A 43,843-nucleotide genomic window follows, 5' to 3' on the forward strand; every position below is an offset into this window, starting at 1 on the left:
TCTTCAAGATTAGCTATTTAATCTGAGCCCTCTTGAGTTTTTGAGTAACAGCTTGCCTTCTATCCAAAGGCAACTACTTTTAGATGCGATCGTTTTTTAGTCTAAACTCCAGTTAAACAATTTAGCGGATCTTTTTTGGGTAGGGAAATGGCATTGCCGTGTCCTCTTTTGCCTTGTTGTCGATCGTTGGAGTCGATCGCACTCGCGAGGGCAATTTCACCATCCAATCCGGTTGATTTTACCCGTTATATCCATTCCGGTTGATTAAACCACAGAGGACACAGAGGATACAGAGAAAGGGAAGAGAGAGATGAATAATTCCGATGCCAAGGGATTTGATATTACCCAAAATCAGGACAGTGCGCCGTGCCGTTTCCCTACAATTAATCGGAAGGTGGTTAAGTTTGTATTCATTAATCCTTCTCCTGTTCAAGTGGAAACGCCCCTTTACTTTTTGATAGTAAGTTGTCATAGCTTTGATTTTAGTCAACAGCTTTTTTAACAATTAAGCGCAACAGCTTATGATAAAAATTTATAGTTTAATGGTAGGAGTGAAGCGGGCAATGCCCATCCTACAAATAGAGTCCTCGATCGCCCAAATCTAAAATCTATGAGTACCGACTTCTGTGCCCAAAATCCTTTATCAGTCAGTTTCGCCGATGTGGAGGAGGCGGCAAATCGCTTGCAGGGCATAGCTTTCAAGACGCCGGTGCTGACTTCGGAAACTTTCAACAAACGCACAAATTCTCAGGTATTTTTCAAGTGCGAGAACTTTCAGCGCACGGGTTCGTTTAAATTTCGGGGTGCTTGCAATGCTTTGATCCAGCTATCTGAAGCCGAAAAGCAGCGGGGAGTGCTGACTTTTTCTTCGGGAAATCACGCGCAGGCGATCGCCCTTGCGGCACGGTTGCTAGAAATTCCTGCTACTGTTGTCATGCCGGCAGATGCGCCCAAAGTCAAGCAAGAAGCGACTCGCGGCTACGGTGCAGAGATTATTTTGTACGATCGCACTCAAGTTTCCCGCGAAGAGTTAGCGGCTAAAATTGCCGCAGAACGGCACTTGACAATTATTCCTCCTTATGATCATGCGTGGGTGATTGCGGGACAAGGTACGGCGGGGTTGGAATTAATCGCAGAAGTTGGGGAGTTGGATTTGCTGCTGGTTTGCTGCGGTGGCGGGGGTTTGCTGTCGGGATGCGCGATCGCCACAAAAACTTTGTCTCCGCAGTGTAAAGTAATAGGAGTAGAACCTGAGCAAGCAGACGATGCGGCGCGATCGTTCCGCACGAAAACGCTACAAACTGTTACTAACCCGGATACGATTGCTGACGGTGCGCGCACGCCATCTTTGGGGAAATTAACCTTTCCTTTGGTGCTGCATTATGTTGATGAGATGGCAACTGTTTCCGAAGACGCAATTCGCAGCACAATGTTTTTTATGTGGGAACGCATGAAGGTAGTTGTGGAACCGACGGGAGTGTTAGCGGCGGCGGCTTTGTTGTCAGGTGTTGTGCAGTCTGAAAATGCGAGAATTGGTGTGATTGTTAGTGGGGGAAATGTGGATTTGAGCGAAGTCAATCGTTTTTTTTACTGTAATTAATTCTGCCACTTTATTAGTTCATCAGTCCGAAAGCCCGCCCGGGGTTTAAACCCCTTTTTAATAGCAAAAGTCCTCTAAAAACGACTGGAAAGCATTTTTTATTTTTATCTTAAGTCCACTCAAGTGGACTTGCTCTGTGAGACGGCCGTTAAAATCCCCGGCGGACTTTCGGGCAAACGCCAAATATTCATGCAAACGTCAAATATTAATATTGACAAATTTGACCAAAGTAAAAAGCGATCTGATAAAATGCTTCCACAACAAACTTCGATGTAATAGCACAATGTCTTCAGAAACAAACTCAGCGGCTCAATCTACAACTGGTGCAGATGCGATCGATGTTGCGATCGCCTCTGGGATCGACTTTGACGGTACTCCGATTCCGCAAGCAAAATTAGACCTCTACAAGCAAGTGATGGGATTAGAAGCCGGCAGACAGCGCAGTGGCGTGTCAAATACAATGCGATCGCGCATTGTCCGAATCGGTGTCAAACATCTGCCTCAAAACGAGCTCGATAAAATGCTCGTTGCTGCTGACTTCGCACCGCTGAAAGATAAAGAAGTTGCATTTTATTACGGTGGGAAGTAAAAATTATCTACCCTTTTAGACAGATGAACAGTCATCCCCAAATCGGTCAAAATTGGGACAAATCCTAGCAGAGGGTCAGTGTATGAATACTAACGGTAGTACAGTCATCAGCAACCTCGAGTATGATTTGTTAACAATTTTGCAAAACAAGTCTGAAGCTTTGAAAGCCTACGATACTTACATGAAAGATGCTCAGGAAATGGGTTCTGAGCCTTGTGCTGAACTGTTTCAAAAATTGCAGCAAGCTGACATGGAGCACGCGCAGGAAATTCGGCAGCACCTTCAACAGGTAATGCAGCAAGGCAAGATGTAAAGCTGGTTCAACTAGCTCTGCAAGTTATGAGTTATGAGTTAAGTAGCAGCTATGAGTTAAAGAGTTTTGGATTCACAACTCATCTTCAATTCCTTAAACTCTTTCTCTACCGAGCGCTCAAAACATCAATCTGACCGCTCAACCAATGTCGATTACAACTCTTAATTCATAACTAGCAACTGGTGACACCACTTCTTGAAACTTCAGCGACGGGTAGGGACTTAGGCTTTGCTTAAGTCCTTACCTATCTAGCAGTAGAGGTTATAAAATCTCCGGTTTCAAAGCTCGTTCCATCAGCGATAAAACAGCTTGTTCAGGAGTAATTTCACTATTTAATAAGCGATAAACTTGACGAGAAACAGGAACTTCAATGCCGCGTTGATTAGCTAAATCAATCAACACATTAGTAGTATTAACACCCTCAGCAGTACTCTGCAATTCGTGTAAAATTTGCTCTAAAGATTTGCCTTCAGCTAATCCGAAACCAACCCGATAATTACGCGATAAAGGACTGTTGCAAGTAGCGAGCAAATCTCCCAAACCAGACAAACCGTAAAAAGTTTCTGCGCGAGCTCCCAAACGAACCCCCACCCGAATCATTTCCGGCAAAGCGCGAGTCAGCAAAGCAGATTTAGCATTAGTTCCTAATTGTAAACCGTCGCAAACACCAGCGGCGATCGCAAATACATTTTTCAAAGTTCCACCTAACTCAGTCCCCAGCGGGTCTTCATTCACATAAACCCGAAAAATATCAGAACTGTAAATATTTTGCACTTGCTTGGCCGCCGCTAAATCCAAACTCGCCGCTACCGTTGCAGCAGGCAATCCTTGCTGAATTTCCTCGGAAAGATTAGGGCCCGAAAGTACCACAATTGAATTGTTAGGAAAAGCATTTTGCCAAATTTGAGACGGAGTGCGCGTGCTCGCGGGGTCTAAACCTTTGGTGACAGTAACTATAATTGTATCGGGACTTAACTCTAACGCCAAAAGTCGATCGACCGTTGCTCCAACTCCTTTCATCGAAACAGCCGAAACAACAACATCCGCACCTGTGATAACTGATTCTAGATTAAAAGAACTGCTGCGCGACCACAAATTAACTCGAGATCCTTTTTTGTCTCCCAGATTTGCCAGTGCCGAACCCCAAGCACCTCCGCCTAATATTGTCAAGCTTGGCATAGAATTTAGTTTGATGAATTTAACCGCAGATTAACACAGATAAATCACAGATAAATCATAGCAATCAATCTGCGTTAATCCGCGTGCATCTGCGGTTAACAAATTCTCACCCTACAAACGCGGCCGCAATCCATAATGACGGTAACGCCAATAATCTCGTAAAATGCGATCGTGATCGAAACACAACTCACGAGGAATCTGCCAAGATTCAAAAAATTGTAAATTTTTAGCATCGTCCGCGGCTTGAGGTTCGCCCGTTGCAGAAGCCAAGAATACAATACTGATTGTGTGTTGGCGCGCGTCCCGATTTGGGTCAGAATAAACGTAAAATTGCTCAATTAATTCTACATTCAAGCTTGTTTCTTCTAAAGCTTCGCGTTTGGCCGCCGTTTCTACCGCTTCCCCGTAATCGACAAAACCGCCGGGAAGTGCCCAGCCGTAGGGAATATTGCGGCGTTCGATGAGTATGATCGGCCGATGGGGGCGATCGGCTAATTCGATGATAATATCAACTGTAGGAGCGGGATTTTTGTATGTCATTTGCAAAGGAAGAAGGAAGGCACGACAAGAATTTTGACACGGATAAACGGCTTAATTTCAACTGGTTCGGAGTTCCTTCTTCCTGCTGAATCATGCTAAACCGCGAATTAGTACGCGCTGCTTTTGCAAAACCTCAGAGTACAGCTTTTCCAACTCAGTAATATTCTGACTCAGAGTGTACCGATCGAGCGCTCGTTGGCGTGCTTTTTGACCAAGCAGCATTCCCAACTCAGGATGATCGCAAAACAGCGGCAGCAAGGTTTGCAACTGACTCCGTACCCGCTGAGTGTTCAAAACTATCCCCGCGCCTTCCTCCAAAGCCTCGCCGTCAGCACCGGCATCGGTTGCCAAACAAGCTAAACCGCAGGCCATCGCTTCCAGCAGCGACAGCGATAGTCCCTCCACCAAAGAAGGCAAAATAAATACGTCTGCACCCCGCAGAATTTCGATACGGCGTTCCTCCTCGGCAACAAATCCGAGCCACACAATGCCATCATCTTCGCCGTAAAACAGTTGCAGCGAGGCGGCTAGGGGCCCGTCACCTACGATCGCCAATACGTTCCTAGGGCCAAAATTGCACTGTTTCCAGGCCTTGAGCAGGGCTTCGACATTTTTCTCCTGGGCAATGCGGCCTTGGTAAACAAAAATTCGATCGGCTTTTAATTCTGACTTCAACCCCGAAGGCCCGGGCGAATATTTAACAGCATCCACGCCGTTGGGAATCACAGCCACCCGTTCCTGTGGCACTCCCAACTTCACCAATATATCCCGCTGAATTTGAGAAAAAACGATCGTCGAGTCGTAGTTCGCCAAAAACGGAGCGTAGAGTTGATACATCAGGTGTTGGGTTCCCGATGTCAAATTCCGCAATTTGCGATCGAACGGCGGGTGAAAAGTCGCCACCAGAGGCAAATTCAATTCTTGACAAATTTCCGGCAGCAGAAAGTCTAGAGGCGAAAGCGTCAGGGAAGCGTGAACCACATCGGGTTTGAGCCGCCGCAGAGATTTCATCAGCACTGTGCGGGACTTGAGAGTGGGAATCGTATAAATTTGCGACTTGTAGTGACAGGGTAAAGAGACTTCGTTGCAACTTGCGGGCGAGAGCGAATTGGTATATGAGGTTTGAGCAATTCCCTTGCCCCACGAACCATTGGCCATACTCCACGCCGTATTGTTCCTGTCCAGCGGGCCCGCTTCTTGGGCAAAGTGCAGGAAACTGACCTGGTATCCCCGGTCTAACAGTGCGTTGGTGACTTCCCTGGAGTAAGTGACGTTACCGCAAAAAGGTGATTTTTTTCCTAGCCAAGCGATGTGCATTCCAGTAAATCAGAGTTTGTTATTTTTTAGATTCGATCGACTTTGCTATTAGTGCTACGGGAAATATACCAGGTTAAGACACCCCCAGCGATCGCTAATCCTGCTAAAGCCAAAAATACTGTCGGCAAACCCAGAAATGTTTCCGCTACGCCGGCCAAAGCCAACGGTAAACTCAAAGCGATATTAGTGGCATTGTTTTGCAGCCCGAAGACTTTTCCCCGCATTTCTTCTGGGGTTTCTGCTTGAATTGTAGTCTGCATCGGCACTCCCACCAATGAGGCAAATAAACCCAACAGGGTAATGAACAGCACCGATAGCCACAAATGGTGTGTAAATGCAGAAAGGCCCATCAGAGCAAGTGCCATGCCGATCGATCCGATTAAACTCAGTTGCGAGTGAGAAAATTTGTGGCCGAGATAGCCAACTGTCGCCGCCCCACCAGCCATTCCGACGCCCACCGCAGCCAGCAAAAAGCCAAATTGTGATGCTTTCATACCGGGGAGGATTTCTGCCAGCCGAACTGCTAGAACTGCCAAGGCTGCAAAAATGGAAAATAGAATAATTAGTTGAATTAAAGCATTGCGGACTTTCGGTTGATCGTTGATGTAACGCAGGCCGTCTTGCAAATCTGCTAGAGGGTGCGGCGGTTCGTGTTCGGCATCGTTTTTTTCGCCTGTTTTCATCGACAGCAACAGCACTCCGGCGAAGGCGTAACTTCCGCCTACTACTAATTCTTTGCCGATGCCGAGTCCGCCGCCGAGGTTGGAAAATAGGGTGTCGGCTAAAGCTAGTAAGGGTTCTCCGACTGCGAAGCCAATAATCACCGAACCCATCATGGTTGTGGTGTAGAGGGAGTTTGCTGATAGCAGGTGGCGGCGTTCCACAATTAGGGGAATCACTGACTGTTCTGCTGGGGCGAAAAATTGAGTTAGAGTCGAAACGAGGAATGTCACTAGCAGCAGCAAGCAGAATCCGAGCGGCAGTTGACCGAGTTCCCACCCGTCAGAGAGCCACAGCAGCACGGGCAATGTTAAAACAAAGCCTCCCCGCAGGAGGTTTGTGGCTACGAGCACTGCTTTTTTCGACCACCGATCGACATACACGCCCGCGGCGGCCCCGAACAGCACTGCGGGAATGGTAAAGGCGATCATGATTGCCGATACCCACCTGCTGATGGTTTGATCTGGCGCTTGAAAGCGGCTGGCCACCAGGGCGATCGTCAGTACGAGATAAACTTTATCTGCTAGTTGGGAAAAAACTTGCCCACTCCACAATGCTAGAAAATTTGGGTTTTTGAGCACTGGCAGAAATCCCGTTTCTTGTTCGGAAATTTCGGCTACTGCTTCGGAGAGTTCTGCTGCTGGCTCTGGTGTGGGAACTGGGAGGGTTGTTTCGGGCTGTGGGCTATTGCCGTTGTTCCAGTCTGGTGCTGGAGTTGTGGGGTATTTATCCATTTCTGGGTGTTGGACGTTGCTCCATTGTCGATCGGCCAAGACGGGCTCCGAGCGAAAATCGGGAAAATTTTCTCGTTCTTCCATCTTGTGGTGGGTCACAGCTAACACAGATATTCTCAAATCAGAATCGGACAGTCGCATCATAGGATTTGGGGGGGTTCGCCTGGGATGGTGGAGGTTGGGGGGATGGGAATTTGAAATTGAGGTGTTAACCCCTAAGTTTATTAATAATCTCGTAACTTTATCTCTATCTATTATCTGATGTCGCAACAACGTTGAGAATTTACCTGAAAAGGCCGGCAGGTTCGGGTATCCGGCAGGCTGGGGGTGCGATGTACGATCGCCCGTTCACCTATTTAAATCAACACTCAAAATTTAAAACTCAAAACTCTCTAGGTAGGTGTCGATCGAGCTTCCCGATCTAATCGTGCAACCTAAATGATACTGGGCATATTGCCGCAAAATATTTTCTACTGATACCCACGTTGTTCGATCGGCAATCCCCTCTCCTAGTTCTGGACTAGCCAACTGTTGCAGCGCTGCTAATTCCTTAGCATTTATCTCAAAATTTGTCAAGTGCTTGCTGCCATTCGTTTGCCGGGAACGGGAGGCGGATTTGTACAAGCTACCGATTTCTGAAGAGAGTTCCGCCTCTAGGTTAGCTAGTTCGGGCAAGCTGAAGGTTCCCCCAGAGGGTATACTAAACCCGGTTTGCCAGTTCGGATCGGTGAAATTTGGGATGAGTGCCTGTCTGGTGGCGCAGCAAACTTGGACTTGGGGCGCGAGGCCGGCTAAGGCTAGCAGGTGAAAAATGCCGTGGCTGAGGTGGGCGACAAGCACGGCGGCGGATTGGATTTCTGTGCGATCGGACAAACGCTCCAAACGGCTCAAATGTTCGCCTAGCAACCAAAAGAGTTCTTCTTGGGGTTCATCGGAAAGGGCGCTGGCGATCGCCAATTCGGCCAGATATTGCGCGGCTGAGAGTTTTCCGAGGTTGCGGCTCAAACCCGGATGGGATTGTACCGTGTCGGCTTGGGTAATTTTGTCGAGCGATCGGCCTTTGGCAATTAGCAATTCGTTGACAACAAATAATTCGCTTCTACCGCCGATGGTCGATCGTTGTTTGCGAACACCCGGTGCTACGGCTCGAATTAAGCCGAATTCCCGCGTCAAAATTGTCAGCACTCGATCGGATTCGCCGATGGGCGCACTCTTGAGATTGATTCCAGTTGCTTTGTAAGTTCGAGTCACTCGATTTTAGATTTTAGATTTTAGATTTTAGATTTACAAGGACAGTAGCAAAAACAGTCCGCGACGCAGAACTTTTATTAGATACTCGTTACCAGGCTCTGCCTGGTAACGCAGATCCGGAGGCTCTGCCTCCTAATCCCAGCCGAGGCAGAGCCTCTAAATATGGATTCCCAGGCAGAGCCTTGGAACCAGTTAATGACTAATGACAATTGCCCACTGTCAACTGTCAACTGTTAACTGTCTAATGACTTTTATCTAAATTATCTCGCTGGCGGATTAATTCGGGGCCACGAGAAGTCCCCAAACGAGTTGCCCCAGCTAGTACCAAATCTAAAGCTTGTTCATGAGTACGAATTCCGCCGGCCGCTTTAATCCCAATCCGTCCCTTCGTAACTTCTTTCAGCAGTCGCACATCGTCAACTTTCGCCGGACCAAAAAAGCCAGTGTTGGTTTTGATGTAGGCGGCGCCGGCTTCCATACAAATCTCAGCCGCTAATTGTTTTTCGGCATCCGAAAGGAGCGAACTTTCGATAATTGCTTTAATGGTTAGATTAGTTTCTTCGCAAATTTGGGCTAATTCCCGGTGGAATTCGTCGATTCTTCCAGCTTTCAACAATCCTAAGTTAACGGAGACATCTAACTCTACGGCTCCATTATCTGCTGCTTCTAGAGCTTCGTAAACTTTCACCGTTGAAGTCGAAGCACCGGTGGGAAAACCTATAACTGTACAGACTTTGGGACGTTTTCCGTGCAGCAGCTCAACTGCTTGTCTGACGTAGGCGGGATACACGCAAACTGTGACAAAGCCAAATCTCTCTGCTTGTTGGCAACAGTGTTCTACTTGCTCTGGCGTGGCGGTGGGGTCGATCAGGCCGTAGTCGATCAAGGGGGCAATATCGATGTCTGCCTGGTTTGCAGCCATTGCTGTTTTTTCTCCGAAGTAACTACTTCCTTATTATGTAGCGAATTTACCAAAATCTTCGACCGAAAGCAGCCTGGGTACAACCCCCCGGATTCATCCGTGAGGTAGCTTTCTCCAATTCTTCAATCTAAAATCTAAAATCTAAAATCGATCGACTTTACTCCAGGCCTTAGCAAGTATAAATACTTAATTGGCTCGTAAAAACTCTTGTGGGAATTGGTTTACCAATATACATCAAAAAAATAATATTTTAGTATCTGCCTTTAGATACATTTTTGATCTTTCTTTAGGTATACTTTGTTAAAAGGAGTTACGGTAGAGCCTGCGTCAGCTACGCTAGGGCAGAGCCTGGTAGCGGCTACTGTTTTTACTTTTAGTAGTGCTTTAAAAACATAAAAGCCAGTGCCAAGCATGAATCATTTAGAACTCGAACAAGAAATTGGGAAGATGGCTAGAGCGATGATGACTCGCAATAGCTTAATTGGTAAGGATTTGATTGCCGATCTCAGAGGGCGGCTGTCTGTTGACAGTGTAGCTGCTTTGATGATTGTCAGCATTGAGCGTTTGATTTGGTATGACTGCGAGTCCGTGCTCTGGAGTTTGAGTTATTTGATTCCTGCTGACGTGATGGAAGAAATTCGCCGGATTACTGCGCTGATTGTTTGCCAGCGGTTGATGGGCAAGGGTTTTGTGCTGGGGAAAGATTTTAGTATTGATGCAACAGGCCAGTTGATGTTGAGTGAGAATGCTAAAACAGCGGTTGTGGTTGCTTGAATTGGGCAAGCAGAAGTAGAAGCTATTAGCACTAGGAGATTTGCAGTTAGACTTGGGGCGTCCTAGGACTCTTTGTGTAACTGCAAACCTAATTCGGGATGCGGTAAGAGTTGCGTGATTCACGCAGACTTAAGATTCGCATCAGCTCTACAAAACGATGAGTGCGGTTAGCTAAAAGAGCTTTTTACAAGAGGAAAATAGTTAGTTTCGACCCCAAATTGTTGAGGTTGTTACTGGCTGTGTGTACGGGCGATCGGCCTGTATCAAATTTTTCAGATTTTTAGTGGAATTACAGTTTTACTCCCAGTAGGATTTCAGGTAGAATCATCCTTAAGATAGATACGAAATATTATGAACTTAATTCAAAACTTGGAAGCGGCTTGGTATTACCATCTGGGTTCGCGCCACCTCGAAGCTAACGATGATCATGGTGCTCTGGCGAACTTTAACAGAGCTTTGAAGTTGCAATCAGATCATTATAAGGCTTGGTTCGGCCGAGGTATGGCTCTAGGGAAATTAGAACGGCACTTAGAGGCGCTGAAGAGTTTTGATGAAGCCTTGGCGGTGGAGCCGAATGCGAGCTTTGGCTGGCACAACCGGGCTATTGCTTTAGGAAAGTTGGGCCGCTGGTTGGAGGCTCTCAACAGTTTTGACCGGGCTCTGGAGTTCAGTCCGTGTGCGGCGAGTATTTGGCACAACCGGGGACTGACGCTGATCGATATGGGGCTGTATGAGAAGGCGGTTCGGAGTTTTGATCGCTCTTTAAATTTGTACCCGGAGGCTGCTTGGGCGTGGTACAACCGAGGTAATGCCTTGTTGGAACTCAAGCTTTACTATCAGGCGCTCAACAGTTTTGAGCGGGCGATCGAGTTTAATCCAGACGACGCAAAGGCTTGGTACAATCGCGGTATAGCTGCCAACTCAATGGGACTTTACAAACAAGCAGTGGCTAGTTTTAGCCGATCGATCGCTCTACAACCGGGCAGAGCCGATGCTGTGGGCGAACGGAGAGTTGCTTTAGAGAAATTAGTAGGCTTAAATCAGAGAAATGCCAAGTTCACTCCCACCTCTGAGCGTCCCTTTGAAGATTATTTAATTTGGTACAACCGGGGTGTGGAATTGGCGCGAAAAGGCTGCTACTCTGAGGCGATTGCTTGCTACGAAACAGTCTTAGAAATAAATCCTGATTTTGCTAACGCTTTTTACAATAAAGCTTGCTGTTATGCGCTACTGGGATTTGCTGATTTGGCCCTTGACAATTTGCAGCGGGCTGTTGAGTTGATCCCTAATTTATACCGAGAGCTAGCTTTAGCTGACTCTGATTTAAGCTGCATTTGGAAACAAGAACGTTTTGAAGCGCTGATCCAAGGTTGATTTTACACAAAAAATAGCTCGCCAATGGGGCGAGCTATTTTTTTTTGTGGCGCAAATTCGATCGCCCGACAGTATTTGTGCAATCTTTGCTATTGCAGAGAAACTCGGATTGAGGGCTTGACCGGCCTCTTGGCAACTACGATTACCCGGTAAGCGCCGGATTCCGGGAGTTGAGCAAAAGTTTGACCTTCGCCTTGATCCAAGAGTTGTCCCGACGGAGATTCGATCGCCAGATCTAGATTTTTGTTGCTGGCTGTCACCCTCATTGTCTGTCCCTGTTTGCCTTGAACCGTGATGGGCTGGATTTGGTAGCCGGACATTTTGAGTTTGACTGTGGCTTGTTTTTCCTTGAATGCTATGGGAATTGCGCGATCGGGCCTATAAGTCCACTTAGCGCTAAAATCGCGTCCGAGTACAAAGCTGGTGGTTTCACCTTTCGGGGTAACTCGCACGCGGTAGATGCCTGACTCTGGCAACTGGCCAATCCACTGATTGTCTGATTTTTCAATAACCCCCATATTTTCACCATTGGGACTGTACAGTTCGGCTGTCAGTTGTCCCGCCCACAGGGAGAGAGTGAGTTCTCGCCCTTTGATGCCTTCAAAAATATAGGTGGTGGGTTGGTTGATGGTTTCTCGGATTTCCGAGGTTGACATTCGCTTGATCGGTTCGAGGTTGGAAACTGATTCAGAGGTAACGGGTTTGTTAAGGGTTTCTGTAATTTCCGAGGCAGCCATCAGCTCGCTCGGCGCAATTTTGGGGGCTACTGGGCTGGCAAATACTGATTTTGCCGTCATCATGAGTAGCATTCCAGTCAGTAAAATTAGTTTTTTCATGTCGCACTTCCGAGGGGGGTAAGGAATTGTATATGGTTACTTGTGTTTGCCTGTTTTCACCGGATTAAATCTGGCGATCGTACAGAGGCTACAGGAGGATATAGGATACACGTAAATATCCCGTACTTGCACAAAACCCGCAGGTAGCAAGTTGCCAGCGCGGGAGCTAAGTAGTAGCCTCAGTTTGTCGGGACATTTTAATGATACTCCTTACGCATAATATCATCAAAGAATATTAGTAATTGGGTGGAGAAAAATTAAAGCTTTTTCCGAGGATCTTGCTAAAGAAATGCCCCCACCCAAAAAACGCGGTGTCTGGGATTCAGGCTCTGCCTTGCTACTAGAAAGCGGCTAGCACCCCCACGGGGTGACAGCCCCTAGTTTTACTTTATTTTTGACGATCGCCTAATTATTTAGGGCGCTGCAAACCCCACCTTACCATATTTGTAGCGTGTTAAACTCTTTTTTACGTAAGTTTTGAACCTGTATATTTGGAGGGCTGCTTTAGTTATAATCTCTAATAAAAACGAGTTGATAACTGCCAAATCCGCCCTCCCAAATGAGGTTAATTCGTATTACGAACCTGCCAGGATTTTTAGGTAAGCTTGTACTGTGTTGAACAAACCCATTTCTAGCGCTTCCGCAATTAAAGCATGACCAATTGATACTTCTAGTATATCAGGAATAGAGCAAAATTTAGCTAAGTTTTGCAAATTTAAATCATGTCCAGCATTCACCCCTAAACCTGCTGATTGAGCTGCTTGAGCTGCTAAGACATATTGTTGAAAAACAAATTCTACTCTACCTTCACGAAAAGCCGCCGCGTAGGGTTCCGTGTACAATTCTACTCTATCTGCTCCAACTTCTTTTGCTAGCGGCATGAGAGCAGCATCTGCGTCCATAAATAAGCTGACTCTGATGCCATTGTCTTTTAATTTTTCAATGATTGGTAGGAGCCGATCGCGATTTTCGGGAATATTCCAACCGCTATCCGATGTTAGCACGTCTGGAGCGTCTGGGACTAAGGTACACTGAGCCGGTTTTACGTCGCAAACTATATCCATAAATGGCGGCTGAAACGGATTTCCTTCGATGTTGAACTCGACAGTTAGCATTTTAGCTAATTCGTAAACATCCGCAGCTTTGATGTGCCTTTCGTCGGGGCGAGGATGGACTGTAACGCCGTGGGCTCCGGCGGCAATTACTGTTTTTGCGGCTTCAGTAACGCTGGGGATGCCGATGTTTCGAGAGTTTCTGAGGAGGGCGATTCTGTTGATGTTAACGCTGAGTTTAGTCATGGGATGTTAATCTTTAAGGTTGATGCTACTATATTAATCGTTTTCGGGACGAAAGTTTGAGCCTATTGCGGTAGTGTTGGGGTGTTATCAAAGTAAAAATTAGCTTCTGCAAGCGGTAAACTTTCTGCAAAAAAAGCCTCAGCTATTTGCTGTTTTGCTGCCAAATCTTCAAGATTGGCAATGCAGAAAAGCGGGGCTATGCGATCGACTATTTCGGGCGGAAAATCTCGGGTGAAATATTTTAGCTCAAAGTCGTATCTGTGGGGACGGTAAATCATTCCCAGCAGTTCGACTAAGGGAAGAAGCGTCCAGTTGTGATAGTTGCCGATCGCATCTACTAAATGTCCGCGATAAATCTCTTTTTTAACCAGAGGTTGCAGCAAATCAAAACGGATTTTCATTTCGTTGAATCGGGTTTGCATTTGGGATAAATGCTGGTTTTTATCCAAAAGAGGCGGTACGATTAGATTAACTTTGTCAAAGGCGATCGGTACTTTCCCGTGTCTCTCTATTTCCAGAAAATCGTTGCGGCTGCTGCGCCGAAAAACTGCAAAATCTATTAGCAAAAACGGCGGGGTTTCTTTGAGCCGCCAGAAGCACTGCGATTGACCGTGCCAAGCGGGTTCGGGAACTCGATATTTGAGTTCGATTTCGCCAATTTCTGCGAGGGATTTTTCAACAATATCAAAGGTTTGTTCCACGCAGTTATCTTCAACCACAACGGCAATATCGAGGTCTGACCACTCGTCGGTGTATCCGTGGGCTGCTGAACCTCCTTGCCACAAAGCGAGAACAAAATCTAAAGGTTGTAAGGTGGAAACAATCTTTTCGAGAATGATTTGTCTCATGGAATCAAGCTATACTGTTTGTTTTCCCTGGCTTGCACAAGTTTAACAAACGATCGCGTGTTGAGATTGCTCCGCGACAGTTCTCCGAGGATTTGCTAATGCTTCCGGTTGTGCACTGCTGCCAAAAATTACACTGGAAGCTGCAAGGGAAAGTGGCAATCTTTGGGAAAGTGCGATCGCCCGCGATTGAAAATCAGCCTTATATTGTCAGAATCAGAAACTTGCCCGCTGTCCGGTAACATGAGAAAGGATTAATTTTTAACAGCGCGGCATGGCTACTATTTGGGAACTCGACTTTTACAGCCGTCCAATCCTAGACGAGCGAGAGAAAAAAAAATGGGAAGTGTTGATCTGCGAAAGCCCGCTGAATGTAGGCGACAAGGCCGAATCTCTGTTTCGCTACTCGCAATTTTGCTCCAGTTCTACCGTGAATTCCCTGTGGCTGGCGGGTGCAATTAAAGAGGCGATCGCCGCAGCACCGAAACGACCTGAAAAAATCCGCTTTTTCCGCCGCCAAATGGCGAACATGATTACCAAAGCCTGCGAGGACTTGGACATTCCCGCCGCCTGCAGCCGCCGCACCCTCGCCCTCAGCCTGTGGCTGGAAGAACGGATGCAAGACGTTTATCCCGCCGAACCGGGCTATCAACCGGTTGTGAACCCGAGTGTTCAATTTATACCCGAAACGCCAGTTGCGCTGCCGGATGCTTTAATCGGCGAAAAATGGGCGTTTGTGAGTTTGCCGATCGCAGCTTTTGACGAAATGTCCGAGTGGGATATCGGATTTGGCGAAGCTTTCGGACTGCCGATGACACGCCTCGCCCCAGAAACGCAAATTCCGGGACTAATTATCTACTCGTCGAGAGCAACAGCTTTGGCAGGTTGGATGTCGGGTTTGGAGTTGGCTTTTCTGAAATTTGAGAGTGGCCCACCTGCTAGGCTGGTATTAGATACGGGAGCTAACGATCGCTGGATTTTAGCTAATCTCAGAGACGCAGCAACTGAGAGAGAAGCGAAAGGATTTGAAGCCGCTAAAAAGCAAGCAAAAAAAGTACATTTCTTAGCAATTCAGTCGAATCCCGAATCGGAATCTTTTGCAGGATTTTGGCTGCTGCACGAACTAACTATTTAGTTAATCGCTTGGCAATAACTGATATCGGGTAGCATTCTCAATCAGATTTAAGCAACTGGGTTTTTTCAGGAAAAATCTCGGCTTTTAGATCTGAACCGCAGCAAAAAAGTCGGTTTCTGACCACAGCCAAAAACAGATACCGTCCCATGTAATCCTGTGGTGGAGATATCAAAATTTTAGATTCTAGTTCAAGTTCCCAGATTCATCTGTGGAGTAAATCTAAAACCTAAAATCTAAAAGCTAAAATCGACGCTAAGCGGTTGGCAAGATGCAAACAATCACAAATGCGTACAATCTTGCGATCGCGCATTCCACCAGTTTCCCCAAAGAATCTAAATGTAGGCCCGTACTCCAAACCCATATCCAGTAAGTCCTTGCCAATTCTTTAATCGAAAATCGAAAATCGAAAATCGAAAATGGTATTACCGATCGCCCATTACCAACCACCGAGAACAATGACCAATCAGCAATCAGCAGAACAACTGTTAGAACTAGCCACCAAAGCAGGTGCAGAAGCTGCTGAGGTATTGGAATCGCAATCGCTCTCACGGCCGGTCTTTTTTGAAGCAAACCGCCTCAAACAGCTAGAAACCGCCCAAGCAGAAGGCATTGCACTGCGGCTGTGGCGGGATGGGCGGCCGGGTTTGGCGGTGGCCTACGGGCCTGTGGAACTACAAATTTTGGTGGACAGGGCGATCGCACTTTCGCAACTCAACGAACCGGAAACCATCGAACTCGGCACCGGTGAGAAAGTTGTTTATCCCGATCGCGGAGTGTCGGTGCCGGCCGAACAGCTAGTAAACTGGGGCAAAGAGGCGATCGCGATCGTCCGCGAAGCGTATCCAGAAAGCCTCTGCACCGCCGAACTCGACTGCGAAATCGAAAGCACCCGCTTGGTGAACACCAAAGGCTTGGATTCGAGTCACACCGACACCACCCTCAGCGGTTACTTATCAGCAGAATTAGTGCGGGGCGAAGATTTCCTCAACATTTGGGAAGGCGAAACTGAACGCGGCACCCTCGACTTAAACACCAGCGCCAAGCGGGTTTTGCAGCGTTTAGAATGGGCGAAAGACAATGTAGCCCCTCCCACGGGCCGCGTGCCGGTCCTATTTACAGCCAAAGCCGCCGACTTGCTTTGGGGGACTGTCTGTGCCGCGCTGAACGGCAAACAGGTACTCGAAGGCGCTTCGCCTTGGAACGATCGATTAGGCCAACAAGTGACATCGCCCCTTGTCACCCTCTCGCAGCAGCCGGATATCGGGCCCTATAGCTGTCCCTTTGACGACGAAGGTACTCCCACTCGGGCGATCGTCTTTATCAACAGCGGAGTGTTGCAGCTATTTTATACCGATCGCACCACCGGTCGAGCCTTGGGCAGTGGCACCACCGGCAACGGATTTCGCCCAGGTTTGGGCAGCTATCCGACGCCGAGTTTGTTCAATGTTTTAATTAAACCAGGTTCGCTTTCGCTAATCGATTTAATCGCTCAATTAGACGACGGAATTGTTGTCGATCAAATGCTTGGTGGCAGTGCTGGAATTTCCGGCGATTTTTCAATTAATGTCGATCTCGGCTACCGAGTCAAAAAAGGTCAAATAGTCGGCAGAATAAAAGACACAATGGTAGCTGGCAACGTCTACAGCGTCCTTAAACAATTAGTAGAATTGGGAGGAGATTCTGAGTGGAACGGTTCTTGCCACACACCGTCTGTAATTGTAGAGGGATTGTCCGTCATCGGCAAGAATTAAAGTCAGTTGGCAGTTGGCAGTTGGCAGTGGTTAGTTGTTAGTTGTCATCAATCATCAATCATCAGCCAATAGTCAACAGTCAACAGCCAACAGCCAACAGTCAACAGTCAACAGTCACCAATTCCCACTTCCCACACATAATATGCGTATTTGTTTTATCGGCGATTCTTTTGTAAACGGTACTTGCGATCCCAAATGTCTCGGTTGGACAGGACGGATTTGCGCGGCCGCTTGCGGACAAGGACACGATATTACCTACTACAATTTAGGAATAAGGGGAGAAACCAGTGCCGATATAGAAACTCGTTGGTTCAACGAAATTTCTGCCCGCTTACCTCACTACGCCGACGGCAGAATAGTATTTTCTTTTGGTGTCAACGACACTTACCTAGAAAACGAAAAAATTCGCATAGAAGTTGACAAATCAATTGAAAATACTCGCTCTATTCTCACGTCAGCCAAAAATATATTTCCAGTATTAATGGTAGGGCCACCGCCAGTTATTGATGCCGATCGCACAAGGCGGATTGCCAACTTATCCGAACAGTTTGCCCAAGTTTGCAACGAATTAAATGTGCCTTATCTAGATGTTTGCACCCCGCTGCAAGACTCGGAAATTTGGCATAAAGAACTTACCGAAAATGACGTTTCCCATCCCCGCGCCGCCGGTTACGCTGAATTGGCTAAAATAGTTCACAATTGGGACGGTTGGAAAGCGTGGTTTAAAAATATCAATGTATCAGATCAAGAGACAGTAACGCTATTCCGAGCCGTCGGCAAAAAAGAAATGGAACTGATTAAAGAAAGCGATTTTATGGCATTTCCGCCACGCTTATCCTTTCAGCCTACTTTTTATCCCGTAGTTCACAAAGCCTATGCCATACAAATCGCGCGAGATTGGAATACAAGAGATGCAGCATCGGGATATTTCGGCTATGCCACGCGCTTTCGGGTGGCGGCAGAATTCTTAAAAAAATATTCGGTTCAAAATGTGGGCAGTTCGATTCACCAAGAATATTGGATTCCGGCAGAAGAATTGAGCGAATTCAATCAAAATATTGTGGGAAAAATTGAGATTTTTGCGGAATATCAACCCTAAACTAGGAGTGAACTATGCTAAAATTTAATCAATTTGAAATAGTGAGTTTTGACTGCTACGGCACTCTAATAGATGGGGAAAGAGGGATATTACCCGCATTGAAACACTTGCTGTTAAATCGGGAAATTAATTTCAGCGATGAAGGAATTTTATATCTTTTTGCTGAATTTGAATCCTAACTAGAAAACCCAAATAATCATTATAATATAAGATATCGGGATATTTTGCAAGAAATCGTAAAAAATTTTAGTCACAGATTTAATTTTAAACCGACAGAAACAGCATCAGGAACAGAAATAAATTGTTGGCTTGATTCCCTCAAAAAGTGGCAATTATTTCCCGATACAGTGGCAGCTTTAACAGCACTCAAGCAGAAATACCAACTGGCAGTAATTTCCAATATTGACGATGATTTGTTTGCGGGTACAGCCCAACACTTAAAACCCACATTCCGCCGATATTCAAGCAGATTTAATTTCAAAAAAATTCAGAATTGCCCAAGCCTCAAATGATTGCTATGCAATCATTTGAGGGTTTTTTAAGGTATAATAATTTGTGCCAGTATAGCAACCTTCAAAACTATGAAAAAGCCCTCTGAAGTTATAAATATCGTAAATTTAGACCATTTGGGAATAGTAGCGGGGATCATAGATGAAATGGAATTGGTAGAAGAAGTTAACAAAAAAGTGGGAATAAAAATTAAAGAAACCCTCAGTCCAGGACAAGTAATGAAAGCAATGATTTTGAACGGATTGGGATTTTTGAGCGCCCCAATCTACCTATTTGACACATTTTTTGTGGGAAAAGCAACAGAACATCTAATTGGAGAAGGAGTGACACCCGAACAATTAAATTATGACAGAATCGGGAGAGCTTTAGACAAATATCATCAAGCTGGAACCACAAAAATATTCACGGCAATTGCCCTGAAAGCAGCGATGAAATTTCAAGTATTAATGAAAAGCGTTCACCTAGATAGCAGTTCAATATCAGTAGAAGGAGCATACAAAAACTGTCAGGGAAAAAGCCAGGAAGTTGAGGCAGAATCTGAAGATACAGAATCTTCCATGAAAACCATAAAAATCGTTCATGGCTATTCAAAAGATTGAAGACCGAACCTCAAACAATTTATCATTTATCCGATCGTAAGTGGAGATGGAGACGTACCATTATATCTCAAAATAGATGACGGAAACGCCGACGATAAAAGTGTCTTTGTGTCAAGATTGAAAGAGTTTAAAAATCAGTGGACATTTGACGGAATCTGTGTAGCAGATAGTGCCTTATACACAGCGAAAAATTTGTCAGCAATGGCAGAAATGAAATGGATAACCAGAGTGCCATTAAGCATCAAATCAGCTCACAATAAAATCTGCAACATTGAAGATAGTGACTGGGAAGACTCTCAAATAAAAGGCTATAAAATAGCAACCAGAACCAGTGACTATGCCAACATCAAGCAAAGATGGGTAGTAATAGAAAGTAAAATCAGAAAACAAGCAGATCTTAAAAAAATAGTCAAGCAACTAGAGAAACAGTTAGAATCAGCCAAAGCCTCACTGCGTAAACTATCCATACAAAACTTTGCTTGTATTGCCGATGCATAAATTGCCCTAAAAAAGTTATCAGACTCATGAAAATATTACCAAATAACAGAAATAAAATCCCAAGAAAAACCAGTTAAAACAACAAAAAAAAGCTCAAAAAATCGAGCAGGACACAAACAAGAGTCTATCAAGTAACGGGTGAAATATAACGCCTAATTTCAGCAATTGAAGCGGAAAAAGTCAAAGCTGGGAGATTTATATTAGCCACAAATATCTTAGATACTAAAGCAGTGAGCCATTCACAGGTATTATCGGAATACAAAGCGCAGCAAAGTAATGAGAGAGGATTTAGATTTATCAAATATCCGTTATTTTTTACTGCCAGCGTATTCGTGAAAAAGCCGGAGCGAGTTGAAGCAATCGGAATGATAATGGGACTGTGTATGAAGCGTGTATAACCTAGCGCAAAGGAAATTGAGACAACAATTAGAAGCTACCAATGAGCAAGTGAAGAATCAGGTAAAAAAATTGACCAATAAGCCAACAATGCGCTGGATATTTCAGATGTTTCAGGCCGTGCATTTAGTGACGATAAATGGCTCGAATCAGGTCAGCAATTTAACCCAAGAGCACCAAGATATTTTGCGGCATTTAGGAGAGTATTGCTGTCAATACTATTTAATATTTTCAAGTGAATAACGATTGAGAGCGAGGTGTAGATATTTGTGAATAATTTTCATTAATTAGTCAAAAAAATTTGCTCTTGACATAAGTTTTCTTGCTTCAAAATATGAGTAATTACGATAAAATAGCAACATGAATATATGAGAAAAAGTCAATTATTTCAACTTACTTAGTTTAGGAAAATTTGACAAGCTTCTGTAATGCTAAAACTGCATAATTTCAGCCCAAAAGCGTTTCGCTTCCAAGTTTTCACAACAGATAAAAAAATCCGACCCACATCTGCGGAATGTGGGTTGAACACACACCCGGTGAATTCTGGGTAGGTGGGCAATAGTTCACCTAGACTGCTCTGGTAAGCTTCTGGCTTGGCCGCGTAGTCCATCAAGGATTGCAAGAAAATTTCCACCGCTAAGTTATGCAAGGTTAACACTGCGGCCATCATCAAAGGTAAACCTAGTGTCGGCGACCTTAATCCCAACTGGTCATAGCCTAGTTGGTTATAGACTAGGGGAGAGAGCAATTTTTGCAATCTGCCTGCGAGCACTTCAGTTGAGGCGACCTGGTACATTCCGATGGCGAATATGATCTGGATTTATAGTACGTCGTTTTCCCCTGTGGCTCCCAGAGTCACACCTTACAGACCAGATTACCTTTTTGGCTCAGATGAAGTTGAGGCGAGCGGCATAAAATGACAAAGAGGCATCGTCTCGGGGTTAATCTTGAGACGGCAAATGGCTCAAACCTTGTAAATAAAAAGGCTGTAAGCATTCTCTAAACATTTGTAGCCCATAGCCCTCGATGCTTCAATCGCTGTTCGCGTTACACACCAAGGCCAGGAGGCAAGCTCAAGTTCCCCTCTTCGGGGAACTTGAGCTTAAGTTGTCACACATGGGGTCTTCTTGGTAACGAGAAGCGATCGATTAGCAATTAGCAGCAATTAATAATTACTTATTCTTTGGTTTGAAAATGTCTGTTAAACAATCACATTACGAGACTTTACTAGCAGAGTACACCGAATCTTCGGCCGCGATCGCCCTGCTGAAAAAATATCGGGTTTACATGGAAATGATTCCGAGTATCCGCCGCGCCCATGAGAGTTTAATCACAATTCCTTTGCCCATTGCGCGCTTGCGAGACGGGGTTTCTTATGCCGGAAGCAGCGGCACTAGCATATCGCCCGGACAGGCAGTTTGTTTGCCCTGCGATTTGGCGATTTTGATGTGCGATCCTGAATGGAAAGTTAAAATTGGAGTGGAAATTTTGATTTTCATTCATCGTCCGGGCGAAGAGTTTTCTGAGTTGCTCGGCCGCTGGCGGCAGTCTCAGGTTTGGCTGGATAAAGGTTACGAATGGGTGATGCCACACCGCTACAGACATATTTACAGCGATGAAGCTGAGGCTGTTCATCCGCTATTTGTTTTGTTTGACGAAACGTCGGAACTGATTCAACGGGGTTTGATGGCGGCTGGTTTACCGTTTGTGGTGGAAACTTTCGAGTCTGGCAGTGAGGAAGTAGAGGAGGAAGAGTTTCTGGGTAGCGGGGAACTCGGAAGTATTGGTGAAGAGAGTGTTGATTTTTAGGGTGGGTGCGATCGCACATAGCCATCCTATTGCTTGAAATAAAGTAGATTTTTTTTTCATCACCTAGTATGCTAAAAATACAATTAAAAACCTAATTAAAATAAAAAGATATATAAAATAATGACATCAAGTGTTGACAATACTCCGGACTATTTTTAAATAGGGATGCGATGCCTTCGCCAAGCAACCCTTACGCAATACAGCAGAGAAGTGAAAAAAGTGAGTGCAATCTGAACCCAAAATAAACAGAAAAAAAGACCCTATTTTCGGTTAAGCTATAAAAACACACAAGCTCAACAGATTGCCTTATGAATATTATGGAATCCATCTTACAACAAATGCCAGGGACTGGTCAACCCCACAAGAAGTTTTTAATCACTTTATTCTCAACTATTTTGCTAGTAAGAAGGCAAGATCACCTTCACGACGAATCTCAGTCGTTATAGTTATTTGAGCGAAAAAACCTACCGTCGTCACTTTCTCAAAAGCTTTAAATTTCCACAATTTAATCTATATTTAATCGAAAAAGCCTTAAATCCCGAACACACAGTCATTGCTGTTATTGATTGTTCTTTTTTAAGAAAAAGTGGCAAAAAAGCTGACGGTAAGGCTTACTTTTATAAGGGTGTAGCGGGTAAATCGGAACAGGGGTTGGAAATTTCTGTGATTTATATTATCGAGATTGAGAATCCTTTATCTTATAGCTTAAGCGTACAACAAACTCCATCACGCCCTCACATAAAGCCCGTGAAAAAACTGCCCCCAAATCCCATGAATTGCTGGTCAAAAAAATCTCGCAAAAAACCGAAGTCTCAAAGCTCAAAGCCTGATATTACAAGAGTTGATGACTAGGGACAACATTTGAAGAATACTCGTTGTTTCTGACCAAGTTCTGTACGTTATTTGGTGGCTAATGGCTATTATTATCGCTCTAAATTCTGGTAGGCTGTGCGGGAGTTAAATTTAGACTTTATTGGCGAGCGAGTTGATGCTAACCTACGCTATATCTATACAGGTGAACAAAAGAAACTGGGTGCTCCTCGAAAATATGATGGTAAGGTTGACTGCCAAGATCTGAGTCGTCTTAATTTTGTTAAATACATAAAACCGGGAGTTTCATTATATACATTAGTAGTAGGCGAGTTGTTGTTTGAATTGCCAAATTAGTTGGGCTTGTCTCTCTGATGTTCAAGCGAATGGTCAAATCAAAAATGCTTTATTATTTAGCACTGATATTCATTTACTCCATGAGCAAATTGTTGAATATTATCAGGCTCGTTTCCCGATTGAAGTTATTGTTAGTCATGCCAAGCAATTTACGGGATTTTGGGATTTTCAAGATCGTCATTTACCACGGCTTGATTTTCATTTTAATGCCAGTCTTATTGCTTTAAATTTAGCAAAACATGAACTCTATAGTTCAATGGCACTGAAAAAGTGAGCAAAAAAAAATCTGTAAGGCAATATCTGCATGGATAATTGCCTTACAAACCCAAATATCTCTCTCTAGTATGCCCAATCGTGCGTCTATTCTCAAGCAACAATTTTTACAGAGTGTCGCCTTACCCTGGAAAGAATTGCTACCAGACTCTAAAGTCCAAGAGCTTCTTGCCCTGGAGAATATCAGATATTACAGCAGCGTCTATACACCGATAGTGACCTTATGGGCGATGGTATCCCAGATACTAGATCCAGACAAAAGTTTGAGTCAAGCGGTCAAGCGGATGAGTACCTGGTTGAGTGTAGCCGGAGCCAAGCCTCCTTCTTCAGACACGGGGGCATACAGTAAAGCTCGTCAACGACTACCTGAAAGATTTGTCCAACAGTTAGTACCCATAGTGGCAGAGGCATTAGAAAAGCAAGTTCCAACAGAAAAAAATGGTGTGGGCGCTCGGTACGGGTTCTAGACGGAACAACTGTGCTCATGAGTGATACTGCTACTAATCAAGCCGAGTATCCGCAACACAGCAATCAAAAAACTGGGTGTGGATTTCCGATTGCAAAAATGGTAGTACTCTTTTCATTGCTCACAGGTGCAGTGGTATCGGCTGGTATTGCTTCCGAAAGCGACGAGCGAGATTGTGATGAGCCGCCTGTTGTATGCGAATTTAGTTCCCTCCGATGTGATATTAGCCGATCGAGCTTATGGCAATTATGTCGATTTAGTTTTGGTAAAACAGCAGGGAGCAGACGCTGTTTTTCGGAAAAATCATCTCCGTAAGACCGACTTTCGACGGGGTAAGAAGTTGGGAATTGGTGACGATCAAGTAGTCTGGAATAAGCCCCCACATTGTCCCAAACACATGAGTACTGAGGATTTTGAGGAATTACCATCTAATTTTATCGTTCGGGAAGTCTGCTTGCGAATTAAACGCCGTGGCTTTCGACAAGAGCGTATTATTGTAGTCACAACGTTACTGGACGCCAAACGCTACACTGTTCACAAATTAACTCTGTTATATGGACTTCGCTGGGGAGCTGCTGAAGTCAGTCTCCGCCATCTTAAAACAACGAAAAAAAATGGAGATGTTAACAGCTAAAACTCCGGCAATGGTCAGAAAAGATATCTGGGCACACTTATTGGCTTACACTTTATTACGTACCATTATGTGGCAGGCCGTATCTTCGTCAGAACATACAGCTTTTCAACTCTCCTTCCAATCAACTCGGCAGCAGTTTAATCAGTTATTGACGCTGTTGGCAGCTACAGGAAAACACCAACAGCGACAATGGCATCAATTTCTGTTGGAGCAGGTCGCAACTAATTTACTCATGATGCGACCCGATCGTTCCGAACCAAGGGTGTTGAAACACAAACCGAAGCCGTATCCTCGAATGCAGGAACCTCGCTCTATCTTAAAAAGTAAACAGGCTAGGTGATTGAGACTTTTTCAGTACCATTGCTCTATAGTTGTCTATTCATCTGCCAAGTCGTTTGTGTTTTCAATCTGTTCTTATAAACGTCTGGAATTCAATAAACACCTACTTTGTACCTTTATTGATAAGTTAGATTTAGACCCGGATTAGATTTTAAATCACCCTAACCTTCCTTCAGTCTTGTCTTAGGGTACTCTGGCTGCTTAAAAACGGTTCGGAGTATTGGCTAAAAGCATAGAATTTAAATCCCTGCAACTCCTTAATCTCTTCCGAATATCAGTATATATTTTCTTTGAGTTAAGGTCTTAAGTTTTTTAATTAATAACTCATATTAAGTTAAAATAATTAGTTGGGAAGTCTCATAAAATTTTCTGGATGAATCTACAGAACGATTCGAGTTACATTTATTTACATGGATTTGCTTCAAGTCCCGATTCAGCGAAGGCTAAATATTTCCGAGATCGCTTTTCTTACCTAGGAATTGACCTAAAAACTCCTGATCTCAATCAAAACGATTTTTCGGGGCTCACTCTCACCCGCCAATTAAATCAAATAGAAACAGACTTTTTGTCAAGCGAATCCTCCCAATCTCCAACAGAAAATGTAAAAAATATAGGGGGAGTCACCATAATTGGGTCTAGTTTTGGGGGACTGACAGCAGCTTGGTTGGCCCAGCGACAATTGTCAGTAAAGCAAATAGTTTTGTTAGCACCGGCTTTTGACTTTATCTCCCACTGGCTGCCACTGTTGGGACAGCAACAGTTAGAAAAGTGGCAGTCTGAGAAATATTTGCCCGTTTACCACTACGGTCAACAGCGTTATCTGCCACTGAATTATCAGTTTTTGGCAGATATGGCTCAATACCCTGAAGAAAAATTAATGCGGTCAGTCCCTACGTTAATCCTTCACGGTCAGCATGATACAATAATACCGGTTCAAGCTAGCAGAAATTTTGCCGCTAACCGTCCCTGGGTGCAATTAATCGAATTAGAAGACGATCATTCTTTGGGAAATGTCCTAGCGGAAATGTGGGAAGCGATTCAAAAGTTTTGCCAATTCAAAAATTAAAATTTGACCAACTTGCAAGTCTTAACACTCAAATGACTGAACAAGATCGATCGACTCGCACCTTAGCCGTTGACATTGGCGGAAGTGGCATCAAAGTTATGGTTTTGGACAATGAAGGCGAACCCCAAACGGAACGTAGCCGTTTAGAAACGCCTCAACCACCGAAACCGGAACCCGTACTAGAGGCGATCGCCTCTTTAGCCAGCGGACAAGGGGAATTTGACCGAGTATCCGTCGGTTTTCCCGGCGTCGTGCGTCTAGGTGTCATCAAAACCGCAGTGAATTTAGATCCGTCTTGGATAGATTTTGACTTACAAACTACTCTCAAAGATCGCTTGGGAAAACCTGTGCGAGTGGCTAACGATGCCGATATTCAAGGATTGGGAGCAATTGCTGGGACGGGGGTAGAATTAGTAATTACTCTTGGCACCGGTTTTGGTTCTGCCTTATTTGTCGATGGTATCTTGGTGCCAAATCTAGAATTAGGACATCACCCGTTTCGCAAAGGGGAAACTTACGAACAGCAATTAGGGCGATCGGCATTAGATACAGTCGGTTCTAAAAGATGGAATCGCCGTCTAGAAAAAGCGCTCACCTCTGTGCAAAATCTCTTTAACTGCGATCGCATTTACATCGGCGGTGGCAATACTAAAAAGATTGCTTTTGAGTTACCGCCACAGGTTAAAATAGTACCAAATGTGAGCGGTTTATTGGGCGGGATTGCTTTGTGGCGTGATTGAGTAAACTTGGTGGCAAAAATGCCCATCAATATCAAAGAAACCGGATTTTTTGCTCGGATTAAAGGTAATAATCCAGTCTTTCAGTAAAAAACCCGGTTTCTGAATCCACCAATGTTGATTTGGTTTTTGGCTTGTGCGGTAGCGGAGCCCTCGAAGAGGATCGCCGTTTAAACAATTATTCGCCCATTGGATCGCGGTAGCGTTTGGGTTCGTCCTTGCGAAACAGATTAGCCAAACCGAGGATGCCCAACAAACCCAAAGCACCCCAATGATTGTTGTCTTCCTTGCTTTCTTGAAGGGGAGTTCTGTCTAAAACAACTCCATTAGAATCAGTATTATTCTGTGCCGGAGCTGACTGCGTTTGAGCTGAGGCAGGCATAGCTGAAGGGAGAACAGCCAAACTCAAAGCTATTAGCGTAGCAGCGGTATTTTTAGATAGAGCGGAAGGCTTGACTTTCATAGTGGGTCTCCAAATATCAGCAGTTACTTTATCAAAAGTATCAATTTGCCACAGCCGACGCATCAATCGATCGACAGAAACTAAATCCCGCCTCTCCTCTTGCTTTCGAGATAGAACAAGCTCTATGCTAAGTTCAGATGCTTGTAAGCAAATTATCTAAAATAAAAAGTAGTAAATTATACCATGCTTCCATTTATCCGAAAAGATTTAGCCGAACTTACCGCATACACTCCCCATCCGGGGGGCGCGTCAGGAGAATCAGCGCACTCGGAAAGTGTACTCGATCGCCTCGACACCAACGAATGCCCCTACGACTTGCCAGAGGAATTAAAAAAAAAGCTAGCTTGGACTTACCAGCAGTTAATTGAGACAAATCGCTATCCCGACGGAGGCCACGCAGCCCTCAAAGAGGATCTCGCCCAATACGTCAATGAATCCCTAAAAGTCCCCCCCCTTAACAAGGGGGGGCTAGGGGGGGTTACACTGCCAAAAACAGCCATTAAAGGCGACAATATTTCTGTGGGAAACGGTTCCGACGAACTAATTAGATCGCTCTTAATAGCTACTTGTTTAGGTAGCCAAGGCTCTATTTTGGTAGCGAATCCCACCTTTTCGATGTATGGAATAATAGCCCAAACCCTCGGCATTCCAGTTGTAAGTGTTCAGCGGAAAGAGGAGAATTTTGAAATCGATATCGAGGCGGCTAAAAAGGCGATTGACCAAAATCAAAATCCCCCCGTGCGCGTCGTCTTTGTCGTTCATCCCAATTCTCCCACAGCCAATGTTTTGACAGCAAATGAAATAGAATGGCTGGAAAGTTTGCCGTCAGAAATATTAGTAGTAATTGACGAAGCTTATTTTGAATTCAGCCAAAACACTTTAGCATACCAATTGCACCATCACCCAAATTGGATAATTTTGCGGACATTTTCCAAAGCATTTCGACTAGCCTCAATGAGAGTCGGATATGCGATCGCCCATCCCGAACTCGCCGCCGCCTTAGAAAAAATCCGTCTCCCCTACAACCTTCCCAGTTTATCCCAAACAGCAGCCGAGTTAGCCTTAGCGCAGCGGCAGTTATTGCTAGCAACCATTCCCGAAACTCTATCAGAAAGAGCCAAATTAAGTGCAGCGCTAACTCAGCATCAAAAATTGCAAGTTTGGCCGAGTGCGGCTAACTTCGTTTACCTGCGGGTGAAAGCTGGCGATGGCGAATCTGCCGAACAGGAACACAAACAAATCATGCAGCAGCTAAAAGATCGAGGTACTTTAATTCGGCACACCGGGGGAGGTTTGCGAATTACGGTGGGCAGTCCCGATGAAAATCAGCGAACAGTCGATCGAATAGGAGAAATTTTTGACAACTCATAATATTCGGTATCCAGTTTCTGCTTAACACAAAAATAACTTTGGAGAAGATATATATGCTTCAAGGAAAGGTTTTACGGGTTGCTCGTCCAACGGATTGCCTCGATCGAGTTGTTCATTTTTACACAGAGGGTTTAGGGCTGCAAATCCTCGATCGTTTTGAGAACCATGAAGGTTTTGACGGAGTAATGGTTGGAATGCCAGGAGAAAGCCACCACTTTGAATTCATCCATCAACGAGGACATATTGTAGGTGGCGCTCCAACTCAAGACAATCTAATCGTCTTTTACCTTCCTAACCAACAAGAATGGCAGCAGGCTGTTGAGCGAATGAAAGCAATGGGATTTGAGCCTGTAAACTCCTACAATCCCTACTGGGACAAAGATGGAGTTACCTTTGAAGACCCAGATGGCTATCGAGTCGTTTTGCAGAATGCCGAGTGGAGCTTGTAGCAGCGCGATCGCAGCATAAGGTATCTACACCAATTTATAACTGATCATTTCCTTGCCGTGCTGTGCGAATGGTTTGGGGAAATACGCCTACTAAAAGTGCCAAAGCTTCATCAGGAATTTGTGCCACCGTTTCCCAATCCAAATATTGTTCAAACTGAGTTAAAACCATTTGTGCGCGTTCCAAAGCTGCCGGCTTTGCCGTTAACTGTTCCATTAACCGCACCCACTGCCGCCGAATTCCAAAAGCTTTCTGTATTTCTTCGGGAGATTGAGGGCAAACCAAACAAAAATCGCCCACCGGAATCGCCTGCTGAGAGTCAACCTCAAAAGCGCCACCAACGGCAGCCCCAGGCCCGGCAAACTCCGCGTGGAAACGTTTAATCAAAATTAGGCCGTTCCGGCGACGGCTATCTACCATCAACAGCTTACCGCTGTTGATTTGTGCGAGAATGTCAGAGGAGTGGGGGTGTTCTGTCAAATCTGTGCCAAGGTTTCGATGTCGCAAGTCCGGGCCGACAGAAAGGCCGGCGCGGACAATATAATTAGAGGTAATATTAGAGCTGGATGAAGTATCAATTTTTTTCTCCTCCCGCTCTCGATCGAGATTATTCATTTAAAGTTATAAATTAATACTGTCACAAGGTGGTAGTTTGAGCGCGATCGAATATCAAATGCAGGTAGAACAAGCAGTAGACACCCTGAAAGCGGATCTCCCGACGCTGTTTGAGAAAGACATCTCCTACGAGATCTACACAAAAGATGTTTATTTTCAAGACCCTGTTAACAAATTTAAAGGAAAAATCAACTATCGCATTATCTTTTGGACTCTGCGATTTCACGGGCAGCTATTCTTTAACGAGATTTACTTCGACCTGCACGACGTAGGTCAGACAGCCCATGATACTATTGTGGCAAATTGGACTGTTCGCGGGACACTGCGGGTTCCCTGGAAAGCTCGGATTTTTTTTAACGGCTACTCTACTTATAAACTGGATAAAGACGGGTTAATTTACGAACATATCGACACCTGGGACAGAGATCCCGGAGAGATTTTAAAGCAGTTTTTCCGCAAGGGGGAGGAGGCGACCCAAGTATAAGCCCAAAAGCTCGATCGCGCCGAGCCATCAAGACCGGCGACCCAAATAACTTACAATAAGTAAAATAATCATCATCCCTCCGATTCATTTTCTGCTATTTGTAAATTGCTAAAATGATCGTCGCCCCAGATTTATTTTCTGCTATTTGCACTCCTGAAAAACATCATGCCAGATATTGTCGAGACTGCCACCAATGCCGGCTCTTTCAAAACCCTCGTGACTGTTATTGAAGCTGCTGGTTTGTTAGATTTATTGCAAAGTCCGGGCCCTTACACCGTCTTAGCACCAACTGACGAGGCATTCGCCAAAATTCCTACGAACACTATTACGTCTTGGCTGGAAGACATACCCAAACTCAAGAAAATTCTGACTTATCACATTCTGTTTGGCGAGGTACTAACTGAGAATTTGCTTGAGTTAAGTTCGGCTGAAACAGTAGAAGGTTCTGTGGTGGGAATTGATACTTCTGACGGCATTAAAGTGAATGATGCTAAAGTTCTCACTTCAGATATTCTTGCCGACAATGGAGTCATTCATATCATTGATTCGGTGCTACTACCAGCAATGGTTGCAGGAGAATAAAAGTTTTATTTTCGCTGATAAATTTTGGGTGCGCTAGGCGCACCTGATGCCTATAATAAATTCTAATAAATTTAGAATATGCGGGGCAAATCACCAATAAATGTAGGCGCGCACCTTACTGCTATAAATGTAGGCGCGCACCTTACTGCTATAAATGTAGGCCTACAGGGAGCAGATTACCCTACATTTTAAACTAATTATCCGAACCTAAAATCAAGCCAGAGCGTGCCGGCAGCATCAATTCTAAAAGGCGAGTCTCCCCGTCACCTTTCCAAACAAACTCGCCTTTACCGAACAGCAATTTCTCGTGAGGAGATTTCAAATTAGCTGGCTCAAAGCTAATATTAGCTGCTTCGGTCGCGACATTGACCGCAACAACTATTTCCTCATCCCCCAAAATTCGGGCAAAAACGTAAACCGTTCCCTCAGCAAACAGAACTTGGTACGATCCAGTGCGGAGGGCCGCGTATTTGTGCCGCAAAGCTATCAACTGCTTGTGATAATCTAAAACATCAAGTTCCCAGTGAGCTTCTAAGGGAAAACCGCGACGAGAATCGGGATCTAGAGCACCGGGTAAACCAACTTCATCGCCGTAGTAAATGCTGGGAGCTCCGGGAAAAGTTAACAGCAGCACAGTTGCGAGTTCGACGCTAGCTTTATCGCCCCCAGCAATTGACAGCAACCGCGCGGTATCGTGACTGGCCAACAAATTAAGTTGAGTTAGCTGTATCGGCCACGGGTACAGTTCCAAAACCTGTTGAATTTTTTCGCCGTACTCTTTAGCAAAAAGCGCCGGATAGGGATGGTAAGAACGACCTTCAATTTGAGCTAAATCTACCCTGTCGCCCGCTGCAAAAGCAATAGTCGGCGCAGCAAAAAGATAATTCATCACCCCGTCAAACTGAGTACCGTCGAGCCATTCTCTCGCATCTTCCCAAACTTCGCCAACAATGTAAGCTTCGGGATTAATGGCTTTAACTCGTTCTCGAAATTCCTGCCAAAATCCCGGGGTTTTAATTTCAAAAGGAACGTCCAGCCGCCAGCCATCAATGCCGAATTTAATCCAATATTCTGCGATTTCCATGATGTATTCTCGCACTTCGGGATTGTCGTGATTAAATTCAGGAAGTGCTCGATTCCCATCCCAACCGGCATAATTAGCAGGAAAATTGCCGTCGTAGGCAGATAGTGGCCAGCCTTCAATTTTAAACCAATCCACCCAAGGAGAATGGGGGCCGTTTTCGAGGATGTCGTGAAAGAAGAAAAAGCCGCGGCTGGCGTGGTTGAATACGCCGTCGAGGACGATTTTGATGTTGCGATCGTGGGCGGCGTCTAGAAGCTCTTTAAAAGCCGGATTGCCACCCAACATCGGATCGACTTGATAGTAGTCGTGGGTGTGGTAGCGGTGATTGCAGGCAGACTGAAATATGGGGGTGAAATAAATTGCGTTAATGCCTAAGTCTTGCAAGTAGTCTAGCTGTTCCATCACGCCCCACAAGTCGCCGCCTTTGTAGCCTTGCAGGGTGGGGATTGCGTGCCATTCTTCCCACATGAAGTTTTGCAGCAGGCGTTTGCGAGGCTGTTTGCTTTTGGCGAAGCGATCGGGGAATATTTGGTAGAATACCGCGTGTTTAACCCAGTCCGGCGTTTGAATTTGCATACACTTTTTCTAGCTTTTACGGCTTAGGCTACAGTAGCAGAGGTTTCTAGGGTATCTAACTTTTGGTAGAGAATAGACATTTTATCAAGTTTTGTAGAGCGACAAATTGTAAAAAATTACACAAATTTGCAGTCAATCTAAGATTGAAAACTGACTCTACCTAGAAATTTATCGTCCCGGCGGGCGGCGCTTCCTGAGTGCTGTGGAGTCGGATCAACTCAGATAACAGGAACGCCAGCAAAAAAAACCGGATCAAACTCAAACTCAAGCAGAACCAGAGCGCGCTTTGAGCCTATACAGAGCGTCAGCGGGCGTGGCGGTGCGATCATCGACCTGCCTTGAAAAACAATAACAGCGCCATGAGCCTTGATCGAGAAATTGCCAAAACGGGGAATTTACGCAAAAAACTTGTAATTAACAGCCAAAACCCCGAACCTTATTCTTTTGTTAAACTGCCCTTATTTATTGAAGGGTGTTTTAACTCACAACTCCCAACTTTTTTAAATATCCATTATTGATTGAGGGGTATTTTAACTCACAACTCACAAGCCCTAACTCCAGCACCGGATACACTCCAACTCTTCTAAATCGGCTTTTTTAACTCTTATTGAGGGTTTGAAGAAGTATTTGGATTAAACCACCCGGTTTGTGGGTAAGCGACTCCACTCAAAACTCAAAACTCAAAACTTCCTTGCTCCCCCCCCTTGTCAAGAAGCCCTCACCGTCCGACACTGTACTTGGAGAGTTAATCGACCCTAGGGAGAAAGTTCCTTGAAAAAAGTTTTAGCCATCATCCTCGGTGGCGGTGTAGGCACCCGCCTTTACCCCCTAACCAAACTGCGAGCCAAACCCGCAGTTCCCCTCGCAGGCAAATATCGCCTCATCGATATTCCTGTCAGCAACTGCATCAACTCCGAAATAGTCAAAATCTACGTCCTCACCCAATTCAACTCGGCATCCCTCAACCGCCACATCGCTCGCACCTACCAGTTTTCCGGCTTCACCGAGGGATTTGCCGAGGTGCTAGCCGCCCAGCAAACTCAGGAAAACCCCAACTGGTTCCAAGGGACAGCCGACGCAGTTCGCCAATATCTCTGGCTGCTAGAAGAGTGGGACGTTGACGAATATTTGATTCTTTCGGGCGATCACCTCTACCGCATGGACTACCAGAAGTTTGTGCACAGACACCGCGAAACCAACGCCGATATCACCCTCTCGGTTTTGCCAATGGACGAGAAGCGGGCCTCGGATTTTGGTTTGATGAAAATCGACGACACCGGCCGCATTGTTTCTTTCAGCGAAAAGCCAAAAGGCGATGCGCTCAAACAAATGCAGGTGGATACTACTAAACTGGGACTGACAGCGCAGCAGGCTCAGGAAAGTCCTTACATTGCTTCGATGGGGATTTACGTCTTCAAAAAAGAAGTTCTGATTAAACTCCTGAAAGAATCTCCCAACCAAACTGATTTTGGTAAAGAGATTATTCCGAATAATGCAAAAGACCACAACGTTCAAGCTTATTTGTTTGACGATTATTGGGAAGATATCGGAACCATTGAGGCTTTTTACGAAGCTAACTTGGCTCTGACAAAACAGCCTCAGCCACCTTTCAGTTTCTACGATGAAAATGCGCCGATTTATACTCGCCCGCGTTTCTTGCCGCCGACTAAGCTTTTAGATACTCACGTGACTGAATCGATTATTGCTGAAGGCTGCATTCTCAAACAGTGCCGGATCGACCATTCTGTCTTGGGAGTTCGATCGCGCATTGAAGCTGGATGTACGATTCAAGACACTCTAGTCATGGGTGCTGACTTCTACGAACCAGACGCCGAACGGCATTCGAGTTTGGACAACGGCGGCGTCGCCCTCGGTATCGGTGCAGATACTACAATTCGCCGCGCGATTGTGGATAAAAATGCCCGCATTGGCCGCAATGTTCAAATAATTAATAAAGACCGAGTGGAAGAAGCCAACCGCGAAAACCAAGGTTTTTACATCCGCAGCGGCATTATCGTAGTTCTGAAAAATGCCACGATTCCTGATGGAACTATCATTTAGTTATTAGTCATTAGTCATTAGTCGTCAGTCATTAGTTTTTTCAGTTAAAATCTGTTACCTCTCAGCAAGTGACTGATGATAAATAAGTAAATTAGTGACAGATCACCAATGACCGATGACTGATGACTGATGACGAAATTCATTTTTTTTGGTTGATTATTAATTCCCACCGCTGATGCGAGGTTGTCGAAATACTTGGCTTTATTCAAAGGCTCGCGCATTATTAATAAGCGACAGTATCTGTTACTGTCTGCCGTGATACAGATATGTCCGCTCGCCTGCGTCGGGCGATTAGCTTCTGATTCTTGTATTTGCGCTGGTAGCAGGACTGACAAATGCGCTGCCCGTTTCTGAGTACAACAGAACTCTCGGAACTCTCTTTCCAATCGTCGCAGCAGCCACAAGGCCAACTTAGCAAATAATTCATAATGTTAGCACCCTGGTAGCGTTAAAAGCTGATCACTCTACTATCCTATCTTAATGTTTTATAAAAGTGTGTGATTTAGCTAACAGACAGGGGAGGAATTATGTTATATTAGTGGGATTTAAATCTCTTCAGAGGTTGAAAAAAAAATTTATAGTAGTGGTCTGGGGTGAATAAAAAATATCTAGAAATTTTGTGTAAGAACGGCGCAGTTTAGGGTATTATATACTCACAATTCAGACAGCAGATGGGATCGAACTTGCTGATGAAAACCGGCTAAGATTTCGATTGGGTGATAAAGCTCATACCGAGAAGTTCGTAGGCGTAAGCCGGGGCGTAGCCATCGCACCGCGCCCCGGAAAAAAAGACCAAAAAAAGCTCGATCGTCCGCGCCACTTAACCCTCCTGGGCTCGCGCCCGCCACAGCAAAAGCTTTCGCCCCCTCACCTCAACCGGGCTGCCACCTCCCGAAAGCCCTAACCCTCATAACTCCCTAAAAGTTTTCGCCGCAGGAGTTTCAGCGTCTCAAAGCTCACAGGTATAGCAACGGCCTATAGGGTAAGGACGTTCCTTAATTGATGAAAGCATTGTTTTTGCTGTCGAATGCCAAAAGCATTTCTACAGGCGGCTGCTCCGGCTCCCGTCAGCACGAGAGAGCCGAATGCTATAAAATCTTAAACAGCAGCGGAGTGCGGAAATTGCGATCGAACGCCAAGCAACAACCGAACTCGATCGAGTCCAAACCTTTGATAACCTATAATTTGAATGAGATGCCGCAGGCACTTCGGCTCCTGGCATTATACTAATGCGCCATCCTGCGGCTAATTTGGGATTTATTCTTTCTAACAACTAACAACTAACAAATAACAACTAATAAAGAGGGGATGGCTTAATGGCTGCAACAGATTTTAAAGACTATTACGCTATTTTGGGACTCAACAAAACTGCCAGTTCTGACGAAATTAAAAAAACTTTCCGCAAACTAGCCCGCAAATATCACCCGGACATGAACCCCGGCAACAAAGAAGCCGAAGCTCGTTTTAAAGAAGTAAACGAAGCTTACGAAGTGCTCTCAGACCCTGAAAAACGCAAAAAATACGACCAATACGGTCAATACTGGAAGCAAGCTGCCACAACTCCAGGCGGATGGCCAGGCGGCGGCAGTACGACTGTAGACTTTGGCGGCGTTGACTTCAGCCAGTACGGCAGTTTTGACGAATTTATCAATGCCTTGCTAGGCCGCGCAGGTAGCCCCGGTGCTAGTGGTGCCCGCAACGCCAAGTGGAATTACAGCAACTACCGCACCAGCAGTGGCGGGCCCACAGGTTTTGGCGGATTTGAAGATTTCGCGGGGTACGAAAACCGCACCGCAGTCAGCTCTCTCGACACCGAGGTCGCCATTTCCCTGACTCTGGGAGAAGCATTTCGGGGAACTTCTAAGCGAGTCGCCACGGGCGAAGTTTCGATTCCAGCAGGAGTGAAAACCGGCAGTAAAATTCGGGTAAAAGGCAAAGGTCAAGTTGACCCGTACACCAAGCAGCAGGGAGATTTGTACCTAAAATTAGAAGTTTTGCCTCATGCTTTCTTCCAGTTTGAAGGAGAGAATTTGGTTTGCGAAGTGCCGATAACTCCCGACGAAGCGGTGTTGGGAGCTTCAATTGAAGTGCCGGTGCCTGAAGGTATGATCACGGTGAAAGTTCCAGCGGGGATTCGTTCAGGTCAGTCTTTGCGGTTGCGGGGCAAAGGATGGCCGAAACCCAAGAAAGACGAGCGGACTGATTTGTTAGTAAAAATTGCGATCGTGCCACCGAAAGAAATTAGCACTGTAGAACGGGAATGCTATGAAAAAATCAAAGCCAATCGCACTTTTAATCCCCGGAGCAATTTAAACCAAGCGCTACTTTGAAAAAACTTGCATTGCTGGTAGCAAACAAAATTAGGAACAGGAGCGAATCATCCCTTGGGTTTAGACGGGTTTACCAATATCCTGGCTCTGAACTCATCGATATTGGTGAACCCGCGCCCGAGTAGATTTAGGTTGATCAACCTATTCATAGTTGAGCATTCCACTTTCTCAAGACTCTTCGCTAGCTTTTAGCTGACTTGGTTGGCGACCTTGCCTGATGTTGATGCTAATGTTTTTAGCTCCTTTCTTTTCCAAGTCTGTGATGTAGGCGTTAGTGTTATTAGAAGCTTCATCCTTGCTGTCGTAGGGGCCAAAGTAATAGGTGTGCTTGGGCGAATCTGTGTCAACTTCCACCCACCACTCGCGACCTCTACTGCTGGCCATCGGTTGAGTCAGTATCGAAACCGCCGCCAAGAACAGACCGAACATATAAACTTCAAACATAATTCACCTCTGCAACAAGTTGAGTAGTTTTTACTCTTCTCAACTTATCCGGGCAAATAACTCGATCGGCTCGTCCTTAGTGCTGATTTGACGCAGGTAATTTTTGAGAGTTGGTGCTGTCTAAAATCAGCATTTCGGTGGAGAAGAGTTTTAAGCTGGGTGGCTGTAAGTCACTGCTAGACATACAAAGTCCGCAAGGCAAGGACTAGAAAAAGAGCCTTTTTATCTTATTGTTGAGATTTGAGTTAACTCAAAACTCAAAATCATTAAATCGCTACACTTTCTGAGACTTCCTCTTCGCAAATGGTCAGATGCGAAGGCTGACACCGTTTAATGCGGATGCTAAGCCTTTTGGCTCCCTCGCTTTCCAAGTCTTCTATGTAGCCTGGAGTATTGCTGGAAGCTTCTTTGTCGGTGTCAAAGGGGCCAAAGTAGTAGGTACAGTGGGGCAAATCGGTGACAATTTCTACCCACCATTTCTCAGACCGGCGGTGGTTCGGCCCGGCCAACACGGACAAGACTGCAACGTAGATACAAAATAAATAAAATCCGAGCATCTTTATTCTTGAGGGTGGTTTAATTTATTATTTAAATGTATCAAAATAATTTGCCCGCTCGAATCAATCTCAGTGCTGATTTTGGGTCGATCGACTTTAGATGCGAGATTTTAGATATTAGATTTTTTCTCCCATCTAACATCTAAAGCAAAACCCGCCGGTGCGGGTGGTTTGCTAACTGAAAAATGCTCTTTTTCCAAACTAGAGGGGTGGGCAAACCTCAGCCTGCTGAGGTTTAGCGCTTGCCTTTGGGGAACTGTTCGATACCAGCCCAACCGTAGAAAACCAGCTCGTCGTTCTGAACTCGGCAGCGGTCTACTCGCAGTTGAGTGCCTTCTAAGGCAAATTTGTCTAAGTCTAGCAAGTTATTTACGTGGGCAATTATAGCTTGGCCCAAGTCTACTGCTTGCCCGTCACCGCCGTAAGTAACGCTGACAAATTGGATTTTGCGTCTGTCTTCTACTTGCAACTGAGCTGTAATATCTATGTTGACCGGTTCGCTGGCATCGCCTACGGTAATTTCGGACTGAAGCCGAATTGATTTGTCGGCTCCGAAGCTGACTTGAGTGTTTTGAAAGTGCAGAGATTGCTCTTGGTACTTCAGCTTCTGGAGTTTTTCAACTACAAAAGGTGTATTGAATGAGGTGGTTAAATCCGATCGACTTAAGACTACTCGCATATTTGCCTGGGTAGGCTGCCGCAATTTCACTTGACCTGAAAAAATCGCCCCAAAATCAATTGAGACTGCTTGCAGGTAGAGTTCCATCACTTCTATGCGAAGGCCGTTGTACATCAACATACCTTTGCCAACGAAGTCGAAACCGTCGATGCTTCCCTGCAAGAGTTTGGCTACTGGTTCGACTCGGATGTTGGCTTCGGCCTTTTCAGAACGCTTGAATAAGGCCGCGATCGCAGCTCCTGCTACTTTACTAACAAGGCGATCGCCACTTTGACCTTGAAAGGATGTACCGCTAAACAAAGCTGCTACCATTTATTCGTTTGCTCATCTACAGTCGCCATTATAACCTCATATTAAGAAATGTAAAAATCGCTTGTGCTTATTCACCTCATAAGCAGATCTTGTTTTGTGTCTGTCTTCAAAACAACATTGTTGAAATTTAAAGGCTCAGGGGGGTGCCTTGGAGACAGGCGCGATCGAGCAACGCTCCATCCCAAAGGGTTTGTTCGATCATGGCGCAAAGCAAATTAGCCCCCGTCAGGTTAGCGCCGCGCAGTACGGCTCCATTCAGGATCGCTTCTTCCAAGTCAGCTCCTGACAAATCAGCGCCGGACAAATTGGCATTGCTCAAATCGGCGGAGTGCAAAATTGCCCGAGCCAAAGCAGCGCCCCGCAAATCGGCCCCCCGCAAATCGACACCGCTCAAATCCAAATTGCCGATGGATGCCCCCGTCAAAAAAGCACCCCCAAAACTTGCGTCGCGGACTAAAGCGTTAGCGAAGGAAGCTCCCCGCAAATCGGCATTCCGAAAATCTGCGCCTCGCAAATCAGCGCCGCTCAAGTCAGCGCCTCGGAGGTTGGCTCGCAATACGGCCCGCTGCAAGTTAGCGCCGGCGAGATTAGCTCCACTCAAGTTGGCTTGAGACAAGTTAGCACCCGCGAGCTCGGCTCCCGCTAAGTCTTTGCCGGCTAAATCAGTGCCGGCCAACATCAAAATTTTGCCTTTTCGTATGGCTTCGAGGTCATTAGTCATTAGTTTTTAGTCATTAGTCATTTGTCATTAGCGCACACACAGGCTGCTGCTAAAACTCCCAGTGGTAGGGTGCGCTTAGCAAGCACAGGCTGATTTTTTGTAGTGTTGGAAAAGATTTTGTGCTGAGTTTTAAATGCCCAATACTTCGGCTAGGCACTTCAGCTACGCTCAGCACAAGCTCTGTACAAGTTCCCAATTACCAATTACCGATCGCCCATAACCAATCCAGTTATTTTATAGGGCCGGAGCTGCTGCGGTCGTTCGATCGCCCAAATCCTCCAACCACACGTTAGGCAGTTGGCTCGGGCGGTTCGGTAACTGCATCAAACCCATTTCTGCCAGTCTGACGACGTTGCTGAGAGTTTCCACCAAAGCCGGATCGAAGCGAGTGCCAGACAGTTCGCGGCACTGTTCCAAAGCTTCGCTCAAACTCAAAGCCGGACGATCGCCACGCGGTTGAGTCAATTCTTGAAAATCAGCGACCAAGCCCAAAATCCGCGAAGCAACGGGTATGGTTTCGGCTCGCAAACCCTCTGGTCGGCCGCTGCCGTCCCAATATTCGAGTTGATGCTTGACAATTTCCGCCACAGGTGCTATTTCCGGCATTGCTTGCAGCAGTTGGGAACCAATGAAACTGCGATCGCGCCAAAATGAGAAAGTTGCTGCGTCGAAAGCATCGGGAGTGCGATCGAACACCTCATTCGGGGCCGAAACTAAGCCGACTCGAAATAGCAATCCAGCCAGCCGCAGCCTCCGCAACTGCAAAGCCGGCAAATCCAGCAGTTGACCCAAAGTTTCCGACAAAGCCGCCACCTGCAAAGACGCTGTAGGATTTGCGGTATCGCGTTCGTCCACGCGCTGCGCCATCCGCAGAAAAGCTTGAAGTTTGTTAGCGTTCAAATTGCGGCTGACGCGCAAAGCTTGACCTTCCAATTCCCACAACTCGCGGGTTTGGCGGTTAATTGCTACCATTTGCTGCTGAGAACTTTGCAGGTAAGTGACTATCCGCGATACCACCCCACTAATGTCCGCCAAGGGGGGGCCAATGGTAGCCAGGATTTCGTGGTACATTTCCAGCAAACTGTCGGCCAGGGGAGCGTTGTAATGTCGCGTCTGTTCTATAAAAATTTCTGCAGCAGCCGACACCAAAGACTGGTCAAACGACCACAAACCGTAGAACTTTCGTTCTGTATCTACTTCGGGCTTGCCCTCGGGCAAGTATTCCTGGGCTGAAAGTTCGCGACAAAGCACCATTGCTTTGTATGTCGGAGCGAGGATGATTAAATTCCATTCTTCGATTACGGGGTCGTTCTCATCGAGATTTATTAAAGATACATTTTCTAATTGCCCGGTTTTGTGGGTAGCGAAACCGCTGTCGGCTACTGCACCGATGACAACGCGCCGAGAGGCCTTAGCAATATCTAGGTAGCGATCGGCTTCCTGTAAATACCATTTACCCTGCTGAAACGTTACCAAAACTAAGGGTTGGAGTTCGCTTTTGTCCCCGCCACTGGTTTGCAAAATGTGGTCTTCTAGGGCGTGACATAGGGCTACTAGGGTGTTTTTGAAGTATACCCCGTAGCTAGAAGGCAGTTTTCCGTCGGGAAGTGTAGCTTGTAGTCTGGCGAGAGTTGATTCTGAATTCATTGCAAAAAGCGGTGCCGGCTCTTACTTATTGTAGCGGGCGATCGAACTTCTAGAAAAGACTTTTGGCAAAAATCCGAGTTTTTGAGTTTTCACCGCTTCGCCACCGAGTCAATGTAGAGTGCGCCGAAGAGTACCTGATTAATTTTAGCAATTTTCTAGAAACCCTCTGTCTTTGGCTGAGTTTTTTTCAGACGAGAAACCTGCCGAGAGGAAGACGGTAAATGACTTAAGTATTAACTACTATTTTTAGAACAATATTATTAGGAATTCTGAGCGTGCTTCAACAAAATAGAAGTTTAGGGGAACAGGCGATCGACAAAGTGGCAGAGATTGCTATTGCAAGCAAATTAGACGAATCCGAAACTTTGTCTGTCACAGTTAACACCGATCCTGGCCAGCTAGCCCAGGGAGAAGTAGAGGCCGTTGCCGTTGAGGGCAAAGGATTGGTAATGCAGCAAGATTTGCGCGTAGAAGAATTGCAAATCCACGTCAAGGATATTGCTGTCAATCCCCTGAGCGCTATGTTCGGGAAAATTGAAATGAACGGGCCTGCCTTCGGTGGCGCGCGCGCAGTTTTAACAGAAAGTGATATCAACCGCGCTTTTAATTCCGAATACATCAGCAGGAAACTCAAAAACTTAAAAGTTACTGTTGACGGACAACAGCAGACAATAGACGTTAAAACTATTGAGTGCAAATTGCTAACCGGAACAATCGCTTTAAATGCTGAGGTATTGGTACGGGAAACTGCCTCCACGGAAAAGATTTATTTCACAGCAAAACCTGAGATCGCAGCGGGCGGTTGGGCAATTTCTCTTCAGCAGGTCGAGTATCCTGAAAACAACGAATTTTCGCCGGAGTTAACTGAAGCTTTGGCCGACAAAGCTGGTGAAGTTTTAAACTTGCGAAATTTTGAAATTGAGGGAATGTCCCTGCGAATTCAGCAGCTAAATGTGGAAGCTGGTGTGCTGACTTTGCAAGCTGAAGCGAAAGTCGAAAAATTCCCAGATTAGCAGTAGGGTTCTGAGGTTAGTAGCTGGTAGGGTGCGTGAGTGGATTGGAGATTTTAGATATTAGGTTTACTCCACAGATGAATCGGGGAGGTTGAACAAGAGTCTAAACTTTTTCTAACTCCACGGCAAGAGTCGTTCGCAAGTATCCGTTTTTGGGCGTGGTCAAAAACAGAAAAGCTTTTGTCATCAATGATTGGAACGCACGCACCCGAAGACTACGCTTTGAAACTACCTCCGCCCTTTTTTTCTCCGTCGGGTACGCGAGTTTCTCAACCGAACTTTCTCTAGAAACCAGGTAAAAAAACCGGGTTTCTATATACCAGCGTGTTAGTCCTACCAAAAAAAATCTCTCGAAGGCAATCGCGCTTTTTAAATCCCTCTAAAGTTATAAAAAAATAGATAGCAATTAGTGGGAAAATATTACCGCCGTTAGAGGCAGGCATGGGGAGTTTATTTTTACTCTTGACAAGTAGTAGTAAAGAATCGGAAAAATTTTGTGAACACTGTAACTGCTTTTTTTAAAAGACTGCGTATCGGTCAATTTTTGACTCAATTTTTGACTGTATTTATGGCAGGTGTGCTGCTGTTTACCAGCACCGCTTGCAATGCCGGCGATGTTCGAGGTGCTCGGCCTGAGAATCCTCCTGTTCAAATGGGAGGGATGAATAACCCCCACAAGGCCGGTGGAGATGGATACACGAATTATCAAATGTCTAGTGACCCTAAAGTCAATCAATCGCCTGCTAAAGCAGAAAAGAATCGGGCTGATTTGTCGATCGTGGGCGATCGTCTGCTGGCTGCGACTACCGGTGAATCTAATTCCTCAAGGCTGCTTTATCCGGGTTCTGCACCGATGGAAACGGACAAGTTTGACCTCGAACTAGGCGGAGATAAAACTCTGTTAGAAGCGCCAGACGGACAGAGCGAACCCGATGCCAATATTTTAGAGAAAGTAGGCGCCGCCGTTAAGGATGCTTCTGCTTTCCTGAAAGATAGCGCTGAAGATGCCAAGGAAAGCTCGGTTACGAAACTCAATCCGCTGCAAAAATAAGCTAGTGGGAGCAAAGATGATGTAGGGGCTGTCTGAAATTAGCCCCTACATAAATAATATAATTTATTGAAACTAGATAAACCCTTTTAGACCTGCTATCTGCTCAACAGGATTTACGCTATTTCTGCATTTTTAATAAAATCTAGCTCAATATATTTTACATTTTATGATAGTTAGGCTGCGAATCCTGGAGAGTAGGTCTGGTAAACTTCAATCAGGTTGAATAAATCTAAAACATCTTGATTAACATGAACTATTTTGCCGTAAAGTAAAATTACGGGGTTGTTGATTTCGTGAGGCACTCCTGCTACCAACTGTCCTCAATTCCACATTTGTTCGGATTTAATTAGCTGAAGAGGCCGCGGAAAGTTCCGTTACCAAACTTAAATTTTTGGGTTCTTGTGCATAGCAAGGAAAAATCCTTAACACTTTTAGGCGTCAAGAAGCCTTGTAATGCTCGATAAAATACCAGATAGCTCCCACATGATTGGAGAGCATTTTATAATAAAATGATAGAGTTTTTGTAATTGCTCAACTAGGGGAAAAAAGGGAGCCATCAATAGAGAGAGCTTCTTGAATGGATTGATAAGCAGTTAAACCCTGTCGCTTCCCAGTATTGACAACTGAACGAACGG

46 protein-coding genes and 2 pseudogenes are annotated in these 43,843 nt (G+C 45.4%); 27 read left to right on the forward strand and 21 right to left on the reverse strand.

Features of this window, described 5'->3' with window-relative positions; all coding sequences use genetic code 11:
- Nucleotides 1–101 precede the first annotated feature (101 nt).
- The gene (locus NDI35_RS25695; RefSeq protein WP_445315197.1) at nt 102–227 is read right to left on the reverse strand and encodes a hypothetical protein; all 126 of its coding nucleotides are present in this window, start codon (nt 225–227) and stop codon (nt 102–104) included.
- A 383-nt stretch (nt 228–610) separates the two neighbouring features.
- Here NDI35_RS25695 and NDI35_RS25700 point away from each other — a divergent pair, with 383 nt between their 5' ends.
- From NDI35_RS25700 to NDI35_RS25710, 3 genes are all read left to right on the forward strand, one after another.
- Nucleotides 611–1,600 carry a threo-3-hydroxy-L-aspartate ammonia-lyase gene (locus NDI35_RS25700; RefSeq protein ID WP_445315198.1) on the forward strand — a complete coding sequence of 330 codons (990 nt, stop codon included), beginning with the start codon at nt 611–613 and terminating at the stop codon, nt 1,598–1,600.
- A 283-nt stretch (nt 1,601–1,883) separates the two neighbouring features.
- Entirely contained in the window at nt 1,884–2,189 is a 306-nt protein-coding gene (locus tag NDI35_RS25705) for a small RNA NsiR4-regulated ssr1528 family protein (RefSeq protein WP_006635311.1), read from the forward strand.
- 82 nt (nt 2,190–2,271) lie between these two features.
- Complete coding sequence (locus NDI35_RS25710; protein WP_445315199.1) at nt 2,272–2,502, forward strand: hypothetical protein; 231 nt, start codon at nt 2,272–2,274, stop codon at nt 2,500–2,502.
- Nucleotides 2,503–2,763: 261 nt separating this feature from the next.
- Here the strand turns inward: NDI35_RS25710 and NDI35_RS25715 are convergent, their stop codons facing one another.
- From NDI35_RS25715 to deoC, 6 genes are all read right to left on the reverse strand, one after another.
- Nucleotides 2,764–3,681, reverse strand: a complete 918-nt coding sequence (locus tag NDI35_RS25715; RefSeq protein ID WP_445315200.1) for an NAD(P)H-dependent glycerol-3-phosphate dehydrogenase — start codon at nt 3,679–3,681, stop codon at nt 2,764–2,766.
- 111 nt (nt 3,682–3,792) lie between these two features.
- Nucleotides 3,793–4,221 (reverse strand): NUDIX domain-containing protein, encoded by a 429-nt coding sequence (locus NDI35_RS25720; RefSeq protein WP_445315201.1) that lies wholly within the window; start codon nt 4,219–4,221, stop codon nt 3,793–3,795.
- 90 nt (nt 4,222–4,311) lie between these two features.
- On the reverse strand, nt 4,312–5,538 hold the full coding sequence (locus tag NDI35_RS25725; RefSeq protein WP_445315202.1) for a glycosyltransferase family 4 protein: 1,227 nt from the start codon (nt 5,536–5,538) through the stop codon (nt 4,312–4,314).
- Between the two features lie 26 nt (nt 5,539–5,564).
- Nucleotides 5,565–7,136: an MFS transporter gene (locus NDI35_RS25730; RefSeq protein ID WP_445315203.1), complete on the reverse strand. Its 1,572-nt coding sequence runs from the start codon at nt 7,134–7,136 to the stop codon at nt 5,565–5,567.
- Nucleotides 7,137–7,367: 231 nt separating this feature from the next.
- Nucleotides 7,368–8,243: a DNA repair protein RecO gene (recO, locus tag NDI35_RS25735; RefSeq protein WP_445315204.1), complete on the reverse strand. Its 876-nt coding sequence runs from the start codon at nt 8,241–8,243 to the stop codon at nt 7,368–7,370.
- A gap of 241 nt (nt 8,244–8,484) precedes the next feature.
- The gene (gene deoC, locus NDI35_RS25740) at nt 8,485–9,165 is read right to left on the reverse strand and encodes a deoxyribose-phosphate aldolase (protein WP_445315205.1); all 681 of its coding nucleotides are present in this window, start codon (nt 9,163–9,165) and stop codon (nt 8,485–8,487) included.
- 411 nt (nt 9,166–9,576) lie between these two features.
- On the opposite strand from deoC, the gene NDI35_RS25745 reads away from it, so the two are divergent.
- The gene (locus NDI35_RS25745) at nt 9,577–9,939 is read left to right on the forward strand and encodes a hypothetical protein (protein ID WP_445315206.1); all 363 of its coding nucleotides are present in this window, start codon (nt 9,577–9,579) and stop codon (nt 9,937–9,939) included.
- A gap of 351 nt (nt 9,940–10,290) precedes the next feature.
- Nucleotides 10,291–11,313 (forward strand): tetratricopeptide repeat protein, encoded by a 1,023-nt coding sequence (locus tag NDI35_RS25750; protein ID WP_445315207.1) that lies wholly within the window; start codon nt 10,291–10,293, stop codon nt 11,311–11,313.
- Nucleotides 11,314–11,402: 89 nt separating this feature from the next.
- Here the strand turns inward: NDI35_RS25750 and NDI35_RS25755 are convergent, their stop codons facing one another.
- The 3 genes from NDI35_RS25755 to NDI35_RS25765 form a co-directional block, all read right to left on the reverse strand.
- Nucleotides 11,403–12,149 (reverse strand): hypothetical protein, encoded by a 747-nt coding sequence (locus NDI35_RS25755; RefSeq protein WP_445315208.1) that lies wholly within the window; start codon nt 12,147–12,149, stop codon nt 11,403–11,405.
- A 575-nt stretch (nt 12,150–12,724) separates the two neighbouring features.
- Nucleotides 12,725–13,447, reverse strand: a complete 723-nt coding sequence (locus tag NDI35_RS25760) for a pyridoxine 5'-phosphate synthase (protein ID WP_445315209.1) — start codon at nt 13,445–13,447, stop codon at nt 12,725–12,727.
- A 62-nt stretch (nt 13,448–13,509) separates the two neighbouring features.
- Nucleotides 13,510–14,295 carry a nucleotidyltransferase domain-containing protein gene (locus NDI35_RS25765; RefSeq protein ID WP_445315210.1) on the reverse strand — a complete coding sequence of 262 codons (786 nt, stop codon included), beginning with the start codon at nt 14,293–14,295 and terminating at the stop codon, nt 13,510–13,512.
- 98 nt (nt 14,296–14,393) lie between these two features.
- Between NDI35_RS25765 and NDI35_RS25770 the strand changes: the two genes are divergently transcribed.
- The 7 genes and pseudogenes from NDI35_RS25770 (at nt 14,394) to NDI35_RS25800 (ending at nt 20,523) form a co-directional block, all read left to right on the forward strand.
- Nucleotides 14,394–14,534 (forward strand): hypothetical protein, encoded by a 141-nt coding sequence (locus NDI35_RS25770; RefSeq protein ID WP_445315211.1) that lies wholly within the window; start codon nt 14,394–14,396, stop codon nt 14,532–14,534.
- A gap of 32 nt (nt 14,535–14,566) precedes the next feature.
- Entirely contained in the window at nt 14,567–15,427 is an 861-nt protein-coding gene (locus tag NDI35_RS25775) for a Tab2/Atab2 family RNA-binding protein (protein ID WP_445315212.1), read from the forward strand.
- A gap of 455 nt (nt 15,428–15,882) precedes the next feature.
- Nucleotides 15,883–17,178, forward strand: coding sequence for a TldD/PmbA family protein (locus NDI35_RS25780; protein WP_445315213.1), 1,296 nt, complete (start codon nt 15,883–15,885; stop codon nt 17,176–17,178).
- Between the two features lie 142 nt (nt 17,179–17,320).
- Nucleotides 17,321–18,277, forward strand: coding sequence for a GDSL-type esterase/lipase family protein (locus NDI35_RS25785; RefSeq protein WP_445315214.1), 957 nt, complete (start codon nt 17,321–17,323; stop codon nt 18,275–18,277).
- Nucleotides 18,278–18,291: 14 nt separating this feature from the next.
- Entirely contained in the window at nt 18,292–18,456 is a 165-nt protein-coding gene (locus NDI35_RS25790) for a hypothetical protein (protein ID WP_445315215.1), read from the forward strand.
- 45 nt (nt 18,457–18,501) lie between these two features.
- Complete coding sequence (locus NDI35_RS25795) at nt 18,502–18,789, forward strand: HAD family hydrolase (RefSeq protein ID WP_445315216.1); 288 nt, start codon at nt 18,502–18,504, stop codon at nt 18,787–18,789.
- Nucleotides 18,790–18,858: 69 nt separating this feature from the next.
- Nucleotides 18,859–20,523, forward strand: a pseudogene (locus NDI35_RS25800) (IS1634 family transposase).
- A gap of 154 nt (nt 20,524–20,677) precedes the next feature.
- On the opposite strand, the gene NDI35_RS25805 reads toward NDI35_RS25800, so the two are convergent.
- Nucleotides 20,678–21,076, reverse strand: a complete 399-nt coding sequence (locus tag NDI35_RS25805; protein ID WP_445315217.1) for a hypothetical protein — start codon at nt 21,074–21,076, stop codon at nt 20,678–20,680.
- A 398-nt stretch (nt 21,077–21,474) separates the two neighbouring features.
- On the opposite strand from NDI35_RS25805, the gene NDI35_RS25810 reads away from it, so the two are divergent.
- The 6 genes and pseudogenes from NDI35_RS25810 to NDI35_RS25835 all read left to right on the forward strand — a co-directional run bounded on the left by NDI35_RS25810 (nt 21,475) and on the right by NDI35_RS25835 (nt 26,774).
- On the forward strand, nt 21,475–22,089 hold the full coding sequence (locus tag NDI35_RS25810) for a hypothetical protein (RefSeq protein WP_445315218.1): 615 nt from the start codon (nt 21,475–21,477) through the stop codon (nt 22,087–22,089).
- A 450-nt stretch (nt 22,090–22,539) separates the two neighbouring features.
- A complete protein-coding gene (locus tag NDI35_RS25815) occupies nt 22,540–22,941 on the forward strand; it encodes a hypothetical protein (protein WP_445315219.1) in 402 nt (133 codons plus the stop codon).
- 298 nt (nt 22,942–23,239) lie between these two features.
- Nucleotides 23,240–23,530: a hypothetical protein gene (locus NDI35_RS25820; RefSeq protein WP_445315220.1), complete on the forward strand. Its 291-nt coding sequence runs from the start codon at nt 23,240–23,242 to the stop codon at nt 23,528–23,530.
- 70 nt (nt 23,531–23,600) lie between these two features.
- A pseudogene (locus NDI35_RS25825) lies at nt 23,601–24,969 on the forward strand (IS4 family transposase).
- 372 nt (nt 24,970–25,341) lie between these two features.
- Nucleotides 25,342–26,034 (forward strand): YqiA/YcfP family alpha/beta fold hydrolase, encoded by a 693-nt coding sequence (locus NDI35_RS25830; RefSeq protein ID WP_445315221.1) that lies wholly within the window; start codon nt 25,342–25,344, stop codon nt 26,032–26,034.
- Between the two features lie 32 nt (nt 26,035–26,066).
- Nucleotides 26,067–26,774 carry an ROK family protein gene (locus tag NDI35_RS25835; RefSeq protein WP_333181998.1) on the forward strand — a complete coding sequence of 236 codons (708 nt, stop codon included), beginning with the start codon at nt 26,067–26,069 and terminating at the stop codon, nt 26,772–26,774.
- A 175-nt stretch (nt 26,775–26,949) separates the two neighbouring features.
- Here the strand turns inward: NDI35_RS25835 and NDI35_RS25840 are convergent, their stop codons facing one another.
- Nucleotides 26,950–27,234 carry a WGxxGxxG family protein gene (locus tag NDI35_RS25840; protein WP_445315222.1) on the reverse strand — a complete coding sequence of 95 codons (285 nt, stop codon included), beginning with the start codon at nt 27,232–27,234 and terminating at the stop codon, nt 26,950–26,952.
- 183 nt (nt 27,235–27,417) lie between these two features.
- On the opposite strand from NDI35_RS25840, the gene NDI35_RS25845 reads away from it, so the two are divergent.
- Nucleotides 27,418–28,605, forward strand: a complete 1,188-nt coding sequence (locus tag NDI35_RS25845; protein WP_445315223.1) for a histidinol-phosphate transaminase — start codon at nt 27,418–27,420, stop codon at nt 28,603–28,605.
- Between the two features lie 53 nt (nt 28,606–28,658).
- The gene (locus NDI35_RS25850) at nt 28,659–29,054 is read left to right on the forward strand and encodes a VOC family protein (RefSeq protein WP_445315224.1); all 396 of its coding nucleotides are present in this window, start codon (nt 28,659–28,661) and stop codon (nt 29,052–29,054) included.
- Nucleotides 29,055–29,088: 34 nt separating this feature from the next.
- Here the strand turns inward: NDI35_RS25850 and NDI35_RS25855 are convergent, their stop codons facing one another.
- Nucleotides 29,089–29,667, reverse strand: a complete 579-nt coding sequence (locus tag NDI35_RS25855; protein WP_445315225.1) for a hypothetical protein — start codon at nt 29,665–29,667, stop codon at nt 29,089–29,091.
- Nucleotides 29,668–29,725: 58 nt separating this feature from the next.
- Here NDI35_RS25855 and NDI35_RS25860 point away from each other — a divergent pair, with 58 nt between their 5' ends.
- Nucleotides 29,726–30,151, forward strand: a complete 426-nt coding sequence (locus tag NDI35_RS25860; RefSeq protein ID WP_445315237.1) for a C6orf136 family protein — start codon at nt 29,726–29,728, stop codon at nt 30,149–30,151.
- A gap of 165 nt (nt 30,152–30,316) precedes the next feature.
- Entirely contained in the window at nt 30,317–30,733 is a 417-nt protein-coding gene (locus tag NDI35_RS25865; protein ID WP_333215488.1) for a fasciclin domain-containing protein, read from the forward strand.
- Nucleotides 30,734–30,926: 193 nt separating this feature from the next.
- Here NDI35_RS25865 and NDI35_RS25870 read toward each other — a convergent pair whose 3' ends face one another.
- Complete coding sequence (locus NDI35_RS25870) at nt 30,927–32,393, reverse strand: glycoside hydrolase family 13 protein (RefSeq protein ID WP_445315226.1); 1,467 nt, start codon at nt 32,391–32,393, stop codon at nt 30,927–30,929.
- Nucleotides 32,394–33,164: 771 nt separating this feature from the next.
- Between NDI35_RS25870 and NDI35_RS25875 the strand changes: the two genes are divergently transcribed.
- A complete protein-coding gene (locus NDI35_RS25875) occupies nt 33,165–34,454 on the forward strand; it encodes a glucose-1-phosphate adenylyltransferase (protein WP_445315227.1) in 1,290 nt (429 codons plus the stop codon).
- A gap of 223 nt (nt 34,455–34,677) precedes the next feature.
- On the opposite strand, the gene NDI35_RS25880 is transcribed toward NDI35_RS25875, so the two are convergent.
- Nucleotides 34,678–34,881 carry a hypothetical protein gene (locus NDI35_RS25880; protein ID WP_445315228.1) on the reverse strand — a complete coding sequence of 68 codons (204 nt, stop codon included), beginning with the start codon at nt 34,879–34,881 and terminating at the stop codon, nt 34,678–34,680.
- Nucleotides 34,882–35,456: 575 nt separating this feature from the next.
- Between NDI35_RS25880 and NDI35_RS25885 the strand changes: the two genes are divergently transcribed.
- Together NDI35_RS25885 and NDI35_RS25890 are read left to right on the forward strand one after the other, a co-directional pair.
- The gene (locus NDI35_RS25885) at nt 35,457–35,684 is read left to right on the forward strand and encodes a hypothetical protein (RefSeq protein ID WP_445315229.1); all 228 of its coding nucleotides are present in this window, start codon (nt 35,457–35,459) and stop codon (nt 35,682–35,684) included.
- 86 nt (nt 35,685–35,770) lie between these two features.
- Complete coding sequence (locus NDI35_RS25890; protein WP_445315230.1) at nt 35,771–36,784, forward strand: DnaJ C-terminal domain-containing protein; 1,014 nt, start codon at nt 35,771–35,773, stop codon at nt 36,782–36,784.
- Nucleotides 36,785–36,952: 168 nt separating this feature from the next.
- Here NDI35_RS25890 and NDI35_RS25895 read toward each other — a convergent pair whose 3' ends face one another.
- From NDI35_RS25895 to NDI35_RS25915, 5 genes are all read right to left on the reverse strand, one after another.
- Nucleotides 36,953–37,228 carry a DUF1816 domain-containing protein gene (locus NDI35_RS25895; protein ID WP_333170822.1) on the reverse strand — a complete coding sequence of 92 codons (276 nt, stop codon included), beginning with the start codon at nt 37,226–37,228 and terminating at the stop codon, nt 36,953–36,955.
- A 266-nt stretch (nt 37,229–37,494) separates the two neighbouring features.
- Complete coding sequence (locus NDI35_RS25900; RefSeq protein WP_445315231.1) at nt 37,495–37,785, reverse strand: DUF1816 domain-containing protein; 291 nt, start codon at nt 37,783–37,785, stop codon at nt 37,495–37,497.
- A 235-nt stretch (nt 37,786–38,020) separates the two neighbouring features.
- On the reverse strand, nt 38,021–38,776 hold the full coding sequence (locus NDI35_RS25905; RefSeq protein ID WP_445315232.1) for an LmeA family phospholipid-binding protein: 756 nt from the start codon (nt 38,774–38,776) through the stop codon (nt 38,021–38,023).
- Between the two features lie 127 nt (nt 38,777–38,903).
- A complete protein-coding gene (locus tag NDI35_RS25910; RefSeq protein WP_333048746.1) occupies nt 38,904–39,497 on the reverse strand; it encodes a pentapeptide repeat-containing protein in 594 nt (197 codons plus the stop codon).
- Nucleotides 39,498–39,731: 234 nt separating this feature from the next.
- Complete coding sequence (locus tag NDI35_RS25915) at nt 39,732–41,144, reverse strand: HD domain-containing phosphohydrolase (protein ID WP_445315233.1); 1,413 nt, start codon at nt 41,142–41,144, stop codon at nt 39,732–39,734.
- Nucleotides 41,145–41,419: 275 nt separating this feature from the next.
- Between NDI35_RS25915 and NDI35_RS25920 the strand changes: the two genes are divergently transcribed.
- The gene (locus NDI35_RS25920) at nt 41,420–42,157 is read left to right on the forward strand and encodes an LmeA family phospholipid-binding protein (RefSeq protein ID WP_445315234.1); all 738 of its coding nucleotides are present in this window, start codon (nt 41,420–41,422) and stop codon (nt 42,155–42,157) included.
- A 496-nt stretch (nt 42,158–42,653) separates the two neighbouring features.
- Nucleotides 42,654–43,208, forward strand: a complete 555-nt coding sequence (locus tag NDI35_RS25925) for a DUF6658 family protein (protein WP_445315235.1) — start codon at nt 42,654–42,656, stop codon at nt 43,206–43,208.
- A 173-nt stretch (nt 43,209–43,381) separates the two neighbouring features.
- Here the strand turns inward: NDI35_RS25925 and NDI35_RS25930 are convergent, their stop codons facing one another.
- Nucleotides 43,382–43,522 (reverse strand): hypothetical protein, encoded by a 141-nt coding sequence (locus NDI35_RS25930; RefSeq protein WP_445315236.1) that lies wholly within the window; start codon nt 43,520–43,522, stop codon nt 43,382–43,384.
- Between the last annotated feature and the right edge of the window lie 321 nt (nt 43,523–43,843).

Origin of the sequence: Microcoleus vaginatus FACHB-2002 (genome assembly GCF_040004035.1) — a bacterium.
In the GTDB taxonomy this organism is placed as follows: domain Bacteria; phylum Cyanobacteriota; class Cyanobacteriia; order Cyanobacteriales; family Microcoleaceae; genus Microcoleus; species Microcoleus vaginatus_C.

Bases quoted from the DNA above. Each gene is read 5' to 3' on its own strand.
- NDI35_RS25895 (WP_333170822.1), bottom strand. From the start codon at position 37,228: ATGTTTGAAGTTTATATGTTCGGTCTGTTCTTGGCGGCGGTTTCGATA.
- NDI35_RS25855 (WP_445315225.1), bottom strand. From the start codon at position 29,667: ATGAATAATCTCGATCGAGAGCGGGAGGAGAAAAAAATTGATACTTCA.
- NDI35_RS25705 (WP_006635311.1), top strand. From the start codon at position 1,884: ATGTCTTCAGAAACAAACTCAGCGGCTCAATCTACAACTGGTGCAGAT.
- NDI35_RS25885 (WP_445315229.1), top strand. From the start codon at position 35,457: ATGAAAGCATTGTTTTTGCTGTCGAATGCCAAAAGCATTTCTACAGGC.
- NDI35_RS25860 (WP_445315237.1), top strand. From the start codon at position 29,726: ATGCAGGTAGAACAAGCAGTAGACACCCTGAAAGCGGATCTCCCGACG.
- NDI35_RS25810 (WP_445315218.1), top strand. From the start codon at position 21,475: ATGTCTGTTAAACAATCACATTACGAGACTTTACTAGCAGAGTACACC.
- NDI35_RS25865 (WP_333215488.1), top strand. From the start codon at position 30,317: ATGCCAGATATTGTCGAGACTGCCACCAATGCCGGCTCTTTCAAAACC.
- NDI35_RS25730 (WP_445315203.1), bottom strand. From the start codon at position 7,136: ATGATGCGACTGTCCGATTCTGATTTGAGAATATCTGTGTTAGCTGTG.
- NDI35_RS25790 (WP_445315215.1), top strand. From the start codon at position 18,292: ATGCTAAAATTTAATCAATTTGAAATAGTGAGTTTTGACTGCTACGGC.
- NDI35_RS25840 (WP_445315222.1), bottom strand. From the start codon at position 27,234: ATGAAAGTCAAGCCTTCCGCTCTATCTAAAAATACCGCTGCTACGCTA.
- NDI35_RS25830 (WP_445315221.1), top strand. From the start codon at position 25,342: ATGAATCTACAGAACGATTCGAGTTACATTTATTTACATGGATTTGCT.
- NDI35_RS25755 (WP_445315208.1), bottom strand. From the start codon at position 12,149: ATGAAAAAACTAATTTTACTGACTGGAATGCTACTCATGATGACGGCA.
- NDI35_RS25710 (WP_445315199.1), top strand. From the start codon at position 2,272: ATGAATACTAACGGTAGTACAGTCATCAGCAACCTCGAGTATGATTTG.
- NDI35_RS25770 (WP_445315211.1), top strand. From the start codon at position 14,394: ATGCTTCCGGTTGTGCACTGCTGCCAAAAATTACACTGGAAGCTGCAA.
- NDI35_RS25700 (WP_445315198.1), top strand. From the start codon at position 611: ATGAGTACCGACTTCTGTGCCCAAAATCCTTTATCAGTCAGTTTCGCC.
- NDI35_RS25750 (WP_445315207.1), top strand. From the start codon at position 10,291: ATGAACTTAATTCAAAACTTGGAAGCGGCTTGGTATTACCATCTGGGT.
- NDI35_RS25870 (WP_445315226.1), bottom strand. From the start codon at position 32,393: ATGCAAATTCAAACGCCGGACTGGGTTAAACACGCGGTATTCTACCAA.
- NDI35_RS25905 (WP_445315232.1), bottom strand. From the start codon at position 38,776: ATGGTAGCAGCTTTGTTTAGCGGTACATCCTTTCAAGGTCAAAGTGGC.
- NDI35_RS25890 (WP_445315230.1), top strand. From the start codon at position 35,771: ATGGCTGCAACAGATTTTAAAGACTATTACGCTATTTTGGGACTCAAC.
- NDI35_RS25850 (WP_445315224.1), top strand. From the start codon at position 28,659: ATGCTTCAAGGAAAGGTTTTACGGGTTGCTCGTCCAACGGATTGCCTC.
- NDI35_RS25745 (WP_445315206.1), top strand. From the start codon at position 9,577: ATGAATCATTTAGAACTCGAACAAGAAATTGGGAAGATGGCTAGAGCG.
- NDI35_RS25845 (WP_445315223.1), top strand. From the start codon at position 27,418: ATGCTTCCATTTATCCGAAAAGATTTAGCCGAACTTACCGCATACACT.
- NDI35_RS25720 (WP_445315201.1), bottom strand. From the start codon at position 4,221: ATGACATACAAAAATCCCGCTCCTACAGTTGATATTATCATCGAATTA.
- NDI35_RS25785 (WP_445315214.1), top strand. From the start codon at position 17,321: ATGCGTATTTGTTTTATCGGCGATTCTTTTGTAAACGGTACTTGCGAT.
- NDI35_RS25765 (WP_445315210.1), bottom strand. From the start codon at position 14,295: ATGAGACAAATCATTCTCGAAAAGATTGTTTCCACCTTACAACCTTTA.
- NDI35_RS25915 (WP_445315233.1), bottom strand. From the start codon at position 41,144: ATGAATTCAGAATCAACTCTCGCCAGACTACAAGCTACACTTCCCGAC.
- NDI35_RS25780 (WP_445315213.1), top strand. From the start codon at position 15,883: ATGACCAATCAGCAATCAGCAGAACAACTGTTAGAACTAGCCACCAAA.
- NDI35_RS25910 (WP_333048746.1), bottom strand. From the start codon at position 39,497: ATGACTAATGACCTCGAAGCCATACGAAAAGGCAAAATTTTGATGTTG.
- deoC (WP_445315205.1), bottom strand. From the start codon at position 9,165: ATGGCTGCAAACCAGGCAGACATCGATATTGCCCCCTTGATCGACTAC.
- NDI35_RS25835 (WP_333181998.1), top strand. From the start codon at position 26,067: ATGACTGAACAAGATCGATCGACTCGCACCTTAGCCGTTGACATTGGC.
- NDI35_RS25725 (WP_445315202.1), bottom strand. From the start codon at position 5,538: ATGCACATCGCTTGGCTAGGAAAAAAATCACCTTTTTGCGGTAACGTC.
- NDI35_RS25900 (WP_445315231.1), bottom strand. From the start codon at position 37,785: ATGCTCGGATTTTATTTATTTTGTATCTACGTTGCAGTCTTGTCCGTG.
- NDI35_RS25760 (WP_445315209.1), bottom strand. From the start codon at position 13,447: ATGACTAAACTCAGCGTTAACATCAACAGAATCGCCCTCCTCAGAAAC.
- NDI35_RS25715 (WP_445315200.1), bottom strand. From the start codon at position 3,681: ATGCCAAGCTTGACAATATTAGGCGGAGGTGCTTGGGGTTCGGCACTG.
- NDI35_RS25880 (WP_445315228.1), bottom strand. From the start codon at position 34,881: ATGAATTATTTGCTAAGTTGGCCTTGTGGCTGCTGCGACGATTGGAAA.
- NDI35_RS25775 (WP_445315212.1), top strand. From the start codon at position 14,567: ATGGCTACTATTTGGGAACTCGACTTTTACAGCCGTCCAATCCTAGAC.
- NDI35_RS25805 (WP_445315217.1), bottom strand. From the start codon at position 21,076: ATGTACCAGGTCGCCTCAACTGAAGTGCTCGCAGGCAGATTGCAAAAA.